Annotated in this window: 43 protein-coding genes and 1 pseudogene (2 of these 44 running past the window's edge); 28 read left to right on the top strand and 16 right to left on the bottom strand. The window is 39.7% G+C overall.

All coding sequences use genetic code 11. The features are described 5' to 3' along the window. Positions 1-643, bottom strand: the 5' portion of a protein-coding gene (yihA, locus tag AC27JP_RS18005; RefSeq protein WP_487117315.1) for a ribosome biogenesis GTP-binding protein YihA/YsxC. It extends 5 nt beyond the left edge of the window; only the first 643 of its 648 coding nucleotides appear in the window; it begins with the start codon at positions 641-643; the stop codon falls past the left edge of the window. Between the two features lie 197 nt (positions 644-840). Between yihA and AC27JP_RS18010 the strand changes: the two genes are divergently transcribed. The 3 genes from AC27JP_RS18010 (at position 841) to AC27JP_RS18020 (ending at position 4,875) form a co-directional block, all read left to right on the top strand. Then, on the top strand, positions 841-2,067 hold the full coding sequence (locus AC27JP_RS18010) for a c-type cytochrome (protein ID WP_487117316.1): 1,227 nt from the start codon (positions 841-843) through the stop codon (positions 2,065-2,067). A gap of 298 nt (positions 2,068-2,365) precedes the next feature. Continuing rightward, positions 2,366-2,986, top strand: coding sequence for a c-type cytochrome (locus AC27JP_RS18015; RefSeq protein WP_487117317.1), 621 nt, complete (start codon positions 2,366-2,368; stop codon positions 2,984-2,986). Positions 2,987-3,204: 218 nt separating this feature from the next. Then, positions 3,205-4,875 carry a M1 family metallopeptidase gene (locus AC27JP_RS18020; RefSeq protein ID WP_487117318.1) on the top strand — a complete coding sequence of 557 codons (1,671 nt, stop codon included), beginning with the start codon at positions 3,205-3,207 and terminating at the stop codon, positions 4,873-4,875. A 120-nt stretch (positions 4,876-4,995) separates the two neighbouring features. Here the strand turns inward: AC27JP_RS18020 and AC27JP_RS18025 are convergent, their stop codons facing one another. After that, positions 4,996-5,502, bottom strand: a complete 507-nt coding sequence (locus AC27JP_RS18025; protein ID WP_487117319.1) for an outer membrane beta-barrel protein — start codon at positions 5,500-5,502, stop codon at positions 4,996-4,998. Between the two features lie 265 nt (positions 5,503-5,767). On the opposite strand from AC27JP_RS18025, the gene AC27JP_RS18030 reads away from it, so the two are divergent. The 3 genes from AC27JP_RS18030 to AC27JP_RS18040 all read left to right on the top strand — a co-directional run bounded on the left by AC27JP_RS18030 (position 5,768) and on the right by AC27JP_RS18040 (position 8,585). Beyond that, positions 5,768-6,334, top strand: a complete 567-nt coding sequence (locus tag AC27JP_RS18030; protein WP_487117320.1) for a HutD/Ves family protein — start codon at positions 5,768-5,770, stop codon at positions 6,332-6,334. Positions 6,335-6,467: 133 nt separating this feature from the next. After that, positions 6,468-7,991: a S10 family peptidase gene (locus AC27JP_RS18035; RefSeq protein WP_487117321.1), complete on the top strand. Its 1,524-nt coding sequence runs from the start codon at positions 6,468-6,470 to the stop codon at positions 7,989-7,991. Positions 7,992-8,174: 183 nt separating this feature from the next. Next, positions 8,175-8,585 carry a response regulator gene (locus AC27JP_RS18040; protein WP_487117322.1) on the top strand — a complete coding sequence of 137 codons (411 nt, stop codon included), beginning with the start codon at positions 8,175-8,177 and terminating at the stop codon, positions 8,583-8,585. 101 nt (positions 8,586-8,686) lie between these two features. Here AC27JP_RS18040 and AC27JP_RS18045 read toward each other — a convergent pair whose 3' ends face one another. Beyond that, positions 8,687-11,536 carry a M16 family metallopeptidase gene (locus AC27JP_RS18045; RefSeq protein WP_487117323.1) on the bottom strand — a complete coding sequence of 950 codons (2,850 nt, stop codon included), beginning with the start codon at positions 11,534-11,536 and terminating at the stop codon, positions 8,687-8,689. A gap of 534 nt (positions 11,537-12,070) precedes the next feature. Between AC27JP_RS18045 and AC27JP_RS18050 the strand changes: the two genes are divergently transcribed. Continuing rightward, positions 12,071-12,934, top strand: a complete 864-nt coding sequence (locus AC27JP_RS18050; RefSeq protein ID WP_487117324.1) for an SPFH domain-containing protein — start codon at positions 12,071-12,073, stop codon at positions 12,932-12,934. Positions 12,935-13,036: 102 nt separating this feature from the next. Then, a complete protein-coding gene (locus tag AC27JP_RS18055) occupies positions 13,037-13,171 on the top strand; it encodes a type II toxin-antitoxin system antitoxin (protein WP_487117406.1) in 135 nt (44 codons plus the stop codon). A gap of 509 nt (positions 13,172-13,680) precedes the next feature. Here the strand turns inward: AC27JP_RS18055 and polA are convergent. The 3 genes from polA to AC27JP_RS18070 all read right to left on the bottom strand — a co-directional run bounded on the left by polA (position 13,681) and on the right by AC27JP_RS18070 (position 20,040). Beyond that, a complete protein-coding gene (gene polA, locus AC27JP_RS18060; RefSeq protein WP_487117325.1) occupies positions 13,681-16,428 on the bottom strand; it encodes a DNA polymerase I in 2,748 nt (915 codons plus the stop codon). An 885-nt stretch (positions 16,429-17,313) separates the two neighbouring features. Continuing rightward, positions 17,314-17,781: a hypothetical protein gene (locus AC27JP_RS18065; RefSeq protein ID WP_487117326.1), complete on the bottom strand. Its 468-nt coding sequence runs from the start codon at positions 17,779-17,781 to the stop codon at positions 17,314-17,316. A gap of 18 nt (positions 17,782-17,799) precedes the next feature. After that, the gene (locus AC27JP_RS18070) at positions 17,800-20,040 is read right to left on the bottom strand and encodes a winged helix-turn-helix domain-containing protein (protein WP_487117327.1); all 2,241 of its coding nucleotides are present in this window, start codon (positions 20,038-20,040) and stop codon (positions 17,800-17,802) included. 275 nt (positions 20,041-20,315) lie between these two features. Here AC27JP_RS18070 and AC27JP_RS18075 point away from each other — a divergent pair, with 275 nt between their 5' ends. From AC27JP_RS18075 to AC27JP_RS18090, 4 genes are read left to right on the top strand one after another with little or no spacing between them, the layout of a single operon-like run. Further along, on the top strand, positions 20,316-21,188 hold the full coding sequence (locus AC27JP_RS18075) for an alpha/beta hydrolase (RefSeq protein ID WP_487117328.1): 873 nt from the start codon (positions 20,316-20,318) through the stop codon (positions 21,186-21,188). After that, positions 21,175-22,068: a TolB-like translocation protein gene (locus AC27JP_RS18080; RefSeq protein WP_487117329.1), complete on the top strand. Its 894-nt coding sequence runs from the start codon at positions 21,175-21,177 to the stop codon at positions 22,066-22,068. Before AC27JP_RS18075 ends, AC27JP_RS18080 begins: the two co-directional genes overlap by 14 nt. Before the next feature lie 3 nt (positions 22,069-22,071). Next, a complete protein-coding gene (locus tag AC27JP_RS18085; protein ID WP_487117330.1) occupies positions 22,072-22,944 on the top strand; it encodes a TolB family protein in 873 nt (290 codons plus the stop codon). 28 nt (positions 22,945-22,972) lie between these two features. Next, positions 22,973-24,169, top strand: a complete 1,197-nt coding sequence (locus AC27JP_RS18090) for a serine hydrolase domain-containing protein (protein ID WP_487117331.1) — start codon at positions 22,973-22,975, stop codon at positions 24,167-24,169. 51 nt (positions 24,170-24,220) lie between these two features. On the opposite strand, the gene gorA is transcribed toward AC27JP_RS18090, so the two are convergent. Continuing rightward, entirely contained in the window at positions 24,221-25,573 is a 1,353-nt protein-coding gene (gene gorA / locus AC27JP_RS18095) for a glutathione-disulfide reductase (protein ID WP_487117332.1), read from the bottom strand. Positions 25,574-25,801: 228 nt separating this feature from the next. Here gorA and prlC point away from each other — a divergent pair, with 228 nt between their 5' ends. From prlC to ftnA, 6 genes are all read left to right on the top strand, one after another. Next, positions 25,802-27,844, top strand: coding sequence for an oligopeptidase A (prlC, locus tag AC27JP_RS18100; RefSeq protein ID WP_487117333.1), 2,043 nt, complete (start codon positions 25,802-25,804; stop codon positions 27,842-27,844). Positions 27,845-27,850: 6 nt separating this feature from the next. Beyond that, positions 27,851-28,564 (top strand): DNA-3-methyladenine glycosylase I, encoded by a 714-nt coding sequence (locus tag AC27JP_RS18105; protein ID WP_487117334.1) that lies wholly within the window; start codon positions 27,851-27,853, stop codon positions 28,562-28,564. Beyond that, positions 28,554-29,345 (top strand): class I SAM-dependent methyltransferase, encoded by a 792-nt coding sequence (locus AC27JP_RS18110; protein ID WP_487117335.1) that lies wholly within the window; start codon positions 28,554-28,556, stop codon positions 29,343-29,345. The genes AC27JP_RS18105 and AC27JP_RS18110 overlap by 11 nt, the downstream gene beginning before the upstream one ends. 158 nt (positions 29,346-29,503) lie before the next feature. After that, positions 29,504-31,438: a methyl-accepting chemotaxis protein gene (locus AC27JP_RS18115; RefSeq protein ID WP_487117336.1), complete on the top strand. Its 1,935-nt coding sequence runs from the start codon at positions 29,504-29,506 to the stop codon at positions 31,436-31,438. A gap of 287 nt (positions 31,439-31,725) precedes the next feature. Continuing rightward, the gene (locus AC27JP_RS18120; RefSeq protein ID WP_487117337.1) at positions 31,726-32,199 is read left to right on the top strand and encodes a redoxin family protein; all 474 of its coding nucleotides are present in this window, start codon (positions 31,726-31,728) and stop codon (positions 32,197-32,199) included. A gap of 283 nt (positions 32,200-32,482) precedes the next feature. Then, positions 32,483-33,016 carry a non-heme ferritin gene (gene ftnA / locus AC27JP_RS18125; protein WP_487117338.1) on the top strand — a complete coding sequence of 178 codons (534 nt, stop codon included), beginning with the start codon at positions 32,483-32,485 and terminating at the stop codon, positions 33,014-33,016. Between the two features lie 155 nt (positions 33,017-33,171). On the opposite strand, the gene AC27JP_RS18130 is transcribed toward ftnA, so the two are convergent. Together AC27JP_RS18130 and AC27JP_RS18135 are read right to left on the bottom strand one after the other, a co-directional pair. Next, positions 33,172-34,704: a hypothetical protein gene (locus AC27JP_RS18130; RefSeq protein ID WP_487117339.1), complete on the bottom strand. Its 1,533-nt coding sequence runs from the start codon at positions 34,702-34,704 to the stop codon at positions 33,172-33,174. A gap of 356 nt (positions 34,705-35,060) precedes the next feature. Further along, a complete protein-coding gene (locus tag AC27JP_RS18135) occupies positions 35,061-35,609 on the bottom strand; it encodes a cytochrome b (RefSeq protein WP_487117340.1) in 549 nt (182 codons plus the stop codon). Between the two features lie 152 nt (positions 35,610-35,761). Here AC27JP_RS18135 and AC27JP_RS18140 point away from each other — a divergent pair, with 152 nt between their 5' ends. Then, complete coding sequence (locus AC27JP_RS18140; RefSeq protein ID WP_487117341.1) at positions 35,762-36,946, top strand: BaiN/RdsA family NAD(P)/FAD-dependent oxidoreductase; 1,185 nt, start codon at positions 35,762-35,764, stop codon at positions 36,944-36,946. A gap of 65 nt (positions 36,947-37,011) precedes the next feature. Here AC27JP_RS18140 and AC27JP_RS18145 read toward each other — a convergent pair whose 3' ends face one another. Both AC27JP_RS18145 and AC27JP_RS18150 read right to left on the bottom strand, forming a co-directional pair. Next, positions 37,012-37,443 carry a MarR family winged helix-turn-helix transcriptional regulator gene (locus AC27JP_RS18145; RefSeq protein ID WP_487117342.1) on the bottom strand — a complete coding sequence of 144 codons (432 nt, stop codon included), beginning with the start codon at positions 37,441-37,443 and terminating at the stop codon, positions 37,012-37,014. 48 nt (positions 37,444-37,491) lie between these two features. Then, positions 37,492-38,112, bottom strand: coding sequence for a cytochrome b/b6 domain-containing protein (locus tag AC27JP_RS18150; RefSeq protein ID WP_487117343.1), 621 nt, complete (start codon positions 38,110-38,112; stop codon positions 37,492-37,494). A gap of 93 nt (positions 38,113-38,205) precedes the next feature. On the opposite strand from AC27JP_RS18150, the gene AC27JP_RS18155 reads away from it, so the two are divergent. The 3 genes from AC27JP_RS18155 (at position 38,206) to AC27JP_RS18165 (ending at position 39,733) form a co-directional block, all read left to right on the top strand. After that, positions 38,206-38,631 (top strand): cytochrome c, encoded by a 426-nt coding sequence (locus AC27JP_RS18155; protein ID WP_487117344.1) that lies wholly within the window; start codon positions 38,206-38,208, stop codon positions 38,629-38,631. A 13-nt stretch (positions 38,632-38,644) separates the two neighbouring features. Beyond that, positions 38,645-39,094: a hypothetical protein gene (locus AC27JP_RS18160; RefSeq protein WP_487117345.1), complete on the top strand. Its 450-nt coding sequence runs from the start codon at positions 38,645-38,647 to the stop codon at positions 39,092-39,094. Positions 39,095-39,346: 252 nt separating this feature from the next. Beyond that, the gene (locus AC27JP_RS18165) at positions 39,347-39,733 is read left to right on the top strand and encodes a hypothetical protein (protein ID WP_487117346.1); all 387 of its coding nucleotides are present in this window, start codon (positions 39,347-39,349) and stop codon (positions 39,731-39,733) included. An 80-nt stretch (positions 39,734-39,813) separates the two neighbouring features. Here AC27JP_RS18165 and AC27JP_RS18170 read toward each other — a convergent pair whose 3' ends face one another. After that, on the bottom strand, positions 39,814-40,272 hold the full coding sequence (locus AC27JP_RS18170) for a MarR family winged helix-turn-helix transcriptional regulator (protein ID WP_487117347.1): 459 nt from the start codon (positions 40,270-40,272) through the stop codon (positions 39,814-39,816). A 313-nt stretch (positions 40,273-40,585) separates the two neighbouring features. Here AC27JP_RS18170 and AC27JP_RS18175 point away from each other — a divergent pair, with 313 nt between their 5' ends. The 4 genes from AC27JP_RS18175 to AC27JP_RS18190 all read left to right on the top strand — a co-directional run bounded on the left by AC27JP_RS18175 (position 40,586) and on the right by AC27JP_RS18190 (position 46,805). Further along, positions 40,586-42,127, top strand: coding sequence for an efflux transporter outer membrane subunit (locus AC27JP_RS18175; RefSeq protein WP_487117348.1), 1,542 nt, complete (start codon positions 40,586-40,588; stop codon positions 42,125-42,127). 55 nt (positions 42,128-42,182) lie between these two features. Continuing rightward, positions 42,183-43,301: an efflux RND transporter periplasmic adaptor subunit gene (locus tag AC27JP_RS18180; protein WP_487117349.1), complete on the top strand. Its 1,119-nt coding sequence runs from the start codon at positions 42,183-42,185 to the stop codon at positions 43,299-43,301. Between the two features lie 2 nt (positions 43,302-43,303). Further along, positions 43,304-46,345, top strand: coding sequence for an efflux RND transporter permease subunit (locus tag AC27JP_RS18185; RefSeq protein ID WP_487117350.1), 3,042 nt, complete (start codon positions 43,304-43,306; stop codon positions 46,343-46,345). A 121-nt stretch (positions 46,346-46,466) separates the two neighbouring features. Beyond that, complete coding sequence (locus tag AC27JP_RS18190; RefSeq protein WP_487117351.1) at positions 46,467-46,805, top strand: potassium channel family protein; 339 nt, start codon at positions 46,467-46,469, stop codon at positions 46,803-46,805. A gap of 131 nt (positions 46,806-46,936) precedes the next feature. Here AC27JP_RS18190 and AC27JP_RS18195 read toward each other — a convergent pair whose 3' ends face one another. The 4 genes from AC27JP_RS18195 to AC27JP_RS18210 form a co-directional block, all read right to left on the bottom strand. Next, a complete protein-coding gene (locus AC27JP_RS18195; RefSeq protein ID WP_487117352.1) occupies positions 46,937-47,404 on the bottom strand; it encodes a transcriptional repressor in 468 nt (155 codons plus the stop codon). Between the two features lie 470 nt (positions 47,405-47,874). Beyond that, positions 47,875-50,130, bottom strand: a complete 2,256-nt coding sequence (locus tag AC27JP_RS18200; RefSeq protein WP_487117353.1) for a TonB-dependent receptor domain-containing protein — start codon at positions 50,128-50,130, stop codon at positions 47,875-47,877. Positions 50,131-50,735: 605 nt separating this feature from the next. Further along, positions 50,736-52,592, bottom strand: a complete 1,857-nt coding sequence (locus AC27JP_RS18205) for a PKD domain-containing protein (RefSeq protein ID WP_487117354.1) — start codon at positions 52,590-52,592, stop codon at positions 50,736-50,738. A 273-nt stretch (positions 52,593-52,865) separates the two neighbouring features. After that, complete coding sequence (locus tag AC27JP_RS18210) at positions 52,866-53,429, bottom strand: TetR/AcrR family transcriptional regulator (protein WP_487117355.1); 564 nt, start codon at positions 53,427-53,429, stop codon at positions 52,866-52,868. Between the two features lie 109 nt (positions 53,430-53,538). Here AC27JP_RS18210 and AC27JP_RS18215 point away from each other — a divergent pair, with 109 nt between their 5' ends. Next, positions 53,539-54,654, top strand: a complete 1,116-nt coding sequence (locus AC27JP_RS18215) for an efflux RND transporter periplasmic adaptor subunit (protein WP_487117356.1) — start codon at positions 53,539-53,541, stop codon at positions 54,652-54,654. Beyond that, a pseudogene (locus tag AC27JP_RS18220) lies at positions 54,654-57,671 on the top strand (efflux RND transporter permease subunit) (it continues 102 nt past the right edge of the window). Before AC27JP_RS18215 ends, AC27JP_RS18220 begins: the two are co-directional and overlap by 1 nt.

Consider the following 57,671-nt stretch of genomic DNA (forward strand, 5'->3'; position numbering starts at 1 on the left):
CTTCAAGTATTGGCTCTTCACTTAATGGCGCCATGTTCTCGTCTTGAAACCAATCACAAATTACAGCGTTGGCTTGTTCTGAACCGGTACGTTTTAGTGACGAAAATGCTTGCACTTTAATGTCGGCATTTAACTGAGCTAATTGCTTTTTAACGGCAAGAACTTGCGCGCTAACTTTACCTTGAGAAAGCTTATCACTTTTAGTTAATAACGCTAACACAGGTAGGTCACCTTCAGCAGCCCATTGAATTAGGTCCATATCCAAGTCTTTAAGCGGGTGTCTAATATCCATTAACACCACTATGCCTTTCAAACATTCACGCTTTTCTAAATATTCACCTAAGGCTTTTTGCCATTTTTTCTTCATTTCCATTGGCACTTTAGCAAAACCGTAGCCTGGTAAATCAACCAAACGTTTGTTTTCAGCAATTTCAAAAATATTGATCAGTTGAGTACGACCAGGGGTTTTACTGGTGCGAGCAAGGCTACGTTGATTGGTAAGTGTGTTTAATGCGCTTGATTTACCTGCGTTAGAACGCCCTGCAAATGCCACTTCAATACCGCTATCTGCTGGTAAACGACGGATATCGGGTGCGCTAATAGTAAAAGTCGCTTTGCTTAGATGAATGGCTGTAGATGACAAGGTTAAGATCCAACTGTGAAAATAAAAAAGCTATTATATCGTTTTTTAGTACTAAAGATGCAATTGTATTAGACTTTAGGCAAATTTTTTCGCTAAAACCCCCTCTAAAGGGCGTTAATAGTGTATGATGTCGCCAATTTTTTCGGCTTATTGAATACCTTCAATAAAAAACACAAAAGCATGTTGAGAGTTTTGTTATGAAACAGATTTTAACTTCGTTAATTTTAACACTATTAAGCATTAATATCGCTGTAGCTGCATCGGGCGATGCTGATGCAGGTAAAGTGAAAGCAGCCACTTGTGCTGCGTGTCATGGTGCAAACGGTATTGGCTCTACAGATACCTACCCTAACTTAGCGGGTCAACATTCAGACTATATTGTTAAACAGTTAAAAGCATTCAAATCGGGCGACCGTAAAGACCCATTAATGGGCCCAATGGCTGCACCACTTTCTGAGCAAGATATGGCTGACGTTGCAGCTTATTTTGCGAGTTTACCACGTGATGGTGCAAGCCAAGATAGCGGCACAGCAGATGCTGGCGCTTCAGCAACTGCTGCTCCTGTTGCGTATGTACCAAATCCGGCGGCGGGAAAAAGCTTATATGAACTAGGCGATGCTTCTCGAAGTATTGGTGCTTGTATTGGTTGTCACGGCAGTGAAGGTAATAGTGAGGTACTAATTTACCCTAACCTATCTAACCAACACCCTGAATATATTGCTAAGCAATTGGTTAACTTCAAAACGAAAGCGCGCGTTAACTATGCAATGAACCAATTCGCCAGTGCGATGACAGAAGATGAGATTGCCGACATGGCCGCCTATTTTGCAGATCCTGCTGCCGTTGCAAACGTGGTTTCTCGCAAAGTTATGCCAGTGGCTGCAATTACTGATGAAGTGATTGCCGGTAAAGCAAAAGCAGCAACATGTGCTGCTTGTCATGGCGCTGATGGTAACAGCCCTGTTGCTATTTACCCTAAACTTGCTGGCCAAAGCGCAGACTACATTGTTAAGCAATTACAAGAATTTAAAGCAGGTACTCGTAAAGACCCAGTAATGGCGCCTATGGCTGCAGCACTAAGTGAGCAAGACATGTTAGAAATTGCCAGTTACTTTGCTGCTCAAAAAGCTACTGTTGCTGATTTAGCCGGTTCTGATGTTGGTCAAAAACTTTACTTTGGTGGTCATGCTAAACGTAAAATTACCGCTTGTGTTGCTTGTCATGGTGCAAATGGTAAAGGCATGAACAAAGCTGGCTTCCCTACGATTGCTGGCCAAAATGAAGCATACTTAAAAGCACAATTATTGAAGTTTAAAAATGGCGAACGTAACAACGATTACAATACCATGATGCAAAGTGTTGCCGCTAAACTTTCAGCTAACGATATTGATGAATTAGCGAAATACATGGCCGCGATGAAGTAATTTATTTAGTTGATTTGCCTCTGCTTCACATCCATGTGATCAAGGCATACCATTCGTCAACGAAGACGGATGCACTAATGCCTAGAAAGACAGAACGTCTGAGAAAGGCCTAAATATAAAGCAGCGTTTACCGCTGCTTTTTTATTGCCAAATTTTTATTTGAATGTGATCTATTTACTTGCTATCGCGATGATTTTTTTCACACCGATATTTCACATTCAAGAAAATCGTGTAGAATGCCAAAGCAATAAAGATACTCAATAATTTATCGTATTAACGACAAGCAGAGACCAACCCAATGAAAAAATTTATCATGACTGTTTTATTAGGACTAAGCGCAGTTGCCACTGCCAATGCCGCTGAAGGTAATGCCGAAGCTGGTAAAAGCAAATCAGCTATGTGTGCTGCTTGTCATGGTACTGACGGAAATAGTTTAGTGCCTATGTATCCAAAACTTGCCGGACAAAGTGCAAGCTACTTAGCTAAGCAACTTGTTGATTTTAAATTGGGCATGACATCTGCGGGTAAAGCAGGTCGTGTTGATCCAGTAATGGGTGGCATGGCAATGACACTTAGCGAACAAGACATGGCTGATGTAGCTGCATTTTATGCCAGCCAACCAGCAACAGCGGGCAACGGTAGTGACAATGCTCATGGCAAGAAACTTTACTTAGGTGGTAACTCTGAAATGGAAGTTACTGCTTGTGTTGCTTGTCATGGTATTAACGGCAAAGGTATGCCAAGTGCAGGCTTCCCTGCCCTTGCAAATCAAAGTGTTGATTACTTGAAAAGTCAGTTAGAAAAGTTTCGCAATGGCACTCGTAATAATGACCTCAACGGCATGATGCAAGGTGTTGCTGCCAACTTAACAGATGAAGAAATTAACGCTCTTTCACAATACATGTCTTCACTTAAGTAAATTATCGAAGACGATAAAATTCGATAACTTAAAAGAAAAAGCAGCGTATATCGCTGCTTTTTTTATGCCTGACAAAATAATGAAAAGCCTGCCAGAGGTTTTTACGGCGCATTCCACAGCGAAAATTAAATTAAATACAATATACCATTGTATTGCTTCTTCATTCATTGCTAATATCAAAGGCTAATTTTCCACGCCATTAGGGCACGATTACTCACATGAAACCTACTTTATTAATTTCACTGCTTATTGTATCTAGCTTGCTAACGGCCAACAGTGTTACTGCTGAGTTATTCCCTAAACGTGCGATAGATGATCATCAGCAAAATATATTCAGGGGCACAATCACCCCCGAGCGAGCTTGGTGGGACTTAACACACTATCACCTTGATATTGCAATTGACCCAGAAACTAAAAGCATTGCTGGCACGAATACCATGAAGTATAAGGTGTTGTCTGAACAAAAACGTCTGCAAATTGAATTACAAGCGCCGATGCAGCTGACTAAAGTCGAGCAAAATGGCAAAACACTTGCTGTCGAACAATTGGGTTATTCTTACTTTATTACACTGGGAGCAGAGCAAGAAATTGGTAAAGAGTACCAACTGACTATGCACTTTTCAGGTGTCCCACACGAGGCTATTCGTGCTCCTTGGGATGGCGGTATAACTTGGACAAAAGATGACAATGGCAAAGATTTTATCGCCTCTACTTGCCAAGGAGTCGGCGCTAGTATTTGGTGGCCAAACAAAGATCATGCCTATGATGAACCCAACAATGGCGCTTTGATCAGTGTTGAAGTGCCAGAGCATTTAATGGATGTTTCCAATGGGCGCTTAATTAAAGTTGATCATAATAAGTCCGCTAAAACTAAAACTTACCATTGGCAAGTTGTTAACCCAATTAATAATTACGGCATCAATATCAATATTGGCGATTATGTTCATTTTGGCGAAAAGTTTGCTGGTGAGTCAGGTCAACTCGATATGGATTATTATGTTCTGCGCGATAATCTAGAAAAAGCCAAAGCACAGTTCAAAGACGCAAAACGCACCATGGCAGCATTTGAATATTGGTTCGGCCCTTACCCATTTTATCAAGACAGCTTTAAGCTTGTTGAAGCGCCATATTTAGGCATGGAACACCAAAGCTCTGTAACCTATGGCAATGGCTATCAAAATGGTTATTTGGGTACTGACCGAAGCCAAGCAGGCCCAGGTATGTTGTTCGATTTCATTATTGTGCACGAGGCAGGACATGAGTGGTTTGCCAATAATATTACTCACAATGATGTTGCTGACTTGTGGATCCACGAAAGCTTTACTAACTATTCCGAAAGTTTGTTTTTGGAGTATCACTTTGATAAAGAAAAAGCATTTGAATACATTCGCGGTCAACGCTTAAATATTCAAAATAAAAGCCCCATTATCGGTAAATATGGTATTCACCAAGAAGGCTCTAGTGACATGTACGACAAAGGCGGCAACATGTTACACACTATTCGCCAAATTATTGATAACGATGATACTTGGCGCGGAATTTTACGGGGTCTAAATAAGAAATTTTATCATGGCATTGCAGATACGGCCCAGATAGAAAACTATATCAGTGAAAAAGCAGGTAAGAATTTCAGTAAAATATTCGACCAATACTTACGCGACATTCGTATTCCTAGCTTTGAATATTTCGTTAAGAATAACGAAATGCAATATCGTTGGGGCAATGCTATTGAGGGTTTTGATATGCCTATTCGAGTGTCAATTAACGGTGAAAGCACTTGGTTGTCGCCAAATAGTAAATGGCAAAAATTAAGCTTAGAGAGCAAAAACAACAAAGTTAAGGTTGATGCAAATTTCTATGTAAGTAGCCTAAATGTACTTGGTGATTAAAGCATAGCACTCTATCGTCGCTATGTTACATCCCAGCGATCGTGACATAGTGTTCACCTCGAAACATAAAAAAGGGCAGCCAACGCTCCCCTTTTTTGTGTTGATATTTTTAACGCCCAATTAAAAGGCGTATTTAAATCCTATCGTTACAACGTCGGTACCGTCATAGCTTTCATATGACGCTTCGATGCTCGTTTTATCGTTGATTTTTTTACCAACACCGCCACCAAAACCAAATTCCCAATCGTCGTCACTAACCGATACACCACCTGAACTCGCTTTAAGATCTAGATTTGTGTATGACGGCATAACATATAAATATACACCGTTGTCATAGTTGTATTGGCCACGCACAGAAAACGCTGTAAAGCTCTCTACTTCAATTTTTATTGAGTCAATTTTATCATCTGAAACGCCTGTACCAATGCGTAATTCAGGCACAAATGACAATGGACTATTTTCTTGAGAAAACTCATACGCGATAGAGCCAAAAATAGTCCCCAAAGAAAGATCAATACCATCTTCACTGTCTGATATATTCGCATAGCCAGCACCCGCCGACCAATTGGCAGAAGCGGTTAACGGTAAAACTAAAAAAGAAAGTGCAAGTAGTGATTTTTTAAACACAATAATATCCTTTTATTATCAATCTAACAAAACAAGAAAGCGCGCATGCTAACAAAGCATCTTTTGTTAATCAATTGTTACTTAGCTGCCGTAACGATAACAAGCGTAACAAAATATGAAATTTCAATTCATAATATTATTTTCAACAATTTAATCGGCCAAAAAGCAAAAAAATATTTGTCATTAGACACTAACAGTGAGCTAGCATTCACGCTATGATCTTAGCGTTACTTAACCAATTAACGCCACATTTAAGGTACTTCCCATGATTGAGATTATTTCGCCAACACAATTCAAAACCGTGCCATGGAAAAACGGCAAAGGAGAGACCATTGAAATGGCTATCAACTCCAGCGGCACATTAGATGACTTTGATTGGCGCTTGAGTATGGCCAGCGTGGTAGAAGATGGCATTTTTTCTAATTTTTCTGGTTACACACGAAACCTGATTTTAATTGCGGGTGATGGCATAAACTTGCAGCATAACGATAGCAAGATCGATAAATTAACCCATTTACTCGATTACGCTACCTTTGACGGCGGTAATAAAACGGTTGGCAATTTACCTTCAGGTGAGATCACTGACTTTAATGTTATCACCCGCAGCAAAAGTATATCTGCTAGCGTTGTCTGCTTAAAAAATCAGCAAAGCTATAACATTGAAAATGCTGAATTATGTTTTATCTACAGCTTACATAAAACTTTCCAGTTAAATGATGGCAATAGCACCAGCACGATTCCCGCCCAACATTTAGTAAAGATAAGCGAAAACAACGCCAAAATGTCAATAAATGGCGAACAAATTATTGTGGTTTATTTACACAAACGTTAGTCAATGATGATTACTCTGCGCAGGTAATTAATCGCTAGAAATAAGCCATTTAGCTTTTATTTGTGACATTACTCTAACGCTCAGGTAGGCTCAAAACATAGTATAAAACTTCTTCTTCCATTGAGGATATGCCATGAGCATTAAAACGATATTAATTGGCTTTAGTTTAGCATTTTTACTTTCTGCAAATGTATACGCAGAATTCGAACGCAAAATTGCGATTGATGAAAGTAGCACGAGTAGCCATAGCACCAAAGTTAATGGCAAAAAATTTGATTACACCGCAACGACTGGTACGCAACCGGTTTGGGACGAAGAAGGTAACCCAACGGCGACGCTTTTCTATACCTATTACCAACGTTCAAAAGTAAAAAATAGAGCTGCTCGGCCACTACTTATTTCATTTAATGGTGGCCCAGGTTCAGCATCTGTCTGGATGCATGTTGCCTATACGGGACCCAAAGTCCTTAATGTCGATAGTGAAGGCTACCCATTGCAACCCTACGGCGTTAAAACGAATGATTTTTCGATTCTAGATACCGCTGATATTGTTTTTGTTAACCCAGTAAATACTGGCTACTCGCGCGTTTTACCAAACAAAGATGGCAAAATGCCAACAAAAGCGGAGCAAAAGAAAATGTTTTTTGGCGTTAACGCCGATGTAAAGTATTTAGCTGAATGGCTGAATACCTTTGTTACCCGCAATAATCGCTGGCAATCTCCTAAATACTTAATTGGTGAAAGTTACGGAACAACGCGCGTGTCAGGTTTAGCATTAGAATTACAAGCACGCCAATGGATGTACCTTAATGGCGTAATTTTAGTGTCCCCGACCGATATTGGCATCAAACGAGATGGGCCAGTAAAAGCCGCTAACCGCCTACCTTATTTTGCCGCAACTGCTTGGTATCACAAAGCATTAGCCGACGACCTGCAAAATCAAGATTTGTTAGAAATTTTACCAGAAATAGAACAGTTTACTGTTGAAAATTACTTACCGGCTCTCGCCAAAGGCGGTTTTATTTCTGCCGAAGAAAAACAAACCATTGCCCAACAAGTAGCGCGATATTCAGGCTTATCGGTACAAGAAGTTTTGCGTAATAATTTAGACATTGAAGCGTCTTATTTTTGGAAAGAAATACTACGTGACCGTGAGCAAACAGTTGGCCGACTAGATTCTCGCTATTTAGGCATAGATGAAAAAGTAACCGGCAGTCGTCCTGATTACAATGCCGAATTAACCTCTTGGTTGCACAGTTTTACTCCTGCCATTAACTATTATCTGCGGGAAGAGCTAAATTATAAAACCGATATTAAATATAATATGTTCGGCAATGTGCACCCTTGGGATAGAAGTAAAAATAAAACCGGTGAAAACCTTAGGTTAGCTATGGCACAGAACCCTTATTTAAATGTCATGATCCAATCCGGTTATTATGACGGTGCCACCAATTACTTCGACGCAAAATATACCTTATGGCAACTTGACCCAAGTGGAAAAATGCGAGATAGATTGTCTTTTAAAGGCTATGAAAGTGGCCATATGATGTATTTGCGTTACCCAGATTTACAGTCTGCAAACCAAGATATTCGCGAATTTATGCAGGCGACTTTACCGAATAAATCAACACCGGCAAAGTACCCAAGTAAGCGCTAATCATAACGTATGTTATAAGATTGTCGGTGCTGATTCCGCAGCGACAGTCTTTTGCATGTGTATCTTAATTAACATATTGAATATCATTAATTTTATCTATGTACTATTTATCATCTGGTCAGTGTTGCTAAATTAAAATTGAACAGATATGATGCTAATTAAAGGAACTAAGACAATGAATTTATGGAAGATAATAGTTTAAACACGGATATTCTCATCATCGACGATAGCTCGATAAACATCCGTGTGGTCTCAAATATCATTCAACCTCTAGGTTGCAAAATTTTTGCCGCAAAATCTGGCCTACAAGCTTTAAACTTATTAACCTCATTCAAACCATCATTGATCATTCTCGATATTCAAATGCCTGAAATGGACGGTTTTGAGTGTTGTAAACGCATCAAGTCGATAAGTAAACGTAACGACATTCCCATTGTTTTTCTTTCTGGCTCACATGATGAAGCCGACCAAGAGCAAGCCGCCAAACTTGGTGCCAGCGCCTATTTAACAAAACCATTTTGTGCTGATGAATTAATAGCCGCCGTAAAACTGCATGCCATGGCAACACCCGCAAAACAGTTAACCGGCAGTTAGCGCCATCTGCGAACTTCAACAAAAAAAGCCGCTTTAAAGCGGCTTTTTTTTATACTCTACCTATGATTAGTAAGTTCACTAATTAAGTGCCCAAATAGAAATTAAATTTCATAATCAAACACTTGATAACCTATGGCTTCAAGCTGTGGTCGCAATATTTTTGCATCTCCAACAACAACCATCAACATTTGACTTAAATCTAAATGTTTCTTCGCCAAGGCATTAATTTCTTCTTTGCTAATATGCGCGACAATTTTATTGCGCTCTTTAACAAAATCAGCCGTTAAGTCATGCTCTAATATTTGTGCTAAGAAACCTAACTTACGACTTGGTGTTTCATACTTTAACGCGTCTTTCTGATTAATCGCATTACGCATAAAGGCTAGTTCTTGATCACTAATACCATTGTCAGCATAGTTTTGAATTTCTTTAACAAACTCCACAATCGATTTATCCGTGACGTCAGCACGAACTTCAGCGCTAGCTGTGTATGTACCTGAGAATTTATCACCATAGAAGTAAGAGCGGGCACCATAGGTGTAACCCTTATCTTCGCGCAAATTTAGATTAATGCGGCTATTAAAAGCACCACCCAGCGGGAAGTTCATTAAGTAAGCGCGATAGTATTCGCCAGTAATATCTTGTGTCAGTGAGCGCTTACCAACACGAATAGCCGACTGCGCAGCATTGTCTTTGTTAACCAAATAAATCACACCTAGCTTAGCCTCAGATTCAGGTAAGGTTATTGCTAGCTTTTTACCGGCACCAGTTAAAGGTTTGAATACACTTAACGATTTTAGAACCTGTTTCTTATCTAAATCTGACACTAAGATGATCTGACTATCTTTTGCTTTCAACTGTTGTTGGTAAAGGGCTTTTACATCATCAAGTTGAATATTTGCCAATGATGTTTCTGAGCCTTGTCTAGAGGTAGCGGCAATATTATCGGCATGCAGTAACTGGCGATAGGCATTCGACGCTAAATAACCCGCATCTTTTTTGCCATTGATCGCTCCTTGAATAGCATTATTTTTATTGCGGTCAAACTCATTGGCCAAAAACGCTGGCGCCGTAAGCTTTTCATAAACTAATGCTAACGTCGCATCTAAGTGCTTTGTTAAGGTATTTACATTGACCGTTAAATATTTATTACCTGCAGAAATGCCTACTGAAGCACCGAGTTTTTGTAACGCTTTACTCATGTCTTCAGCACTACGCTCAGTCGTTGACTCATTTAACATTGCTGCGAGTAATGCTGCGGTACCCGCTTTGTCAGCAGTTTCATAATAATGACCGGCTGGAATTTTCATTAACAGCGATGTTGTTGGCGTTTCACTACTTTGTGTCGCTAAAATTTTAATGCCATTGGCAAAAGTTTCTTGCCACATTTGTGGTACATCTACCGCTTTATTTACCCCTGCAACTGGCATCACACTGCGGTCAAAGTTATCTTGCGCCTTACGAATGTTTAAATCTGCATCTGATGTTACAGATTGCTCAGGTATTACCCGCGCAGCGGGGCTAAAATTATCTTTCGCTGCCACTAGCTCTGGTTGACCTTTAGGGACGATACTCATGATAACGCCATGTTTGTTTTTGATATATTTTTTAAACACTCGCATCACATCAGCTTTCGTTACATTGGCATAACGTGCGATGTCTTGTTCAATATAATTTGGATTACCTTTAAAGGTTTCATTGGCGGCAAGTTGGCTAACTTTACCAGCAACACTCTGTAAGCCGAAAACAAAGCTAGCCTCCATCGCTGCTTTAGCTTTTATTAAATCATCATCTTCAACACCACGGCGTTCAAATTCAACTAAGCTGTCGCGAATAACCTTTTCCATATCGGCTAAGGTTTTTCCTGAAGCCGGATGTGGCAGCGCTAACATATTAAATGTACAGGCTAATTCTGCACAAGGGTGGCTAACTGAAGCTTGTACCGCTAGCTGGTTCTTGACTAAATTTTTATAAAGTAATGAAGTTTTACCACCACCTAAAATACTGGAAAGTAAATCAAGTGCTGCTTCATCTTCATGTCGAACACTAACCGTTGGATAAGACATATAAACAAGTGGTAAGTGAACATTGTCTTCAAGGGAAATGTAGCGATCAGCCTCAATAGTAAACTGTGGTTTTTCTGGCATTTTCACTTCAGGGCCACGCGGAATACTACCAAAGTATTTATTCACCATCGCCAGGGTTTCTGCAACGTTAATATCACCACCTATGGTTAGCGTGGCATTGTTAGGGCCGTACCAACGCAAGAAAAAGGCTTTTAGATCATTAACATTAACCCGATTAAGGTCTTCGATATAACCAATAGTTTGCCATGAATATGGATGCCCATTTGGATACATAGCTTCGGCAACACGCTCGCGAAGCAAGCCATAAGGCCGGTTATCGTAGCTTTGGCCACGTTCATTTTTAACGGTTTCACGCTGCACTTCAAACTTTTCTTGGGTTACGGCATCTACTAAAAAACCCATCCGGTCAGCTTCTAGCCACAGCATTTTCTCTAGTTGACTCGCGGGTACCGTTTGAAAGTAATTAGTACGATCACTATTGGTGGTGCCGTTCATGGTGCCACCCGATTCGGTGACTATTTTGAAATGTTCATCATCAGCGACATGCTCTGAGCCTTGAAACATCATATGTTCAAAAAAATGAGCAAAACCTGACTTACCAACTTCTTCACGCCCAGAGCCAACATGGTAAGTCATATCAACATGAACTAAAGGATCTGAACTATCTTGGTGTAAAACTAAAGTTAGCCCGTTATCCAAAGTGTATTTTTGATAAGGAATAACCGTTTTTCCAGGCTCGGCAATCACTTGTTCAACAAAGGTGATACCCGCAATAGTTGAAGCTTCGGCTTGAGCTTGTTTGTTATTGGTATTTTCACATGCAACTATGCAGGTTAGTAGTAATGGTAACGTCCATTTCTTCAAAATATTTTCCTCGATTCAATCGCGATATTATTTTTTATTGTTGGTTATATTATCTATATTGATAATATGCACAATAGCCTAGTTAACTTATTCAACTATAGACCGCAACTTAATGCGGTAAGTTCGCTAGTTTTTATACGCATATTGCTTATCAAGGTAAATTTTGGACAATAAAAAAGCAGCTACTGCTGCTTTTATAATTTATTGCGAGGCAAACTTACTCTTCTTCAGTTGTTTCTACTGATTCTTCAGTTTGTTCTTGCTCTGCTACTGGCTCATGGCCTTCGCCACCACATCCACCACAACATCCCATAATAATTCTCCGTTGTTTAATACTGTACTTATAATATCAGGTGAAAAAATCACCTTATTGATCAAAATCACTTAAATTAAATTCACTTGATTAGTCATTGAAAAATAAAAGATTAAATTTATTAATTTTTCTTCAACATCCTTGTTTTGGAAAATAAACTTGCAAAAACACAAAAGTGATATCAAAATGATATCACTTTATAAAAATCAACGGAATGCAATATGTTTACAGAAAATGAAGTTAAAGCACCCAACGGTATTGGCTTTATAGTTGTCTTATTGATAGTACAGCTGAGCGCGTTAAGTTTGACAGTTTACTCATTACCAAATAACCCTGTTCTGACAATAATCGGGTTAATATTAAATATCGTTATATTTATTGGCTGGTTTGGTTTCTTTATGGTCAACCCAAAAGAAGGCCGAGTTTTGCAACTTTTCGGTAAATACGCCGGCACAGTTCATCTGTCAGGCTTGCGCTGGGCAAACCCATTTTACACAAAAATGCGGGTATCACTGCGAGTTAGAAACTTTGAAAGTAGCAAGTTAAAAGTAAACGATAAAAATGGTAACCCAATAGAAATTGCCGCAGTTATTGTTTGGGAAGTGGTTGATACTGCTGAAGCCGTTTTCCAAGTAGACGATTATGAAGATTATGTTTCAATTCAAAGTGAATCGGCACTGCGTAACTTAGCCACCAGTTATGCCTATGATCACCATGAAGAAGAGGGAATTTCATTGCGGAGTAACCCTATTGAAATTTCAGAAGCATTAAAGGGTGAAGTACAAGATCGTTTAGGAAAAGCGGGTGTGAAAGTTATTGAGGCCAGGATCAGCCATCTAGCCTATGCACCTGAAATTGCCAATGCCATGCTACGTAGACAACAAGCCATGGCTATTATTGCAGCCCGCAAAAAGGTCGTTGAAGGTGCGGTAGGCATGGTGGAGATGGCGCTGCAAAGTTTGGCTGAAAGAGATATTGTTGAGCTTGATGCCGAAAGAAAAGCCGCTATGGTCAGCAATTTGTTGGTAGTACTTTGTTCTGATGAAGCCGCTCAGCCTATCGTCAATACTGGCAGTTTATATTAAAATAAGAAGGCTCACTCAATGTGAGCCTTAGTTTTGAATTAGAGGTTAATTTTGGCAAAGAAAGCTTACCCGTTACGTATCAACGAAGAAATCCTGACCGCTATGCAGCGTTGGTCAGACGATGAACTACGTAGCCTAAATGCTCAAATAGAATATGTGTTACGAGACGCCTTACGAAAAGCTGGTCGCAGCAAGCCGCCGCAAATAGAAGCCATTATTGACCCACTAGATAAGTAGTACTAAGCAACAGCTTACTGTAGTTTTATTACAACATATTGCTTTCATCAAAAAGCATTGCTGAATTGTTCAGTCGCTATCCCAAATACTTTTTTGCTTTTTTAAAAGCAAAAAAAAACCGACAACTAAAGTTATCGGCTTATAAGCTATGAGGAAAGCTAAAATATACAAATTATTACAACAAGCGTTCGTGTTAGGAACAAGTTAATTATAGAGTAAGAACTCTAAGCTTGTAAAGCTTATTTTGTAATTTTTTTACATCAAGACGTATTTTTATCACAAAACCAGCGTCTGCTTCAAAATTGGCTATTTAAGTTAACCTGAACTCGGGATAAATTAGCAATCGACATTACGGATAAACTGATTTTCAAACGAAAAAAAGGCCTCTGGGCAGAGGCCTAAAAAGAAACACACCATGAAGGGATCATTTGGTGTTATTTAATAAGAGCGGCTTTAGCAAAAATAAATTTCATCGTAAATTTATCTATCTGCTATTTTACACTAATCGCTTAGTGGGCTTGCTCCCAATTGTCGCCAATACCTGCTTCGGCAATTAAAGGTACACTCATTTCCACCGCAGCATTCATAATTTCCACTAATTTAGCAGTCGTTTCCTCAACAATATCTTGATGAATTTCAAAGACCAATTCATCGTGCACTTGCATGGTCATTTTAATACGAGGATCATTTTGTTCTAAAATCCAAGCATCAACCGCTAGCATAGCCTTTTTAATAATATCGGCTGCTGTACCTTGCATTGGCGCATTAATAGCAGCACGTTCAGCCGCTTTTTTACGCATACCATTCTTGGATTTAATATCAGGTAAATAAAGTCGACGACCAAACAAGGTTTCAACATAACCGGTTTCAGTGGCTTGTTGACGTGTATCTTCCATATACTGCGACACATTAGGATAGCGCTCAAAATATTTATCCATATACGCTTGGGCAGTATGACGAGGCACACTTAATTGTTTCGCTAAACCAAATGCCGACATGCCATAAATTAAGCCAAAATTAACCGCTTTCGCACTACGACGTTGATCGCTGGTGACTTCATCTAGCGACACAGCAAAAATTTCAGCTGCCGTGGCCTTGTGAACATCCTTACCTTCTGAGAACGCTTTCACTAAGCCAGGGTCATCCGACAAATGCGCCATAATACGTAACTCAATTTGCGAGTAATCTATCGCGACTATTTTATGATCGTTCGGCGCAATAAAAGCATGACGAATTTTCCGCCCCTCTTCACTTCTAATTGGAATGTTCTGTAAGTTAGGATCTGTTGACGACAAACGCCCTGTGGCGGTAACAGCTTGATGGTATGAGGTATGTACCCGGTTTGTTTTCGGATCAACCAATAAAGGTAACTTATCTGTATAAGTAGATTTTAGTTTACTTAAGCCACGGTTTTCTAAAATAATTTTAGGTAACGGGTAATCAAGTGCCAACTCCTGTAAGACTTCTTCCGCGGTAGATGGTGCACCTTTTGGTGTTTTCTTTAGCACAGGAATCTTTAACTCTTCAAACAAAATAGTTTGTAGCTGCTTAGGTGAACTCAAATTAAAGCTTTTACCCGCTAAATTATGCGCTTCAATCTCCAGTTCGGATAAACGTGCTCCGATTGCTTGGCTTTGTTGATCTAACATGTCGCAATCAATCAAAACACCATGTTGTTCCATACGTGCTAATACCGGCAATAGAGGCATTTCAATATCATTGAATACCGACAGTTGAGTAGTAATTTTCGCTAATTTTGGAAAAATTGCTTGATGCAAACGTAGGGTGATATCAGCATCTTCCGCCGCGTAGTGGCCTGCTTTTTCTAGGTCAATTTGATTAAAAGTAAGCTGTTTCGCTCCCTTACCGGCAATATCTTCAAAATGTACGGTTTTATAGCCAAGATACTTATCAGCCAAGGCGTCCATATTATGGCGCGTAGCAACACTGTTTAAACAGTATGATTCGATCATAGTATCGAAGGTAATGCCTTTCATCGCGATGTCGTAATGAGACAAGACATTAGCATCGTATTTTAAATTTTGCCCTACTTTGCTTTGCGTTTCACTTTCCAATAACGGTTTAAGTTGTGCTAAAACCCAATCTCGATCTAATTGTTCAGGGGCATCCAAGTAATCATGTGCTACAGGAACATACGCTGCCTTTCCGGCTTCAACAGCAAAAGACAAACCCACTAACTCAGCTTTCATATAGTCGACGCTGGTAGTTTCAGTATCGAAGGCAAATACCTCAGAATTGGTTAGTTTTTCCAACCAAGTTTGAAAGTCAGCTTTGTTAAGGACAATGTCATAATCAACATCAATATTATTTTCGGCTGTACTTACGTCATTATCTTCTACTTCTACATCACTGCCTGTTTCAGCTTTATCGCCAGCATTTAAGTCTGCTAATAACCTTCTAAGTTCAAACTTTTCATAGAGTGCTTTTAAGGTATCGACATCTGCGGCAACAGGCTTTATTTCGGCGACGCTTTGTTCAAGCTCAACATCAAGTTTAATGGTCGCCAATTCAAAAGACAGTGGTAATTGAGGTAATGCAGCTCGCAAATTTTCACCCACCTTGCCTTTTACTGCATCAGCATTTTCCATCACTTCTTTTAAGCTAGGATAGGCAGTAAGCCATTTTACCGCGGTTTTTGGGCCACATTTTTCAACACCCGGAATATTGTCAACCTTGTCTCCCATTAAAGCTAGGTAATCAATAATTTGATCTGGGCGAACGCCAAACTTTTCAATAACACCTGCTTCATCCATTTCTACGTTCGTCATGGTATTGATTAAACGTACATGCTGATTAACCAACTGTGCCATGTCTTTATCACCAGTTGAAATGACGGTTTCCATGCCTAACACGGTTGCTTGATGTGACAAAGTACCAATAACATCATCAGCCTCTACCCCTTCAATAACTAATAGTGGCAAACCCATCGCAGCAATAATTTCATGTAACGGCGCAATTTGGCTACGCAAATCATCCGGCATCGGCGGTCGATTAGCCTTATACTCTGGATACATGTCATTACGAAAAGTTTTACCTTTAGCGTCAAATACCACCACAACATTGCCATTGGGATAATCTTTTTTCAGACTTTTAATCATATTTAATACGCCGGTAATAGCACCGGTTGGTTGACCATCTGAAGTAGACAAGGCTTGCAAATATGGTACATGGTATGCGCGGAATAAGTAAGATGAACCATCAACTAAAATGAGTGGCGATTGGTCAGAAGTTGGCATGATAATTTATTGGCTTATAGTAAGATGCGCTAAGCATGCCATAATCAGAAAATTCTCTCTAGCACTTCATTCTATTTAATCACATCATTTGCCAGCAATTGTGGATAAGTTTGTTGAAAAGCACGGGGAAAGACCATAAGGCTCTGGCGAACTTTACGGCAACATATTTTTAAGCTCTTGTTTTTGATGAAAAAAGGTGAGTCAGAAATCCTTTTCACATATTTTTTATTATTTTTCTATTATGTGGATAATTTAATGTCCGTGCTTAAACTTTACTGCTCAATTATCGAGCAATAAAAATAAGCGAGCTAAGAGATTAACAGAAAACAGCCCCATTACCAGACAATTATTAAACTATTTTTGCAGTTTTATGACACCCTGAAATAACAAAAAAACATAAGCGAGATTTGGTAAGGGCTAGCTCAATTTCGACAAATAAAATTATTTGTCGATTGCAAATATTAGGGGCTGTTGATCTTTCACGGTTAAATTTTGTTCGAGATAAAAGCGTTTTAATCGCGGCGAGTTGTGTGTGGCCTAGTCATTCTCGGCTTTATCTCCTGAGTTGCCCTACCTTCTGCGTCCATGCAGTCGTAAGCAAGTACGACTCAACAAAGAGTAAAGCACTTTTGGCCGAATCCTTCGGACAACATTTGTTGGCCATTTTTACAGCGTTATCACCTTTTTATGTGGAATAACCACATGACAAAGCCTCTGCCTTGTATAAATAGCCAACAAAATGCTGCAAAAGTAATCTCGAAAGATAAACAGCCCCTAAGATAAAAAGAACAATATTGTCGCTGAAGAAAAGTAACAGCGATTAAAAACATTCAAGATTTTTTAGCCACTAATATAAAGATCAGGAAAGTTCATCACGACCAAGTGTTAGTGATTTAAACTTTGCCATGCTGGGTCATTAAAATACTGCGGATAATCATTTAAGGATTGAATAATCTTAATTGCGCCTTGTTTTGGCGTCTCACTACTTTTCATCAATTCACTGCCTTGCATAATATTAGCTAGCAAAATATGCAACTGAGCATCTGCTTGCGCTGGTAATTTGCAATTTTTAAACAAATAACTTAGCTGGCTATCAATTTTTCTAGCAGTTGCAATATATTGCTTTTGAGAAAACTTATCGTAATGAATGGCATCTAAATTCGCCATCATTTCTTTTTTTATCCCACTCATACCTATATGTAAACTGTTATCAATTTGCCACTTAGCACCATTATTCAAAGACAGTTCTATTGATAATGTATCATGGTTATGATGAGCATCCTCTGCGTTTATAGCAAATGACATACCTACTATTAACAATGCAGTTATCATTAGTTTTACAAGGGTTTTCATATGTATTTTCCAGTTCAGTTAATTCAAGGTGAGTTCCGCAACTTCTTTTTTCGCCGAAACACGGACTGTCATCAATAGTTGCTTCTGATTTATGTCAGTTAGAAAATCAACCTTATCTGATACCTTGCCGAGGATTTCAAATCTATTCTCATTAAGCGCATAAGACCACAGTTGTTGCTGCTCATTAATACCATAAATAACGTTACCTTTTATAATGAATCGCTTGTCACTTCCTTGATTTTCTAACGCTTCAATCAGTTGGTCTTCAGCGGGACCCGGTTGCCAAAACCTGTCCATGTGATCGGTATAGATCAATCGACCATCTTCGCTTGTTTGCGCCCAGTTTATTTTCTTATCTGTGATAACTTTAAATTCTGAGTTCTCCATGTTGAACTCTACAAATTTTAATATGCCTTTAATACGTATTAACGCTAAAGCGCTGCTGTTATTACTGTGCCATTGAAAAAGTTGCACAACAGGGAAAGCGGATGGGAATGATTTCTCACTTGAATCGAGATTAACCTGAATGAGCACATTATTAGCATTGACTAAAAGGCTTTGTCCATCAGCGGCCCAATTCAATCCTGTGATACGAGTATCAATTGGGAAGTTCGTAAGCTTCTGTATGCCATTGTCATCGTGAATCCAAACTTGATCTTCGCCAGAACGATCAGACATGAACGCAATTGAATTGCCATTTGGCTGAAAAATAGCACTGCCTTCTTCACGAGTTGAGCGTTCTAATATCTCTGATATCGGTATCGAATAACTAGTATCTTGCACAATAGCAGAATGATTTTCTTGAGTTTTTGTTGATTGTGAATGTGCTATTTTCGCTAAGGAAAATAATCCAATATCACTATCCCAATGTCCTTTTATCATTAGTGCTCTTTTACCGCCGGGATGAAATGTCGGCGAGCCTGCGGGCTCGTCTAGCGGCAGGCTAATTTTGGCTATTTTACCTTGATAAGATAATGTGAAGAGTTGTCGGCCCGTGCTAAAAACAAGTTGATTTTCCAAGGGCGAAAAATTTGGATAGATATAGCTTAAATTCGGTATTTCTGACGGATATTCAATTAGATGGCTTGATAAAAGTTTACCGTCAGGTTCAATTATTTCGATATAGTTTTGGCCGTCATTGTGAACACTGACTAAAGCAATAATGTCATCTTGAACAGAATAGTCATAATCAATGATCTGACCGCCTTCTATCGAGTATACCTCCTTGCTTTTGTTATCTTTTATCGAATAACTGATTAATTTCCAATGATTTGAAAGCTCCTGCAACAAGGCAACGTTATTATTATTTAGCCATTTAGAGCGAGCAATTCTTGAATTTTTACATTCCATTAATAAACTTGGCGTTTGAGGTGATTTCAGCGCCTTGTCAAAATCCAAGGTCATTAATTTATAACAATATTTTTGATTAGTGGGTTTGTCGCAGTTTTCAGTTTTAATAAATACCAGTTTTTTCCCATCTTTAGAGAAACTATGACTGTCATATTTCCCCATGTTACTTGTCAGTTGGATTTCTTTTTGTGTTTTAATATTTTTTGCCCAAATATTACTGCTAGCACAGAACTCTTCTGAATAACGATTGAAAACAATGTATTCTCCATCAGGTGAATAAACACCTGAATGCTCTTTGTTATCTGTCGTTGTCAATGCACGTAACGCTCCAATTGATAATTTTGCTGGCGGCTTAGGGGCAATAAATTGATAGCTGATAACTGCAATAATCATTATGCCAAAGACAATCGTCATCAAAAGAAATCTCGATTTCAATGTCGTTGACTCATCTCTATTATTGGCAGCTAATTTACTGGCATTGGTAACATCATCATCGACGTCACTATCATTGACTTGGTCGACAGCCATTTCGTTAGCAGAAGTTATGGCCTGATCTTTGGAAATTGCTGCAAATACGTTCTTACTAACACCATCATGCCACCTAACATCACACTCTAAACTGTATCCTTGTTTAGCATGGGTTTTTATATAAACTTGAACTTTGCCATCGTCGCCCAGTGCTTTTCTCAATTGCGCGATACTTCGTTGCAGTGAATTGGGTGATACTACGGTTCCTTGCCAAACATTAGCTAACAATGCCTCATGACTAACCACTTGTCCTTGATGCTCAGCCAAGTGTGTAAGAACAGCCAATGCTTTAGGAGCAAGTGTTTTTGATTGGTTATTTTGGGTGATTTGATTTCGGGATAAATCGATAAAAAATCCACCAATCCAATACTGTTCTGCCATAAATCCTCTGATACCACTAACGTTTGCGATTAAAAACTATACCAACTTTATTAATCAACTTGGTATTAAATCAACACAAGATACATGATATAGCATAAACGCCAACACAACCAAACTCAACATTGTAAACAATTGATAATTATTGTGTTTTTAATAATCAGCTAAAAATCAGCTAAAAATCAGTGCAACCTCAAGTAAATTGCTCGCTATTAGTTAAGGTGAATACTCACATTTTATTCAACCTTAAATGCTCAGAGTAAATCACCGAGGTAATCATGATAAAAAATATAATCTTACTTTTTGTAGTGCTAATCCCTTTTTTGGCACTTGCTGATACTGACCAATCACCGTACGAAATGCCAGACATACATGTTCTTCCGATCACGGATAAGCAATCTAATAAGCAGTACGAACTGCTCGTTAAACTGCCTGAAAAATATGACGAAGATAAGAACAAAAAGTATCCTGTCATTTACTTTACTGACGCAGTGTGGCATATCGAACTATTATCTGCTGCCACCGCTTATATAATGGAAGACGTTATTTTAGTGGGTATCTCTTGGCAAAAAGATATTCCAGAAGAGCTCAAGCAAAAATATGGTGCGCATTTCAGCCGTTTCGGCGACTACTCATTCAAGAAGAGAACTAACCCTAAACATCCAAAAATAAAATTTGGCCAAGCTAGTAAACACCTTTCTTTTATTCGCGACGATGTTTTCAAGCTGATCGAAAATAATTACCGAACCGACCCAAGCAATCGCAGCTATTTAGGCTTTTCCGCTGGTGGCCTTTTTGGCACGTATGCATTAATAGCGCAACCCAATACTTTTAAAAATTATATCCTCGGCAGCCCAAGTATATGGAGTAATGCCAATGAGCTTTTTTCCCAAGAAAGTGAAGCGTTAAAAAATAAGCAATTAGGGATCAACGTTTTTATTTCTTACGGTGAACTTGAGAAAGAATTAACTCCACATATTGAAGGCTTTGTAAGCCAACTAAAAGATAAAAAATATAACGCAATATCTTCAATCAAGCACATTGTTGTTGAGTCTTCTGGCCATAGCGATTCGTTTCCTATGCTAGGTGTTCGCGGTGTGAAATGGTTGTCAGATATGCAGAAAAAGGAGAAACAAAGTGAAACTAACTAACCTATTTTTCACGCTTTTGCTTGCTCTGGTAATGACAAGTAGCAAAAACTATGCAAATGATAAGCTGCCTATGCTTGAAGGGCCTTATGTTGGGCAAACGCCGCCAGGATTAATCCCTAAAGTTTTTGCTCCCAGCAAACGTTCGCCAGAACACCGTGACCATAGTGGCTTCTTCACGCCTGATATGAAAGCGTTCTATTTCACTCGCAGAAACAACAAAACCGGTAAGTGGTCGTTACGCGTTTTCAAGTTAGAAAACAATCAATGGCACGAGTCTTTGCTGGGCCCTAGAGTGGGTCGACCTATCATCACGCCAGACGGCAAAACTATGCACTTAGGTAAACACTATATGGAGCGCACCAATACTGGCTGGTCTGAAATAAAGAGCCTAGGACCTTATTTTAAAGACTTTCGTATCATGCGCCTTATGTCTTCCGCTAACGGTACTTACTATTTTGATGATGCAAATGAATCAACTCCCATTCATTATTCTCGCTTAATAGATGGTAAATATGAAAAACCAAAAGCTGTGAATATTGATTTTGGCGACTGGAACGCGCATCCCTTTATTGCACCCGATGAATCTTACTTAATATGGGATGAACAAGGAGAGAATGGATATGGTAAAGCGGATCTGTTTATTAGTTTTCGGCAGAAAGATGGTACATGGGGAGCAGCCATTAATTTTGGAGAGACAATAAATACCACTGCCTCAGAAAGTGGAGCAACTGTAACTCCTGATGGCAAGTATCTTTTATTTAACCGATTTATAAGCAATGAAAATGCCGGTATGCACTGGGTGGATGCAAAAATTATTGAAACCCTTAGAGCTAAATCACTAGCCAAACATAACCCCTCTTTAGTCTCAAATAAGGAATAAATCATGAAAGCTATTTTACCCTCACTACTTTGTCTAGGCGCTGCGCTAATCATGAACAGTAAAAGTTATAGCCAGGATGAGTTTCCAAAATTGGAAGGTCCTTATTTGGGGCAAACTCCACCAGGCTTAGTCGCAGAGCCTTTTGCCCCTGGTATTATTTCCAAAGATGGCTGGGAAATTGAAGGTGTATTCGCGCCGGGCATGAAAGAGTTTTATTTCTCCACCAAGGGCGGTAAATACCCACAAATAACGGTTATTGGCTTTAGACAAGAAAACAATATCTGGCAGCAGTACATAGACTTCCCTCGACGAGGTGAAATTACATTTTCCCCTGACGGAAAACGTATGCATATGGCAAAAGGCTATAAAGATCGCATAGGCGATAGTTGGTCGGAACGTAAAAGCCTTGGACCTATGTTCGACCGAAAGGACTGGGGCATTATGCGCCTGTCTGCCTCTGCAAAAGGTACCTATGTATTTGACGATGCCAAAAGTGGTGACATTATCCGTATATCGACACTGAAAAATGGTCAACGCCAACCTCCAGTTAAAATGAGCGCTATCGTCAATACGGGTAAATGGACAGCTCACCCTTTTATTGCACCTGATGAAAGCTACTTAATTTGGGACAGTGAACGCGAAGGCGGATATGGCGGATCTGACTTGTACATCAGTTTTCGTCAACAAGATAAATCTTGGGGGCCAGCGATAAATATGGGCGATAAAATCAATTCTGATAAATGGGATGCTTATGCAAGTGTAACCCCTGATGGCAAATATATTCTTTTTAACCGAGCTATAGATGAAGATAACGACAATAACGATATTTACTGGGTAGATGCGCAAATTATTGAAACCCTTAGACCAAAATCATAAACCTAACCAAGCGGAACTACTGTCATTTATGAATATTAATATAAAATTTAAAAGTCTTATTGCTGCTGCGCTATTAAGTACTGTTAGCAATATGGTTGCAGCAAACATTGCAGGAAGTGCAGAACTTGCACCTACAGCATCTATTGAAGATGCAAAAATGTCTTTTTGGGATCTACCATATCTTGAGAAAGCCTTTATCGATACCACGCCAGCAGTAAGAAAAGACAGGATTGCAGTCGGTGAGTTAGACCTTGATAGCAGCACTAAAAATGAGGTTATCAAGCTGGCTAAAGAGATCGCAAACGATAAACATGGTAGCTACGACAGCATGCTTATTTCTCATCAAGGGAAATTGTTATTCGAATCTTATTACAAGCGTGGTCGTATCAATTTATATCATGGGCAAGCCTCTGCAACTAAAGCTTACACCAGTATGGCACTGGGCCGTGCTATTCAGTTAGGTTATCTAACAATGGCCGATTTGCAAAAACCACTAATTAGTTTTCTAAAAGACCTAGATACAGCAAAACTTGTTGAGGGCTCAGAAAAAATCAGCCTGCATAAGGCCTTAACCATGCATGGTGGACTTAGTGTTGACCCTGAAAAATGGCAAGAGCTTGAGAAAAATCCGGCGGCGATTAAGGGGCAGCTACTAGTTCAGTCTCTGCTTGAACTTAGTGGGCCTATTACCTCGGAGTCACAGCAATATTTATATGGCAACTACAATCCAATATTGGTGATGGCAGTCATTGACGCTGTCGTGCCAGGTAGCGCCGAAAATTTCCTGAAAAAAGAAATTCTCGATAAATTGGGCATCACAAACTACACCTGGAAAACTCACGCTAGTGGCATTCCAGAAGCAGGTTGGCGCGTGAGCATGACATCTCGCGATATGCTTAAGTTAGGCAGTGTCGTGCTTAACAAAGGCAAATGGAATAACGAACAACTTATTTCAGCAAGCTACTTAGCAAAAGCCACCAGTGGCCTAGTTAAACCTACTGAAGATTGGATGCCTGTTAGCTTCCGTTATGGTTACTTTTGGTATCAAACCGATATTACGGTTGGCGATAAAAGCTATAATGCCACATTCGCCTGGGGCGGTGGTGGACAACGTATCATAGTAGTTGATGAGCTTGACTTGATTATTGTGATCACCGGCCATGATCGAGAAGATATGATATTCACTCAGATTGCAGAACGAGTTTTACCTGCCTTTGTCGAGTAAATATCAATATTTCCCTCTAACTAAGTAACATTGTTAGAGGGAAATACTACTTTACATAGTCACAAACTCTTCCGCCGAGGTCGGGTGAATAGCAACAGTATTATCAAAATCCGCTTTGGTTGCGCCCATTTTCATTGCGACCGCAAACCCCTGTAGTAATTCATCACTACCAAAACCAATACTGTGGATACCAACAATTTTTTCTTCTTTGCCAACACAGACTAACTTCATGCGAGTTGGATCGCGATAATCTTCGGTAATAGCTTGATATAAAGCGGTAAATTGCGATTTATAGACTTTAACTTGCTCCTCGCCGTATTCAGCAATGGCTTCTTTTTCCGATAAACCTACCGTACCAATTACCGGATGACTAAACACAACCGTGGCAATATTTGAATAATCTAAATGTTCATAAGGCTTATTATTAAATAAACGCTCACATAATCGACGTCCTGCAGCGACAGCAACAGGCGTTAGTTGCGCACGACCTGTATTATCACCTACCGCATAAATACCATTAACATTAGTGTTTTGATATTTATCAGTTGGAATAAAGCCACGCTCATCAAGTTCAACGCCGGCAGCTTCAAGATTAATATTATCGGTTGCCGGTTCACGACCAATCGCCCAAATTAGGCTATCAACTGGCCCTATCGATTTACCATTTTCTAAATGTATCGTTAGTTTACCGTCGCTATGCTTTTCAACACGTGTTGGCACACTCATGGTGTGCAGTGTCGGGCCATGTTTTGCCATTTGCTCAACTAAAGTATCACTAAGAATATCGTCAAAGCCACGTAATGGTTTTTCTTTACGAACCAGTAAATGTGACTCACTACCTAATGCATGCATGACACCAGCAAGTTCGACAGCGATGTAACCGGCGCCAACAACCGCTACTGTTTCTGGTTGCTCGGTTAAGGCAAAAAAGCCATCCGAATCGATACCGTATTCAGCCCCTTCAATGCTTGGACGACTAGGGCGACCGCCAGTGGCAATGGTGATGTGGTCCGCCGTATAAAGCTCACCATTCACTTCTAAGGTATTTTTATTAACAAATTTTGCAAAACCGTTGATCACGGTTACATCGTTACTGGCAAAGCCACGGGCATAAGCGGCATGAATTCGTTCAATATAAGCTTCACGATTTTTCACTAAGGTAGCCCAATCAAAACTTTGCAATGGCGCTTTAAAGCCATAATCATTAGCATAGTGCAATGCATCGGCAATTTGTCCGGCATACCACATGGCTTTTTTCGGTACACAACCAACATTCACGCAAGTACCACCAATGTGCTTAGCTTCAATCACAGCGGCTTTTTTACCTAAGCGTGCGGCTCTATTTGCCGAGGCAATACCACCACTACCGGCGCCAATAGAAATGTAGTCAAAATGTTGTGTCATGGTTTTATTCCTGTGTTGTTATCTTTCACTATATTGGACTGAAAAAACTAAAATTCAAGCGCTTAAATCAACATAGCAAACTTCTCTAGGCAAATGACATGACATTGCGCATTTAAATTTCAAATATCTGCCATAACCGACAAATCTATAAAACTATCTCGTTAAAGCTTGATTATCGACTCAGTTGCCATTACATATATGACATCATTTAGCTAATATGCGATTTTTATGACCAACCCTCTGCTATCCCAAAGTACATTACCGGCCTTTTCTAAAATTAAGCCTGAACATATCAAACCTGCGGTTGAGCAAGCTATCGGCAACTGTAAAACAACAATTGCCGATGTATTAGCTAACCATACGCAATTTACTTGGGCTAACTTAGTGGCGCCTATTGATGAAGTTGATGATGTTTTAGGTAAGTTATGGTCACCGGTTTCACATATGAATTCTGTGGTAAATAGCGATGAATTGCGCGACGCCTACGAATCATGTTTGCCACTTTTATCAGAATATGGCACTTTTGTTGGCCAACATGCTGGCTTATTTGCCGCATATCAGCAATTAAGCGAAAGTGAAGAATTTGGCCAATTAAACCAAGCTCAGCAAAAAGTCATTACCAATGGCCTAAGAGATTTTAAATTATCGGGGATTGCGCTCAATGAACAAGATAAAAAACGTTATGGTGAAATTGCCACGCGTTTATCTGAATTAAGCTCAAGTTTTGGTAATAATTTACTCGATGCAACTCACGCTTTTAGCGTTAATATTACTGATGAAAAAGAATTATCTGGCTTACCCGATAGCGCCAAAGAAGCGGCTAAAGCGCTTGCTGAAGCTCAGGAAAAAACTGGCTGGTTATTCACTTTAGACATTCCAAGCTATTTGCCGGTAATGACCTATTGTGACAACAGCGAATTACGCGAAAAACTGTATCGCGCCTATGTTTCTCGCGCCTCTGATATCGGCCCAAATGCGGGTGAATACGACAACAGCCCAGTTATGGCTGAGTTATTAGCATTGCGTCATGAACTAGCCCAGTTGTTAGGTTTTGATAATTTCGCCGAGAAATCCCTGGCAACAAAAATGGCCAATAGCACCAGTGAAGTGCTGGGATTTTTAGAAAACTTAGCCGTAAAATCAAAAGCTCAGGGTCAAAAAGACTTAGCAGAAGTGCAAGTATTTGCCGCGGAAAAGTTTCAACAAAATGATCTACAAGCATGGGATTTGCCTTACTTTAGCGAAAAACTAAAACATGAACGCTACGCTATTTCAGACGAAGAGTTACGCCCATACTTCCCTGAAAATAAAGTGGTTGCCGGTTTGTTTGAAGTAGTACATCGCTTATTTGGATTAAATATTAGCGAACGACAAGACATTGATACTTGGCATCAAGATGTTAAATTCTTTGATGTTTTTGATGAAAATCAGCAATTACGTGGCAGCTTTTATCTTGATTTATATGCTCGAGCGAAAAAACGCGGTGGTGCTTGGATGGATGATTGCGTTAGTCGTCGCGAGTTAAGCAACGGCGATATTCAATACCCAGTTGCGTATTTAACCTGCAACTTTAATGGCCCTGTCGGCGACAAACCCGCGTTATTTACTCACGATGAAGTAGTCACCCTATTCCATGAGTTTGGCCACGGCATTCACCATATGCTAACGCAAATTAATGCCTCAGGTGTCTCTGGTATCGATGGCGTGCCATGGGATGCGGTTGAATTACCCAGTCAATTTTTGGAAAACTGGTGCTGGCAACCAGAAGCGCTGGCATTTATTTCAGGCCATTACCAAACTGGCGAAGCATTACCGCAAGCCATGTTAGATAAAATGTTAGCGGCGAAAAATTTCCAATCTGCCATGCAAATGATCCGTCAACTGGAATTCAGCCTGTTTGACTTTAAAATGCACGCACAATATTCACCAGAAAAAGGTGATGAAATACAGCATGTGTTAAACCAAGTACGCGAAGAATATGCGGTCGTAAAAGCGCCGGAGTTTAACCGCTTTCAACACAGTTTTGGTCATATTTTTGGTGGTGGCTACGCGGCGGGTTATTACAGCTATAAATGGGCTGAAGTGTTATCAAGTGATGCCTTTTCTCGTTTTGAAGAAGAAGGCATATTTAATAAAAACGTCGGACACGACTTTTTAACCAATGTCCTTGAAATGGGCGGCTCAAAAGAACCTAGTGACTTATTTAAAGCATTTAGAGGGCGTGAACCGGAAATTGAAGCATTGTTGCGCCACAGCGGCATCACAGGATAAATTAAAATGGCCGTAGAAAAGGTTGACGATATTTATCAACGCGCCGCTGCTCGCAAAGGCGGTGCAGCGAAACTCAACTTGTTACTGGGTGAAGGCAAGCAAGATCAATTCTTAGCTGAACTTGGCGACGATAGAATATTAGCGGAGTTCACTAAAAAGATATTTCAATCTGGTTTTGTTTGGCGCGTGGTTGAAAATAAATGGCCAAACTTTGAAGAAAGTTTTTTCAATTTCGATATTGAAAAGATTTTGATGATGCCTGAAGAAATGATGGAACGTAAAGCTAGTGATCCTGCCATTATTCGTAACTTCAATAAAGTTAAAACCATTAAAGCTAATGGCCAAATGATCTTTGAAGAACAACAAAACGGCCATAGTTTTGCTGAATTTATCGCGCAATGGCCTAGTGACAACATTATTGGCTTGTGGGCACACTTGAAAAAGCATGGCCAACGCCTTGGCGGCAATACCGGGCCTTATGCGTTAAGAGCATTAGGTAAAGATACCTTTATTTTAAGCCGTGACGTAGAAGCCTATTTTCGTTCCCACGATTTAATCAGTGGCGGTATTCAAACTAAATCTAGCTTACACACTATCCAAAACAGTTTTAATCAATGGCAGCAACAATGTGATTTATCGCTTAGCCAGCTAAGTCGGCTAATCGCTTATTCAACCGGCGATAATTTTGTTCATGTAGAAGACATAACTGATGATAAATAACCTTGCCGTTGTCTATGTTGATTCGGTTGATAGCGAAAAAGCAAAAAAAATCGCCAAGCAATGGCAACTAAATTATCTCGGTGATATTGCCGCCATTAAAAAACATCCTGAATTGCTATTTGCTTTGCAGGTAAATCTGCAGCGTCTAGAGCTAAGTAAATTGGACGAACCAAAGCTTGGTGCGATATGCGTCGACTTTGTCGACGGTGCAACCGCCCATAGACGTAAATTTGGTGGTGGTAGAGGTCAAGACATTGCCAAGGCTGTCGGCCTAAAGCACGGTTTTACACCCAAGGTACTTGACGCAACAGCCGGCTTAGGACGAGATGCCTTTGTTCTCGCGACCTTAGGCTGTAATGTGACTATGATGGAGCGCATGCCCATTGTCGCGGCATTACTTGAAGATGGTCTTGAAAGAGCAAAACTCAGTAGTGACGTTAATGATATTGCCGAGCGCATGAGCTTAATTCACGCGTCATCGATAGAAAATATGACCTTAGCTGAACAGCCTGATGTAATTTATCTTGATCCTATGTATCCGCACCGAGAAAAGTCTGCCGCGGTAAAAAAGGAAATGCGCGTATTTCAAGCGCTGGTTGGTGAAGATCTTGATGCCGACAATCTGCTAACACCGGCCTTAGCCTTAGCCAAATATCGCGTGGTAGTAAAACGCCCAAGCTATGCACCACCTTTAAACAACAAGAAACCTTCAACTAGCATTAACATGAAAAAAAATCGCTTTGATGTTTATGTTAACCAAGCGATCCCCAAAAATAACTAAAAAGCGTTCAAGTTTATACTCAGCCAGAAAACAGTTTTCTTTATCCGCACCAGCAATGAAATTGTCATATTACTGTCATCTAACCGTAACTTAACTGTCACATAAAAACGTGAGAATTCAGCATCTTTAGCACACGTTAGTGACAAGGTAGGATGCCAGTGCGAGTTTCAAGCTTTTCAAGAATTTCAGTGATAGCCATTAGCCTTTTCGCGCTAGTTTTTTTAACGACTATGTATCATGTTGGCAACTCATTAACCGTAAGTCGTGCCCACTTAGCGAGCTATCAAGAGCTAAAATCAGCCACCACAGTGACATTTTACCGTACCATAGCGCAATACTTGCAGTCGGGTGATGCTGGGCTGCTAACCCCAGCACAACAACAATTAAGCGATATTAATCAATACGCTAAACAAATAAACTTGCAAGCATTAACGGAAAGTATCGAACAAAAAACAGCAAGCTTGCAACATGATATCAACACCAAATACCGTGCCTTAGGCAAGTTAAGTGGTGACCCATTAGCGCTTATTCGCAACGCTGAGCAAAGCATGTTGTCACTCAACTACGCAATCGCACAATACGCTCAACAAAGCCAAGAAATATCAGCAGAACAGAAACTGACTTATTTGGCGTTAAATCATAATATTTCCAGCAGTTTAAATGAACTCATTAACGCCAGAGAAAAATATTTTCTAAATAATATCAATGATCAAAGTCGCCTTAATGCAATATCAAAAGAATTAAATGCATTAACAAAAAATCTACATAATATGCCAAATTTAGCGATTTTTGCCGAGGTGGATGAAGATGATTTCTTTGCCGATGAAGATGACAGCGAAGACCTTGTCGAAGAAGCCATTAATGAAATAAATACACTGTCTTCCCGTTATATTAACGAGTTTGATAACACACTAAAGCTAACGCGTAGTAATAAAGCCGGAATTAAACAATTAGTTAGTGATGTTGCCGAACTTGAAGAAATAATTTTGGCGGGTGAAACGCGCGTTATTCAAGAACAAGAAACATTAAACCAGCAGCTTATTTTTGTTGTTATCGGTTTAACGGCTTTTTTAATCATCTTTCTAATTGCCAACTATTGGTTACAACGCTCTGTTATTTTAAACCCGCTGCGTAAATTAAGAGACAGCTTTGTCGCGTTAGTTGAACAAGGAAAAGTTGACAACATTGAAGGCATTTCAATAAAAACAGAACTGGGGGAAATCTCATCCAGCTTCAATCAAATGGTCAATAAACTCGCCAATGATGACCGCCAAAAAGCACATCAACTCGACCTTGTTGCCAAAGCTCTAAAAGCCATGGACAGCCAAGTCAATAATATTTATCAGTCATCGGCGAGCACTAGTGAACACGTACAAGGAGCCCGCGCAATAATGGCTGCTCTAGGGCAAGCAACAGAGACTGTTAATGACTTATCAAGCCAAGTTGTTGGTAATGCACAAGCAACTCAACAAGCCATGGAAGCCAGTCAAGATCGCGTCGGCCAAGTACTAAAAGCCAGTGAATCAACCAATATCGCTGCGCAACAAAGTAAAACAGCAATCACCTCGCTTTCACAGTCTGTCAATAGTGTCACTTCAATCGTTGATGTTATTGCCGCGATTGCCGATCAAACCAACTTGCTGGCACTGAATGCGGCCATAGAAGCAGCAAGAGCTGGCGAACATGGCAGAGGCTTTTCTGTGGTCGCCGATGAGGTCAGGCAATTAGCTGGAAAAACACAAGAGTCGTTACAGCAAATATCAGCAAAACTAGAACAATTGCAGAAAGCAACAAATTCCATTCAAGCCACCATTATTGATATTGAAGCCGCGTCGGCAAATCAACAGTCTATCGCCGATGAATTACAAAAAACCGCCATTGAAGTCACCGGGCAAGCAAAAGTTTCCGCAGACGTCGCTCGTAATACCCTAGCGCAAATTACCTTACAGCGAGAGCATTTCATCACCTTTGAAACAGCGATGAGTAATGTTGATCAAGAAGTGAATCAATCACAAAAATTAGCAGAGAATATTGCCCAAGATGTTAACAATCATGTCTCTGGCATTTCTCAGACATTAAAACAAGCAAGTTAATAGCAAAGATTAAAACTCTAATCACACTAAAAATCATCCATATTCACGTGCGTAGAGCCCAGCATTATTCTAGAATAAAAAGAAGCGTTATTAAGCTGGTGTCTGCATGGCAAAATCTTTATGTAAATGGAAAAAAAAAGAAATTGATAAGGGTTTGCATGAACTTGCCCATATTGTCGATAAACCTAGATTCATCTGTAAAGACTGCGCACGCGCGGCGCACGACAAAAATTATCTTTGCAAACCCGTTAAACTTCCTCTCTCTAACTAAATAAAACAGGACCGATATGATCCAAGTAAATAGCACTATGCCTGAAGGGCAGCTACAAGAATTAAAAAACGGCGAAATGATCACTCACAATACCCGCGAGCTTTTTGCCAATAAAAAAGTCGTAATGTTTGCCGTACCCGGAGCGTTCACACCTACTTGTTCCGCCGCTCACTTGCCTGGCTATGTGGTTTCTGCTGACGAATTAAAAGCCAAGGGTATTGATGCCATTATTTGTCTTTCAGTAAACGACGCCTTTGTTATGGCGGCATGGGGAGAGGCACAAAATGCCGAAAACTTAATGATGCTAGCAGATGGCGACGGTAGCTACACTCAAGCATTAGGGCTAGCAATGGAAACTGCGGCTTTTGGTGGCTTACGCTCACAACGTTATTCTATGATCATTGACAATGGTGTCGTCACAAATTTAAATATTGAACAGCCAAAAGAGTTTGAAATCAGTAATGCTGAAACTATTTTAAACCAGTTATAAAACTCATCAAATAAAATCGTCTTACGCGCTTAAACTTAGACTGATAGTTTTTGTTACCAAAACTGACGATAGATAAGCAACAAGGAGCAGAAGCTCCTTTTTGTTCTGATATCATTCGATAAGTCAGTTGAAACCGTTAGAATAATATAAACAATAACAATTCGCGTTTGCCTACAGGCCTTGTTTTATAAGGGTTTTTGCAACATTTAACTTGAATAATACTGCATAATCACGCACACTGGCAGCATAATTTATGTGATAAAACGCACAACGAGGTAGCACAATGTTAAAACCTGAAATGGTTAAGCAATTAAATAAACAAATTAACTTAGAGTTTTATTCTTCTAACTTGTACTTACAAATGAGCGCATGGTGTGAAGAAAAAGGTTTTGAAGGTGCTGCAATGTTTATGCGTAAGCATGCCGCAGAAGAAATGGACCATATGACGCGTTTGTTCACATACGTTAGCGAAACTGGCGCTTTGCCAATTTTAGGTAGCATCGATGCGCCACCACATGAGTTTGAATCGTTAGCCGACGTATTTGAGAAAACCTATCAGCACGAGTGTGAAATTACTGAACATATTAACAGTTTGGCACACCAAGCTTTTACTAATCAGGACTACTCTACTTTTAACTTTTTACAATGGTATGTTGCAGAGCAGCATGAAGAAGAAACCTTGTTTAAAAGTGTCTTGGATAAAATCAACTTGGTGGGTCATGATGGTCATGCATTATTCTTTGTTGACAAAGATTTAGCAGAAATGGCAAAAACCGGTAACGCTGGCAGCATTATGACGGACTTACCGGCGCAATAATACGAGTTTAATTTTAACGTCGACGCGCTCTTATAGCATGTGATCGCGTCATACCGTTTATTTTGAACATAAAAAAGGCTTGCAGGGGATCAGATGCAAGCCTTTTTTAGTGCTGAAATATTAGTAATCTTTCATTACCAAAGGGTCATTAACCTTTATTCTGCTTCCGTTTGCTTAATGATTTCGACTCTAAAGCCGGTTGGTTCATTAATATCATCTTCAACGATAAAAAATAGTTCGTCTGACTCTTCATCTAAAATCAATTCAAAACTATCTAAAATAATTTCGCTACTATCAACTTCTGCTACCGCATACACTTGATAGGTATTGTTTTGCAAGTTAATTGATTCCGGCTGAGTGTACACAGCATTGCGGCTGTATAACGCTGTTTCTATCGTTTCATCGCTACGAACGAAGTAAAAAGTAACAAAGTTAAAGTCAATATCATCGTCATCATCATCAACTAAGTTAATCATGGTAATTTGATGATCGTAAATACTTTCGCGGGTACTGTTATCAACAACCAGTGAATGTATTTCAACTTCAATTTCATCAACGATTCCGTCACCATCTTCATCAACGTCACCGTCGCCATCGTGGTCAACATCTTCTTCATTTAGGTAGAAAAATACAGTTTTGTTGGTGTTTTCTGCTAAACCTAATAAATGATTGCTTAGTAGTGATTCATTGGTGCCTGGGATCAATAAATCTAAGCTATAATCCCCTTTTTCTAGGACTAATGTTTCGCTATATTCGCCTCGCTCAAGAGCCGTTACTTCTGCTTCTTCATCTACACCGTTAACATAAATGTCAAAAGTACCTGAATAGTTAGGAATTAGCTCATGTTCTTTTATCGCATTGTACGCACGAAATCTAGCTTCAGATTGAGTATCTAAGTACTCAGTAATTGATGAGTTAGACATTCTGTCTATTGCATAAGGAGACGTACCAGAGCCAGTATTTTCCCGTACAATCATCACATATTGTGATGGGTACGCATAATCAATGTCATCTGAAGTGAATAGCACTTCTTCACTACCAGCCTCGGTGATATAGAAAACATACTCATCTTGGTCAAATTTCTGGTTATCTGATAACTGCGTATAAGTGTATGTGCCAACTAAATTTGCTTCATTGAATGTTTCATCTGCTTCAGACATATAAACATCAACACCAGCTGAATCAGGATGTAAATTCAAAAAACGTAGATTGAACAAATCATCGTCTTCATCATCATCATCATCGATCATTTCAATACTATAGGTTTCCACTTGTGCTGATGTAACATCACCCGTTAAAACTAATAACTGTATCGTCTCATCTTCAACAACAACTTGGCCTTCGGCGACGAGTTCTAAATCATCTCGGTCGGCGCTATCTTCATCCTGCCAGCCCATTTCATAGTAATAAGTATCATCATCGATTTCAAAATTGCTCAGTGCTTTCGTGTACTCAATACCGCTAAAAGTCACTTCAAAATTATCATCATCATCATCGTCGTCAGATTCTAAATCTTCATCAAGAGTAAGGATAATTTCTGGGGCATTTTTCGAACTATTATAAAACTTTACATAACCGGGATCAGAGCTGTCATCACTGCCGCCACAACCTACAAATGCAATTGCTGATGCGAGCACAAGCAGCTTTGCAGATGAAGAGGTTGAAAATATACTAGGTTTAAAACTCATATTTTTTTCCAATAAAATTAAGTGCCATGACTGCTCAGAGGTAACTGGCAGTTAATCAACGCCCTCAACAAATAACTATGATGGGCATTGTGTAGAGCAACATTTTAGGAATTAGTTCTCGAATTTATACCATCTTTGCACTTCTTTACTTAACCATACTTATCTTTACAAAGCAGACAATTAAAGGCTTAGAGAAAACTCATCAAAAAATATATCGATAGAAACGCTGATATCGCGAGTAAGTTGACAAACGTCAAAAAAATGAATTGAGTTACATTATGAAAAATCTAAACAAATAAAAAATGGCAAGAAGACACCTTCTTGCCATTTTCAACGCCGCAGCTTTTAAGTTGTGATTATTTGAACGAAAACATACGGGTAATGGTGGCATCTTTATCAATTAAGTGATGCTTCAAGGCGCCAATAATATGTAAAACAATTGCGGCAATAACAAAATAAACAATCAAACCATGAATATCATGACCTAAACCACCTATGAAACCATTAACGGGGATAGCTTCACCCGCTGCATCTACTGTTTCGGCTACGATTTCTAAGCCGAAAATAGCTAAACCATGTCCGCCACCAATTGACATCATTAAACCTGATAATGGATACAGCACAGTAGAAATAATCAAAATCCAGTGAATAGCCTTAGCAATAGCATGCTGAATTTTACTCATGACACCAACGGCACTTGGCCAGCCCTTTTTAACTCGCCATAAAACACGAGCTAACGCTAAAACAAACAGTATTGCGCCAAAAGATTTATGTAAATCGTAAAGAGCAAATATTTCAAATTCACTCATTACAATGCCGACCGCCAGCAAAACTATCATGCCTAACGCAATGATAATGTGTAATAACTTTGTTGTACCCGATAATGTTGATTGTGTTTGGTTCACGATAAATTCCCTCCAGAATTCTAACTTGGTAAGATTATAACAAGATAAAGGTTAAGTTCAGGTTAAAAAAATTGCCACTTTAACCTGACTCGCACTCATCATGCTTCTCACGTATAATGCCGCCTTTTTACAGCATAAATTAGGTTGTTTCGTTGATATTTTCTGATGTCGTTATTATTGGTGCCGGTGCAGCAGGCTTAATGGCCGCAGCAACAGCTGGTTATCGTGGCCGTAGTGTAACCGTTGTTGACATGGGCAAAAAACCTGGTCGAAAAATTTTGATCTCTGGTGGTGGCCGCTGTAACTTTACGAACGAAAATGCTAGTCCTGAAAACTACTTATGCCAAAACCCTCATTTTACTAAATCAGCGTTAAGTCGTTATAGTGCGCAAGACTTTATCGAACTTGTCGACCGCCATGGTCTTAATTATCACCATAAAACCTTAGGGCAATTATTTTGTGATAACAGCGCGCAAGACATTGTTGATATTTTGATGACTGAATGTGAATGGGCGGGTGTTAATGTTGCGCTTCGCAGTGAGGTTCTATCGGTAACAAAAAATGATACCGGTTATCTTTTAAAAACCAGTGGTGAAGATTATCAATGTGAATCATTGGTGGTTGCATCTGGCGGTTTAACTATGCCGAAACTCGGTGCAACACCGATAGGTTATAAAATTGCTGAACAATTTGGCTTAAATGTTCTCCCTACCACAGCAGCACTTGTGCCTTTTACTTTGCATGATCACGACAAACAAAAATTTGAGGGTTTATCTGGCATTAGTATCTTCACTGAAATTTCCAGTGAAGACGGCACGACTTTTAAAGAGAATATATTGTTTACCCATCGCGGTTTGTCTGGCCCGGCAATATTACAAATATCTTCATTTTGGCGGGCAGGCCAAGCAGTAACCATTGATTTATTACCAGAATCATCAATTACAGATCTCATCGCAAAATGGCGAGATACCAGCCCACAAAAATCACTAAAAAATATGCTAACGACCGTGTTACCAAAACGTTTTGTTGAAGCGCTTGTTAAACAAAAAGACATTTCAGATAAAGCCATAAACCAGATCAGCAATGACGAAATCACGTACCTTGAACAATACCTGCACCATTGGCAAATTAAACCGAATGGCACAGAAGGTTACCGCACTGCCGAGGTTACCTTAGGTGGTGTAAATACCGATGAAATCTCATCAAAAACTTTTGAAGCGAAAAAAGCTAAAGGCTTATTCTTTATTGGTGAAGTAATTGACGTAACCGGCTGGTTAGGAGGCTATAATTTCCAGTTTGCCTGGAGTAGCGGTGTAGCATGTGGGCAAGTTGCATAGCACACTCGTTAAACAAGCATAAACCATAAAACCCAATATTAAACTAGGTAACAAAAAGATAGTACCTACAGCGCTATTGTTTGCAATTGGGCATCTTGAGCTTTAATCATTCTTAAAACCAGTAATTCTAGTTGCTCTTGCTCTTTGTTAGTAAAACCACTAAAAAACTGCTCATTTACTAAAGCCGCTTTTGCAACCGCTTCTTTGGTAAGTGCTCGCCCTTTCTTAGTTAAATAAACTAAGTGCGCTCTTCTACTTGTTGGGTGAGGGCAGCGCTCTACAAGCTTCATCTTTTCTAACGTATCTAATAAACGAGTCGTAGTGTAGTGTGCGGTATTACTACGCGCTGTCAATTCAGATTGGGTTAAGCCATCTTCATTCCACAATACAAGTAGTGTCGGCCATTGGTTAATACTTAAACCTATTTGCCTTAGCTCCTTGTCTAAACTCGTACTCATGCTTTCTGCCAATACGGCTATTTTCCAGCCAAAGCTCATATGAATAAACACCCATTAAACACATCAAGTAACAACAAAGTAATATCCTTAGTTCAGTAGGTTAATAGTTAGGATCATAAACAATATGGTCATCATCAATAACATAGCGGCTCTGCGTTTGCTGGCGAGTTCTGGACGAGCTGAAGATATATTATTTGTAGAACCCGTTATCATTGCCATAAGCAAAGGCTTGCCTTTGAGTTTATAAACCAATATCGCTAACACATGAAAGCAACTGCATATTATTAAGGCCCAGGCATTAATTTCATGTATGCTTTTTAACATCTTAAGCGTTTGCCTTTCAAACAAACTTTTACCATCGATAAACTGCGAAATAACAACCCCGGATATGATCTGAAATAATAGTAATATCAGCATACTTAACACCATTAATGCGCCTAGAGGATTATGGCCAACACTCTGTTTAGCGTTACCTCGCACATACGCCAATATTTTACTAGCGCTAGGTGTAAAGTTTACAAAGCGCGAGGTGTCACTTCCGATTACTCCCCAACCAAGGCGCCAAAAAACTAATACAGTCAAAACAGCCCCAAACTTTTCATGTAATTGTTCTGAGCCAAATAACTCGAAGCCACTCAAGGCCAACACCAAAAAAATAAGTGCTTGAAGCCAATGATAAATTCTTGTTGGTAAGTCCCAAATTTTCAAAATATATACCTCAAAAATATAGTTGCATTTGCAAATGTATCATATGCAAGTTATAGTGTCATCATATTTAATTTGATCGATAAGGGAGAAGATATGAAGAATTTGTTGTCTATTGGCTTAATTACATTGCTTTTTAATTGTCCAAGTTATGCTGAACAATTAGTCGTCGACGAGCGTCAGCAACTTTATAAAAAAATAGAAGATGATTCTGAGTTATTAGAAGATTTTGTTGACGATGCGGACTGGGTAAAATCCGCAGAGCTTGCTAATCGCCTAGCAAAAGATGTTTTAAAACTTAAACAATTATTTCCTGAGCATTCAAAAGGAGATGGGCGAAGTAAAACAAAAATTTGGGCAAATTGGCCTGATTTTGAAAACAAATTGGATAACTGGTCTTTGCTATATCTGCAAGTCGAAAACGCCAGTAAAGTTCGCGACATTAATAAATTAGAGCATGCTGTAGATACGGCAAATTCAACTTGTCGTTCATGTCACATGAAATATCGTTCACTTTGGTAACCGGAGAAAGACTATGAGAAACACACTAATCAAGATACACGCAGCATCTGCAACCACCGCGCTTATACTTATATCAATATTTTTCATTAGTAGCATAGTGTCAGAATTAATCGGGGACCAAGCACTAATTATTACAGTTAAGACCTATATTTTTTACGCTATATGGTTCGTTATTCCTGCCATGGCTATTGCCGGCGGCACAGGCCATAAACTAGCGCCTAAGGCGAAATCAGGTGTGATAGGCAAGAAGAAGAGCCGGATGCCATTCATCGCGGCAAATGGAATTTTAGTACTGACCCCTGCCGCTATTTATTTAAAAATGCTAGCAGAGTCGGGAAGTTTTGGTACTACATTTTACATAGTACAAGGAATTGAGTTATTCGCAGGTTTTACCAATATAAGTTTGATGTCTTTAAACTTAAGAGATGGGCTTAGTATCTCTAAAAATAAAAAACGTAACTAAAAACCATATTTTTCATAACAATCAAAAAAACATCACCGGGCGAATATCAAAGCTATAGTCTGTCTAATTAAAGGGCAGCTATAGCATTAAACCTGACATTCGTCCGCCATCATTCCTAGTGTAATAATCACTTGTCTAAAACAATCAAAATACAATGTCCATATTGGCATTCACTTTACCTTTCTACATTCAAAACCTACACTTAATGAAAATACTCCTTACTATCAATATTTTCATTAAGGTCAACCACCTATGTTTAGTGCTCATGGCGATTACTCTATAACAGTTGAAAACAATGTAATCACCCTAGACCTTAAAGGTTCATTTAATTTGGAGGGTGTACAACAAAGTTGCATTGACACACTAAAAGTAGTCGAAAATGAAAATTCAAAATACTGGAAACTCTTATTGATATTAGGTGAAGAAACATTACTCGTATGGGAGGCTCTTGAGGATGTTAGAAATTTTCTTAAATTGTGCGATGAAAAAGGTTGCCTATCTTATGCTTATCTTATCGCAATTCACACCCATGAAGAAATAGTTGATAAAATCTTCCAGCCCCTAAATCTAAGCTATAAATATTTCTATAATAAAACAGACGCATTGGCATGGTTAAAACTAGACTCGCGAATCAAATAACTTCTATTATTGCGCTATGTACTTGTAAAAACCAAGTTTAATCAAGCTTATTGTTTTACTGACAACTAGTTATTGCTAATTTAACCAATACCTACATTTCTATTTGCTAAAATTTTCAGTAATAACTTTTTTATTTGGGCTTGTTCATCAGACGAAAGTGCCGACATGAACTCAGCGTTACAGTCAATTGCTTGTGCAGTAGCAGTTTCTTCAAGGGCTTTGCCTTCTTCGGTAAGGTAAACCAAATGCGCCCTTCTACTGCTCGGATGAGGATGCCTTTTAACCAATGCTAACGATTCAAGAGAATCTAATACCCGAGTAGTTGTATAATGTGCTGTGCTGCATCGGGTCGCGAGTTCTTTTTGCGTTAAACCATCCTCTTCCCAAAGGGCAAACAGTGTTGGCCACAAACCCAAATTCAAGCCGATTTCTTTTAGTCGCTTATCGAGGCTATCAGCCAAATCCGCTCCCAATACAGCTACTAACCAGCCAAAACTACTGATCCTAGGTAATTTAGCGCCATCGCGTTCTTCTGCCAATTGATGATCCCCACAACATAAAAATCTGGCTGTAATTTTACGCTAAAAAGTATAGCCACGGTACTAATTTATATACACAGCTTCTATATGCTTTTATCTAGCTTCAGCAATTGTTAATAAAAGCGACTAACACTTATTGATTACTTGCCTTCACAATTATATCATTGGCAACCATTGCATTTGCAACTATACTTGAAAAATGCAACATTATTTATTGCACAATGACGTTAACTAGTGATTTCCGGCGGAATAATGACACGCTTTCCTATCAGAGCACTTGTCAGTTAATCACTGATTAATGAGAGAACAAACAATGAAAATTTATATCGCTCCACAGGTTAAACAACTGCAAAAAAAACTAGGCTCCTTGGTAGCTGTATCAGTATTAGCTGGGTGTACGACAATTGGTTCAAATTTTATCCAGCCAAAAGTTGATGTTCCAAAAAAGTGGTCATTCAATAACAACGAGGAAGCATCAAAAGCCTCAGGGAAAGCTTGGTGGTTAAACTTTAACGACTCAACGCTAACTGCTTTGATTTCTCACGCTGAACAGGAAAACCTTAGTTTAAGACAGTCAGCATTAAGAATTGTCGAAGCAAGGGCTATTTTAGGGCTAACTAATGCTAACAATCTTCCTAATATAAACCTCAATGGCAACGCTTCAACAACCAGCCAAAGTGAGCATTCCTCACCGTCACCATTAGATAATAACGAAATGTATTCGCTAGGATTTGATAGCAGCTGGGAAATAGATGTTTGGGGGCGATTGTTGCGCCAACGAGAGTCTGCTAATGCGAGTCATCTATCTTTGATGGCAGACTATGGCGATATGTTGATTTCGGTAACGGCAGAAGTAGCAAGTAATTACATTGGGATACGAACACTACAACAACGTATTTCACTATTAAAAAACAATATTGAATTGCAAGAACGTTCACTGGAAATCGCACAAGTTTGGTATAAAAATGGCGGACGAACCGAATTAGATCTACAACAAGCCCGTGCCTTAGTATTTGAAACGCGTTCACAACTCCCCTCCTTAGAACAACAATTATACCAAATGGAAACAGCACTCGCTGTTTTACTCGGTACCCACAGAATGGCGATATTGGCAAAGTTAAATGGCTCTTTGAGCATCCCACAATTTGATGATCAAAATGCGGTGAACATTTCTGTAGATCTGCTCAGACGTAGACCTGATATTCGCTCTGCTGAATATTTGGCAAAATTGCAAAATGCCGAGCTTGGCGTTAAAGAGGCAGACTATTACCCAACATTTTCACTTTCTGGAAGCTTAGGGTATTCATTAACAACGGGCATTCCAACACTTGCTGGCGGTTCTTCAGGTAGTTCAACCAGTGACTTATTGAGTAGTGACGCACTCCAATATACTGCCGGATTAGGGTTTTCATGGAATATATTTAACTTTGAACGCGTTGCTAACAATGTGCGAGCCGCAGACGCTCGACTACAACAGGCGATAGAAGCTTATAAGTACACGGTAATTAGCGCAGTAAAAGAAGCAGAAGACGCGCTAGTTTCACTAGATAAATCGACACAGATAGAGAGTCATCTATCTCAAAGTGCACAAGCCTATGATCGCGCAACCTCGTTGGCATTAGAGCAATACAAAGATGGCGCTACAGATTACCAGTCAGTACTAGACTCTTTACGCCAACTGGTGAATGTCAGACAAAACCAAGCTCAAGCCAAAGGGCAAATAGCGTTAGATGTTGTATCTTTATACAAAGCAATGGGTGGTGGATGGGAGTTAAGTGACCCGATTTCATTAAACAAAGCGACCATTTCTCAAATGACACAAAGAACAGATTGGGATAATAACCTAGAGAACTAATCTATCCTTATACATACAGCGATAACACAAAAAACAGTATTTTTCGGAGAACAGAATGAAATTTATCCCAAGTATCAACCGTAGTTTTACCACCTTGATAGCCCTTGGAGTGTTAACTGCTTGCCAACCGGCAGCACAGCCACAAAAAGAAGTAGTACGTCCAATAAAAGCAATGCAAATCGGCTCTGCTGAAAAAATTGCTGGGAAAAGTTTTCCTGGTGTTGCAAAAGCGACACAAGAAGTTGACCTGTCATTTCGAGTATCAGGCACACTCGATAAAATGCCGGTAAAAATAGGGCAAGAAGTACGTATTGGTGATGTATTAGCCGTGCTTGACCAAAGAGATTTTGAAGTTGAAGTTGCCAATGCTAAAGCAGGATTGGCCAGTGCAAAAGCGCAACTAAAAAATGCAAAAGTAGAATATGAAAGGGTTTTACGCATTCAAAAATCAGATCCAGGTGCAGTTAGCCAATCTACTATCGACTTGCGCCAAGCGACTTTTGAACAAGCAGATGCTGCTCAAGCGTCTTCAGAGGCCCTATTAAACGCAGCAGAAGATAAGCTAAGTTATGCCACCTTAAAAGCACCGTTTGATGGTGTCGTCGTGCAACGTTTCGTCGACAATTTTCAAGATATAAATAGCAACTCTGCGATTTTTCGCGTGGTCGATATGTCTAAAATCGAAATGGACGTTAATATTCCTGAAAACTTAATTTCAAACTTACCTTACGTACAAAATATTCGAGTAACATTCGATGCTTTCCCTAATGTCACCATACCGGCAAAAATTAAGGAAGTCAGTAACGAAGCATCGCAGTCAACTCGCACATTCCAAGTGCGTATAATTATGGAGCCACCGGTTGGTGTTGATATTCTTCCGGGTATGTCAGGTAACGCAACAGGTGATGTTATTCGTGCTACTGATGGCAACCAACCCGTTATCGTGCCGTTAAAATCAATATTTAGTTCTACAGACGCCAAAACAACTTATGTATGGCTATATAACCAAGACTCCCAAACCGTCACTAAACACCAAGTACAAAAAGGCAATTTAATAGACCAAGGTGTCACCATTACCCAAGGCCTGAAGTCTGGAGACTGGATAGCGACAGCGGGCGTACATTTTTTAACAGAAGGGCAAAAGGTTCGTCTACTAGAAAGCGAAGGAAAGTAACTATGAATCTCACTGAATTTGTTATCAAAAATAAGGTTGTAACCTTATTTAGTGTTATTTTGCTAACGGTAGCTGGGATATTTAGCTTTTTTTCATTAGGGCAATTAGAAGATCCTGAATTTACCGTGAAAAATGCGCTGATCATGACGCCTTATTATGGGGCAACCCCAACAGAGGTTGAACAAGAAGTCACTGATCGCATAGAAAATGCATTGCAAGAAATGCCTGAACTCGATTCATTACACTCTCGATCAATGGCTGGTTCTTCACTTATTACCGTGTCAATTAAAGCCGAGTATTGGGCAGACAGATTACCTCAAGTCTGGGACAAATTACGTCGTCAAGTCAGTGATGTTCAAGGTGAGTTGCCTAAAGGCGCAGGCTCATCTCAAGTAATTGATGATTTTGGTGCTGTATATGGACTCATGGTCGGTGTTATTGGTGATGGTTATAATAATACCGAAGTTCATGATTACGTTAAATTAGTTCAAAAAGAAGTTAGTCTGGTAGAAGGCGTTGCTCGAGTTAGCCTATGGGGTGACCAGCAAGCGGCAATTTATATTGACGTATCAGAAAGCAAATTGGCGAGTTTAGGGTTATCAAGCGCATCAATTACCACCTTGTTAAGCAACCAAAACCTTATTGTTGACGCGGGACACATTGAGTCAGGCGGATACCGATTAAATGTTCAGCCTTCAGGCAGCTTCAAAACACCACAAGATATTGGCAATTTATTAGTTCACGGACAGTCTCGCGACAATATTAGCGAATTTATTCGTATCAGTGATATCGGGACAATCAGTGAAGGTTATGTTGAACCCTCTACCGCGACAATGCGCCTTAACGGCAGAGATGCAATTGTACTATCCATATCTCCTATTGAAGGCACCAATGTCGTAGAAATGGGTGCACGCGTTTCACAAAAACTAGCAGAAGTTAAAGAACGATTGCCTGTTGGTGTAGAAATGATACCTATTCATTGGCAACCAAGCGCCGTAGACGAGTCAGTACAGTCATTTTTAATTAATTTCATGCAAGCCGTTGCCATCGTATTGGTCGTCCTCACCATCGCTATGGGTTGGAAAATGGGCATAGTTATTGGTACTGCATTAACCTTAACTATTCTAGGCACGTTTATCTTGATGGCAGTTTTTGGCATTGATCTACACCGCATGTCATTAGGGGCGTTAATCATAGCCTTAGGCATGATGGTAGATAATGCCATTGTTGTTGCTGAAGGCTATGTTGTTAAAATTCAAAAAGGATTAGATAAGAAAAAGGCCGCTGTTGAAGCCGCGAAAGGACCTTCGATGGCGTTGCTTGGTGCAACTGTGATTGCCGTCATGGCTTTTTATCCTATCTTTGCCTCAGTTGAAGGTGCTGGCGAATATTGTCGCGCCTTATTTATTGTTGTTGCCATCTCATTGATGGTGAGCTGGGTAATATCACTAACGATAACGCCACTGCAATGCATGTATATGCTGCATAATGACGCTCAAGAGAACCACTCTGAAGGTAAGCTGTTATCTGGCTTTCGCCGTTTGCTCGAGTTTTCATTACAAAAACGCTTACTCACGGTTATAAGTATGGTGGCGCTTTTAGCTGTTGCTTTAGGTACATTTGGTAATGTAAAACAAATATTCTTCCCAAGTTCAGCAATGACCAAGTTTATGGTGGACTATTGGAGTCCACAAGGTACACGAGTGCAAACAACCTCGAAAGGCATCATTCCTATAGAAGACTATTTATTGGCTGATGACAGAGTGCAAACGGTATCTGCATTTATCGGTCAAGGCTCACCACGCTTCTACTTACCGGTAGACCCTGAAAAACCTAACTCTTCCTATGGACAGCTTATTGTCAATGTCCATGAACTTGACGACATGGCAAATGTTATTGACGACCTACAATTATGGTTAGGAGAAAATATACCTGATGCCATGACTCGGATCAGAAAATACACCGTAGGCCCGGCACTAACATGGGAATTTGAAGCGAGATTTATTGGTCCAGCTGATGCTGATCCTGAAGTATTAAGAGACTTAGCGGCAAAAGGTATGGCAATTTTACATCAATCACCACTTGCTAAAGAAATCTCCACCGACTGGCGTCAACAAGTATTAGATGTAGTACCTGAATATAATCAAGTAAAAGGTCGTCGCACAGGCATTTCTCGCTCGGACCTTGCCAATACCACTAAACGTTATTATGACGGGTTCACTATTGGAACTTACCGTCGAGATGACAACCTATTACCTATTATAGTAAGAGAAAATATTGATGAAAGAAGCATCAATAGCTTAGAAACGCTGCAAATTGAACCAGTAAACCAGTCAATATCAGTACCTTTAGGCCAAGTTACCGATGGTATTGCCACTGAATGGGTTAACCCAACAATATGGCGATATAATCGCCATAGGGCAATTACGGTGCAAGCAACGCCTGTTGATACAACAGTCGCGGCACTAAGAGCTTCAGTATTAGACGAGTTTAGCCAAATAGAATTACCAAAAGGTTATAAATTAGAGTGGTTTGGTGAGCATAAAAGTACCATTGACTCTCAAGCATCATTAATTCCAGGTGTGGTTCCTGCGTTAGCCATCATTTTATTTATTTTGGTTGCATTGTTTAATGAACTTCGCCCTATGGTAATTATCATGCTACTCATCCCGTTTGTTATGATTGGGGTTTCGCCTGGCTTACAAATGAGCGGTGCGGCATTTGGTTTTGTGACCTTGCTTGGCGTTATGAGTTTATCTGGCATGATGATAAAAAATGCCATCGTACTCGTCGACCAAATCAACCTAGAGAAGGCTGATGGAAAATCACCGCATCAAGCCATTATTGATGCTGTAATTTCTCGTGTCAGACCGGTATTTTTAGCAGCTGCAACAACAGTGTTAGGCGTTATACCTTTAGTGCCCGATCTGTTTTGGCAAGGATTAGCAGTGGCCATTATGGCAGGTTTATCGTTTGGTACGTTATTAACCATGGTGCTCTTGCCTGTACTTTATTCGCTATTTTATAAAACAAAACCAGCATAATACTGAAAATACAGTTATGGAGGTAAGTTACTTTATTTACGAATGGCTGATCGCCATCTTTACGATAGTGATCAGCGTATGGATACATTCGCAAGTTATGCTGTGGTTAAAGAGAAGTAGAATGTCTGGGCAACAAATTGGACGAAGCAGAATATTTAAGGTAATGCTTTGCCTTATTTTTGCTCATATTGTTGAAATATGTATTTTCGCTTTCGCTTATAAGTTGATGTTATCAAACCCTAAATTTGGTTCGTTAACCGGCAGTAAATTAACTTCAGTCACAGATTATTTTTACTACTCATCAACAGTATTTACCACTTTAGGCTTTGGAGACATTGTGCCCCAAGGCCTAGTACGCTTATTCACCAGCGTAGAATCATTAACGGGGATCAGCCTTGTTGCATGGTCAATGTCAACAGCCTTTTTGGAAATTCAGCATGTTGAAAAGAACAGCAACTGAAGTTTTTCAAGGCATCATCAACCAATGTCTTTAATATAGATTTCTGGAATACAGGTCGCCGCCTTAATAGCAATTACAATTAAGCGACGGTAAATTGCTTAAATTGGCTCATAATTTATAAAACGTGGTATTTAGCTTTCCATCGCTAAGCACTCATCACATATACATTTTAATTCTAATTGGGAATTAATGAGCTTATAACCTGCATCAGCAACTTGTTGGTCTAATTCATCGGTAATGCGCTTGGCAATGGCAATTTCTTTGACATTTTCGCATTTCCCGCAAATAAGAAATTGTGGTATTTCGTGCTCATGACTACAAGCAATATGAGAACAAGCAATGTATTTGTTGGTGGAACTGAGTTTATGGACAAGCTGTTCTGTTGCTAAAAAATCCAGCATTCGATAAGCCGACATCACCGGCATAGAAGAGTCAGTACTTTTATTATAGTGATCGGTCAACTCATAAGCTGATAATGGCGTACCGGAAAGCAACATTAGTTCCAAAATTTCTTTACGCTTTTTTGTTAAGCGTGCACCAGAATGTGTACAAATGTCCTGTGCTTTGTTCATTATTTTAGATAATTGTTGCTTATTCACTGCACTAGCCTCCACTGTCGCATACTATTTAATAAAATCTTTATCCCTTTGCAGCCGTTTATCATTGTTATCAACAATTTGGCTTAGCTTTATCAAGTTGACTATAGGCACTAATACTTGACCAGACCCCATGTTCTTTAGCATTTCATTTTCTTCAAAAGAAAGTGCAATCTTCACATTTTAGGCAGTTAACTGGATGATACCGATAAAAATCTCAAATAAACTCAATAGCCTAATGTAATATCAGTACATTAGACTATTGATGCATTGTATCATTGCTGGTTAGGCAGATCTTCTATTAAAAGCTAGGTTATGTATTGTAGATAAACCCATTTCAAATTGAGTAACACTATATATGCCGCAATGTAAAAACGGTTACAGCTTAAGTTACGCGCAGTAAAATGGGTAAATTTACAAAGCAATGTTTTAATTAGCGTGCACAACTAAGTAGCCGAACACTCTAAATCAATTTAAAAAGAATAACGCATGCCAAGCACAACATTACGCCCTCTTAACGGCGATTGATCTTTGACAAAAGAGGTATGGGTATAGGCTAATTCATCGGTCAGGTTAGTGCCGCGAAGATAGACACTGGCATCGTTACCACTACTCAATTCCAATTGATAAGCTACTGTGAAATTCAGCATGTTGTAACTAGGTGTGCGACTCTCGTACAAGGCTATATCATTTTGTGCAAAGGTTTTAGCGTACTCAACATCGGCAGATAAAAGGCCCTCAGTATAGTTATAGCGAACACCAAGTCGGCCAGGCGGAATGCGTGGCAAATTATCATTTTCGGCCTTAAGGTCGGCATCAACGTAGTCACCGAAAAGTGTTATACGTGAGGTAGGAGAATAGTGATAGCTAATTTGTCCATCAATGCCTGCGAAGGTTGTATCAGCGGCCGTGTAAAGTAAATAACGGTGGGTTATATCGCCAACTTGTTCTTCTTCAATAAGACGGGCAAAAATATAATCATTAACATTTTGATAGAAAATCCCCACTTCAAACTCTACCTGTCCTCCTGTTTTCTTGAGTACTAAATCAACTGACTTAGTAGTTTCGACAAAGTCGGTACTATTTTCAGGGAAAGTTTCCGATACAAATGATGAACTGGCAAGACCGACTTCATAACTATTTGTTGAGAGGTTATTCCCGTTAGCATAAAGCTCTCGTACACTAGGCGCACGTTGGGAGCGATTAAGCACTAGCCCTGTCGAATACCCATCTCCCAGTTGCCATGTAAAACCCAGTGATGCTGAAAATGGTTTTTGTTTCGATGTCGGGTATGCGCCTTCAAAATAGTCATCATAATAATTTTCCATCATGACAATCCATTCTGGCGGGAACTCTGTATCTTCTAGGCCCCAAAATTCATTGTAGGCTAGTTTATCAACATGGATTTTTTGCCAGTCTTTTCGTACCGCAAGTTCTATCTCAAGCGCACCAAAAGAGCTTTTTTCACTGAGGAATACGCCAACATTCTTAGTAATTAAATCGTGAGAAGTTCTACCTTGATGCTCATTATCAAGGTTTAAGCCACTAAATGTACCTTCGCTATACTGCATGCCAAATGTACCAATAAAACCCAGCAATGGCTTATGCGTTAACTCTATCAAACCATCGTAAACTTCGTTGGCATAACTAGCAAACTGAGTATCGCCGTCCATTTCATCATGCTCGTAATCTGTATAGGAAAGTCGCAGACGCGTTTGTGCTATGCCTTGGAACAAGTCCTTATAATCAGCTCTTATATCAATCCTTTCATTGTTTAATTTTATATAAGCGGTATGCGAATCATCCATTCCAAGAAATGCATCTGCATATATACCGTGGGCTTCACAATGAAGGTCAATTCCGTGCGTATGGCAAACCCCATTGGCATGTGAATGTCCTGGTAAGCCGTATTCACTCTCTTGCCGCGAATAGGCAATACCAATATAACCGTCATTTCTAATCCATGAAGTACCTATGGCAAAGTTTGAGCCCTCCGAGTAGGAATCTTTCAGTTCATCACTGCCAAAGTCAGAGGGAACATCATAGTCCTCGCTGGTATGTAAACTACCTTCGGCATGCACAGCAAAATCACCTAAGCCTGCGGTAATACGCCCGACCGTTGTTTTCTCTTCATTACCACTACCATAGCGAATTTCGCCTGCCCCCGATATTCCGCCAGATGGCAGCTCCTTAGGAATCTTTCCGTCAATCAGGTTAATTGCGCCATTAACAGCACTACCACCATATCGAACAGCGGCAGGACCACGCTGGATCTCAATGGCATCAAGCAATAACGGATCAGCCGTAATAGCGTGATCGGGCGATACTGATGAGACATCAAATATTTTTGCACCATCAGTTAGTATTTCAATCCGAGGAACGGTTTGACCTCGAATAACAGGACGCGATGCACCGCCACCAAAATTATCCAGATGCACGCCAGGCAGTCCGGCAAGTGTTTCACCGAGCCCGCCTTGTCGGCGATAAACAAGTTCTTCATCCGAAAGAACATAGGTTGATAGTTGGCTTGCTTGTTGGATACCTAATGAGCGACCAATAACGCTTATTTTCTCAATATCTTCGACAGATGCCGGTTCTTCACTGGCAACTTTTTTGTCATGTTCAATAAGAGGAGGCTTTTCAGTAGCCGTCGAGTTTGTTGTGCTCCAAGCCCCCGGTGAAGTTAATGCCAATGCAATTGATATAGCGAGATAATTATTTTTTAGCACGATAAAACCTTAAATTATGCTTTGATGAAAATTGATAAAAGAGTTAGCGGCTAGAGCCTTCTAGCCAAATAGATTATTTATTGATGTCAATCAATAAGCGCAAAACCCTTTATATTATTAGCCTGCGTAGCGTTTTATTTTTGAACAACTCAAGCAAAGAGTGCTTATTTGTTATGCACTGAAAAGAATTTAATTCTGCCTATTCCTATCTAACACATTGAACTTTACACTAACTTCTTGCAGACTTATTGATATGTTATATCATATCAATAAGTCTTGTAAACAAAATGTATTTGTTATGTTGAAGTGCTTTAATTAAATGGAATATTTTTAAGGTGGAAAATAATCCCATTATTGAATGGGTCTAAAGAAGCCTGCGCCTCCGTGCTTAAGAAGCCAAACAACCGAATAGCTGGCTATATTTATAGCGTCAAACTAAAGGTATTTTTAAGCAAGTCGAAATAACTAAGGTTATTGAGTGCTGCGAAAATTTATTTAAGTCATGGCATTGAGAACTAGTATTCTCATCTGTGGGTAAAATTTAGGTCAATATCTTTCGTTACAGGCAAACTATACTGTCGCAGCACATGATTTTTAAACAGCAGTTAATTTAGCTGCTGTAGACCAGAATAATCCTCTAAATACCGAGAGACTTTAAATATTTGCGAGTCGTAGATAAACTCCCAGACAACATCATGATTAGTATCGTATTCAAATAAGCGGCCTTTGGTTCCTTCACAGACCAAAGTATTGCCATTGGTTAACCGTTGAGCACCAGAAATGTGGTTAGCATAAAAATCCCCCGTTGGGCCTTCGTAATAACTTGCAACTAATTCACCTTGCACACAATTAATTTCTGAGTAACAAAATTCATCAACCGATGAATAGTTCCCCTCGGGTCTGTTTTGACCATTATTAAACACTAAAATATTACCCGCGTCAGGGGCAGAATCATCTATCCACTGTGCATCGTGTTGGCTGAAAAGCACTTGCTCTCCAGCTTCACCATATGCTGACGGATTGCCGACACGACTAATAATTCCTCGACTAGCGTCACTATGGTCTATGATCCAATATTCACTAAAGCCGTGCACACTGACCAGAATTTGATCTGTGTCGGCGTTATAATCAACAGAATTAATATGTGTCCAGTCAGTCCCCCCTGAGCCTTTGAAAAAGTTTAAATCAATTTTATCGCTATGCTCATTAACATTACTCACATAGGTTTCACTGATACTACTATCATCATCCTGAACCACGTGCTGCCATGTATTCCATTGCCATATAATTTCACCGTCAATGCAATTATTTGTTGCACTGGCGCGACAAATTTCATAAATAGCATCAGCCCATAAACTGTCATCTGAAACATTGCTTCGGCCTAAAGCTAACGCTTGCGCAGCTGTTTTTGCTTCCCAAACAATAGCTAAAATATTGCCGTTAGGAAGTTGTTCAACATCGTGATGGCTAAAATATTCTTCAGTCGCTAGGCTTTTACTCCAAATCACATTACTGTTCCAATCTAATATTTCAATAATACCTGCTGAGCCACCATAAGAGCCTGCGAACGTTGTCGGTTTGCTGTTAATAGCACCCGTTCTTAATAATTCACCGTTGTCCAAAAGGTAAACAGATAAACCAGGGCGATAATCACTTTGCCAGGTATGTACCGTGTTTCCTAACTCGTCAATTAAATAGGTTTCGGTTGATTGCATCGGAGAAAACAAGGTGTAGCCTTGAAGTGAATTCAATGTCGTTGAGCTGCTAACGGTTACTGAATCAGCACTGCTGTTTTCGGCACCGTCACTAACAATCAAAGCGATAATATAATCACCATCTATATCGGCTGTAAAACTTGCACTGATTGTGGCAGCATTTTCTAATACCGCGTTACTGCCGGTTGGTACAGATGAGAATGACCAGTTATAAATGAGACTGTCGCCATCAGCATCAGAGCTATTGCTGGCATCAAGCACCACCTGACTGCCCGTTAAAATCATTTGATCTGTTCCAGCATTCGCCACAGGCGCGTTATTTCCGCTTGCCGTTATGATAACTTTATCGATAGTACTATCGACAGTGCCATCATTAACCACTAAAGAAATAAAGTAGTCGCCATCTATATCTGGCGTAAAGCTGGGGTTGACTGTTGTTGCATTTGCTAATGAAGCACCACTACCAATTGGTAATGAAGAGAACGTCCAGTTATAGCTGAGGCTATCGCCATCGACATCAAAACTATTACTTGCACTTAATGAAACTTGTGTTCCTGTTGATACGTTCTGGCCACTACCCGCATTTGCTATCGGCGCATTATTAATTATATCACTGCCATCACTAAGACCACCGTCGTCGCTATCATCAGTGCCACCACAAGCAACAAGGAGTTGTCCGGTTAACAATATTAAGCCGAGTATCTTAACCACTCGGAATATGGAACGAGAAAATCTAGCCTGATACATTACAAATTCCTTAGCTTCAAACATTTTTTGATGTAACTAAATTGTAACGATGAAATGTGCAGATATTATGGAAGTTGCCTATTGCCCGACAATTTTTCCAAGGCTGATATATGCCTAGTAAATTTATTTCGGCACATTTTCTATATCCACTTAGAAGATTGATTAAAATTAATATTGTAGTCATTGATTTTGCAACAACTCAAAATTCTTCACATAATAAAAGCAGGTCCTGTAATGAAATATAAGAAAAATTCTACCTAGTGATTACCCTTTTTAGAGAGATGATTGTACCGATCGACTAAAGCATTTATACGCTAATTTTGCGGATTCTTGCACCGAGGTATTGAATTGCTTTTGCTGTATCCAACCAGTATAAAATAGTCCTTCAACATAGTTCAAAATCCAGCTCGTCGGCAAGCTTTTATCAATTTCTCCTTTTCTTTTCGCATAGTCGATTAGTTCGCATAATTCCCTATCTTGCTTGTCAATGATTTGGCTTACTTTTGGAATTTCCTCTGAAAAATAGTCTAACGAGAACAGGAACTGGGATTCTTCGGTAAGCGGCATAGCAAACTCGAACAATAACTCAAACGCATGAATACTTGACGTTGCAAGTTTATCAATAGATTGAGTAGCATCCTCAAATGCATTTAAGCAATATAGTGCGATCTCTTCAATTAGTGCTTCTTTGCTACTAAATATACGGTACAAGGTGGCGCGTCCAACACCAGCTTCCTTGGCAATATCACTTAAAGATATTTCTTTATTCTCATTTATTAATTTTAATCCCGCAAGTACCAACGCATGTTGAGATTTCTGAATTCTTGCATCAACCATTCTTATATCCTCAAAACCATCTTATGAAACACGATTGTATCATAAAATCAAAAGCATTATGATACACCAGTGTTTCACAATAGTATCATGAAGTGTTAGAGGAAATAAAATGAAGTCGAAATTGATTGAGGTGTTGATAGCAATTATAGGTATTGTCATGGTGTTATGGCTGCTCGATGACAGCTCAATGCTAGCACCTGCAACTGAAAAAATGGCGCCTGCATACCAGGTCACAGTTGTTAACGTGACACCAACCACTAAACGCCCCAACATTAAAGTAACTGGCACCATAAAACCTAGATGGAAAATTGATCTCATCGCCAACGTTAGTGGCCGAGTAGTTAAGCCGTTTGAAGATGTTTTACCCGGCAGCTTTGTCAAAAAAGATCAGGTCATTGCTCAAATTGAAGATATTGATTACACAGCGTCGCTAGCAAGTGCAGAGTCGAGAATTGCACAAGCAAAACTTAACTTGGCCCGTTTTATCAATGAACAAACTGTTGCCAAGCGCCTAGAAAATGGCGATTCAACAAATGATTATCGCCTTCACAAGCCGCATGTTGAAGCAGCAAAAGCAGAGTTGAAGGCCGCACAGGCGGGCTATCAAGCAGCACTAAAACGTTTTAATGATACTAAAATTAAAGCCCCGTTTGACGCTATTGTTTTAGACAAATATATCGTACCTGCGAAACAAGTGAACCAAGGCGAGCATCTATATGCACTCGCTTCTGCCGACGCTGTAGATGTTGAAGTGAATTTATCACAATCACAGTGGCAACAGGTCGTTAATATTAGCCAAGTATCAGCAGAAATCACGGACGTCGAAGGCAACCAATGGCAAACTTACCTACGCTACTTATCACCTAAACTTAATAGACAAACACGCCAACGAGAGCTATTTCTCACAATTGATAACCCCTACAAAAGCCACTTGTCATTATTTCCAGATCTACAAGTCAATGTCGCTTTTACCAGCAAAGAATACCACAATGCGGTAGTAACCCCAGCGACCGTATTAACCCGAGACAATAAGGTTTGGACAATTCAAAACGGTGAATTGAAATTAGAAAAAGTCCAATTATTGGAAGAAAACGCAACCGAAGTCATGTTTACCTTTAGCGAAAATGCTGAGCTTACCCGTCAAGTCGTTCTTTATCCTTTAAGTACTATGATAGCGGGACAACCAGCGCAAGCTACGCCCATTGTGGCACAAGGAGCCAAGTAATGAATATTCTTACCAAATGGTTTCTAGATAACCCTGTTGCCGCTAATTTATTGATGGCTTTTACCTTGATTGCCGGTTACTTATCCTTCACATCGTTAAGGGTAGAAAGCTTTCCTCAAATTCCCGCTTCACAACTAATAATAGAGGTTACCTACCCAGGTGGCACCGCCAAACAAGTTGATGAAAGTATCACTCAACGTATAGAAGATGCCATCAGTGGTGTTGCCGGTATAAAAAGTATCACCAGCAGTTCCTATGCCGGTTATGCATCCATTAGAGTAAAGAAAAATACCGGCATTGATTTAGCTAAACTGTTAGAAAAAGTACGTAACCAAGTTGATGCTATCGTTGGCTTTCCTGAGCGAGCTGAACGCCCCAAAATATATCAAGATGAGTTTGGTAATTTAGCATCATTTATCATTATATATGGTGGCGATAACGAGCAAACCTTACAGCAAGTTTCAACATTCGTTCAGAATGCTCTCAAAAAACATCCGTCTATTTCAAAAGTAACTAATTTGGGCAAACGCCGCAAAGAATTAATTATTGAACCAGATTCAAATGAGCTTAAAAAATACGGTCTTTCTCATCAAAATCTTGCCGATATCATTCATCAATAGTCACTGGCGCACCGCAGTGGTGAATTAGATACCGCACGGGGGAAAATTATATTAAAGGCGGATAATTTCGCCGATACATTACCTGCATTGGAACAAATTCCCGTTATCAGCAATCATGACGCTGTGGTTAAGCTATCCGACATTGCGAACGTTAAACGTGGCTATGCACAAACAGATAGCTTAGTGCGATTTGACGGACAAGCTGCGATTGCACTCATGATATCTACCAGTCAAAAAGATAATTTGCTAGACGTAAGCGATGCCGCCAAAACTGTGCTTGCTGATATTCAAGAGCAACTGCCTGTAACAATCCAAACTGAAATAATGGCTGATATGGCACCTTATATTGACGAGCAATTGAACTTACTTGGCACGAATGCCTGGCAAGGTTTGCTAATTGTTATTGTTCTTTTGAGTTTGTTTCTTGAAGTGCGTCTTGCTCTTTGGGTTGCTATGGGCATTCCAATTTCTATCGCTGGCGCTATATGGCTAATGGGTGTTCCCGCTTTTGATTACAGCATTAATGACATCACCTTATTCGGCATGATTTTAGTATTAGGTATTTTGGTAGATGATGCGGTTGTGGTAGGTGAGTCAATTCATCATGCTCGAGGAAAATACACCGATCCTAAAGAAGCTGCATATCAGGGCGTAAAAGCTGTTTCTGTTGCTACCGTTTTTGGTGTACTAACAACCATTGCCGCATTTTCGCCAATGTTGTGGATAGAGAATGAGCTGGCTCAAATTTTAGCCGGATTCTCAGCTGTCGTTATTTTTGCATTAATTTTTTCACTCATTGAAAGTAAATTCATTTTACCAACACACTTAGTCTTAAAAAACACACCCAGAGGTAAAAATAGCTTTAATCGATGGCTTAAAATCACACGAGAAAAAGCGAATAATGCGCTAAATTGGTTTTCGAACAGCTGTTATCAACCCTGGTTAAAATGTGCGCTTGACCACAAGGGCACATGTTTAGCTTTATTTCTTATCCTAGTGGTTGGCGCCTATGGTGCTATGGCAAAAGGAACAATTAGAAGCGTTTTTTTTCCTGAAATTCCAGGACGTTTTGCTGAACTTGTTATTGATATGGATCAGGACGCAGCACTGTCATTAACGCAATCACATATTAAACCTCTAGAACAAGCAATAAGAGCAACAAATACCGCTCTTTCATCTCAATATAAAACTCATGGCCCAGCGATCACAAGCTATTTAGTTTCGATGGAAGGTGCAAAAAAACTAGAAATAACCATCGAGCTATCAAGTGAAGCTCTGAAGATAATACCGAGCAATGAATTACTAAAAGAATGGCAACATCAAACAGGTTTGTTAGAAGGGAGTTACGCACAAAAATTTACCTTTTCAGAAGAGCCCGCTGGAGGTACATTCCTGACGGTAAGCGCGCCTTCGCGAGATTTAGCAAGACATGTTGCAAAGCAATTAAAGCTATCATTGGCTGAAATAGCAGGCGTCAATAATGTTTCTGACGACTCACAAGTAGGTAAACGACAGCTACAAGTCACCTTGAATCAAAGAGGCATCAGCTTAGGTTTAACCCAACAACAATTGGCTTATTTGGTTGGTGGAGCATTTGGCCAAATTGAATTGCACCGCTTACTCGACCAAGGTGAAGAATCATTGGTCATGCTGCGCTTACCTGAACAATCGCGAAAAACTGAACAACAACTTAAGCAAACGCCCGTTCTCGTGACAGGAAATCAATATGTGACATTATCTGAAATTGCTGATTTTACCTATAGTCGCGAGCCTGAAGTACTTTATAGAAAAAATAGAAATGAAGTGGTTTCTATTTTTTGGCGACAAGACAAGTCGATTGCTTCGCCTCAAGAAGTTTGGCAACAGTTGCGATCGTCAATTGTAGCTAAGTTGCATGAACAATATCCTAATGTCACTATTCAGGCCGCAGGGGAATTTGAGGAAATTCTTGCGGTACAATCTGGGTTCAAAAAAGCCATGCTGCTTACACTATTGCTTATTTATGTGCTGTTGGCTATTCCGCTAAAATCTTACTGGCAACCATTTATTATCATGTCTGTGATCCCTTTCGGTTTTGCTGGGGCGATATATGGCCATGGCGTTATGGGGCTTTCGATTAGCTTATTGTCATTATTTGGCATGATGGCCATGACCGGTGTTGTTATTAATGACTCTCTCGTCTTAATGACCCGGTTTAATCAATTATACCTTGCCGGTTTATCGGTAAAAGATGCGCTTATTGAAGCAGGAAAAAGCCGCTTAAGAGCAATATTTTTAACTACCGTAACTACCGTGTGTGGTTTATTACCTTTACTGAGTGAAACCTCTGAACAGGCACAATATTTAAAACCCGCGGCAGTTTCTTTAGTATTCGGTGAAATTTTTGCGACACCAATT

This window comes from Colwellia sp. SU-HH01172, assembly GCF_057553355.1.

What these genes read in the sequence shown, in the direction of transcription:
- AC27JP_RS18010 (WP_487117316.1), top strand. Translation starts at nt 841, where the DNA reads ATGAAACAGATTTTAACTTCGTTAATTTTAACACTATTAAGCATTAAT.
- AC27JP_RS18015 (WP_487117317.1), top strand. Translation starts at nt 2,366, where the DNA reads ATGAAAAAATTTATCATGACTGTTTTATTAGGACTAAGCGCAGTTGCC.
- AC27JP_RS18020 (WP_487117318.1), top strand. Translation starts at nt 3,205, where the DNA reads ATGAAACCTACTTTATTAATTTCACTGCTTATTGTATCTAGCTTGCTA.
- AC27JP_RS18030 (WP_487117320.1), top strand. Translation starts at nt 5,768, where the DNA reads ATGATTGAGATTATTTCGCCAACACAATTCAAAACCGTGCCATGGAAA.
- AC27JP_RS18035 (WP_487117321.1), top strand. Translation starts at nt 6,468, where the DNA reads ATGAGCATTAAAACGATATTAATTGGCTTTAGTTTAGCATTTTTACTT.
- AC27JP_RS18040 (WP_487117322.1), top strand. Translation starts at nt 8,175, where the DNA reads ATGGAAGATAATAGTTTAAACACGGATATTCTCATCATCGACGATAGC.
- AC27JP_RS18050 (WP_487117324.1), top strand. Translation starts at nt 12,071, where the DNA reads ATGTTTACAGAAAATGAAGTTAAAGCACCCAACGGTATTGGCTTTATA.
- AC27JP_RS18055 (WP_487117406.1), top strand. Translation starts at nt 13,037, where the DNA reads ATGCAGCGTTGGTCAGACGATGAACTACGTAGCCTAAATGCTCAAATA.
- polA (WP_487117325.1), bottom strand. Translation starts at nt 16,428, where the DNA reads ATGCCAACTTCTGACCAATCGCCACTCATTTTAGTTGATGGTTCATCT.
- AC27JP_RS18065 (WP_487117326.1), bottom strand. Translation starts at nt 17,781, where the DNA reads ATGAAAACCCTTGTAAAACTAATGATAACTGCATTGTTAATAGTAGGT.
- AC27JP_RS18070 (WP_487117327.1), bottom strand. Translation starts at nt 20,040, where the DNA reads ATGGCAGAACAGTATTGGATTGGTGGATTTTTTATCGATTTATCCCGA.
- AC27JP_RS18075 (WP_487117328.1), top strand. Translation starts at nt 20,316, where the DNA reads ATGATAAAAAATATAATCTTACTTTTTGTAGTGCTAATCCCTTTTTTG.
- AC27JP_RS18085 (WP_487117330.1), top strand. Translation starts at nt 22,072, where the DNA reads ATGAAAGCTATTTTACCCTCACTACTTTGTCTAGGCGCTGCGCTAATC.
- AC27JP_RS18090 (WP_487117331.1), top strand. Translation starts at nt 22,973, where the DNA reads ATGAATATTAATATAAAATTTAAAAGTCTTATTGCTGCTGCGCTATTA.
- gorA (WP_487117332.1), bottom strand. Translation starts at nt 25,573, where the DNA reads ATGACACAACATTTTGACTACATTTCTATTGGCGCCGGTAGTGGTGGT.
- prlC (WP_487117333.1), top strand. Translation starts at nt 25,802, where the DNA reads ATGACCAACCCTCTGCTATCCCAAAGTACATTACCGGCCTTTTCTAAA.
- AC27JP_RS18105 (WP_487117334.1), top strand. Translation starts at nt 27,851, where the DNA reads ATGGCCGTAGAAAAGGTTGACGATATTTATCAACGCGCCGCTGCTCGC.
- AC27JP_RS18110 (WP_487117335.1), top strand. Translation starts at nt 28,554, where the DNA reads ATGATAAATAACCTTGCCGTTGTCTATGTTGATTCGGTTGATAGCGAA.
- AC27JP_RS18120 (WP_487117337.1), top strand. Translation starts at nt 31,726, where the DNA reads ATGATCCAAGTAAATAGCACTATGCCTGAAGGGCAGCTACAAGAATTA.
- ftnA (WP_487117338.1), top strand. Translation starts at nt 32,483, where the DNA reads ATGTTAAAACCTGAAATGGTTAAGCAATTAAATAAACAAATTAACTTA.
- AC27JP_RS18130 (WP_487117339.1), bottom strand. Translation starts at nt 34,704, where the DNA reads ATGAGTTTTAAACCTAGTATATTTTCAACCTCTTCATCTGCAAAGCTG.
- AC27JP_RS18145 (WP_487117342.1), bottom strand. Translation starts at nt 37,443, where the DNA reads ATGAGCTTTGGCTGGAAAATAGCCGTATTGGCAGAAAGCATGAGTACG.
- AC27JP_RS18155 (WP_487117344.1), top strand. Translation starts at nt 38,206, where the DNA reads ATGAAGAATTTGTTGTCTATTGGCTTAATTACATTGCTTTTTAATTGT.
- AC27JP_RS18160 (WP_487117345.1), top strand. Translation starts at nt 38,645, where the DNA reads ATGAGAAACACACTAATCAAGATACACGCAGCATCTGCAACCACCGCG.
- AC27JP_RS18165 (WP_487117346.1), top strand. Translation starts at nt 39,347, where the DNA reads ATGTTTAGTGCTCATGGCGATTACTCTATAACAGTTGAAAACAATGTA.
- AC27JP_RS18175 (WP_487117348.1), top strand. Translation starts at nt 40,586, where the DNA reads ATGAAAATTTATATCGCTCCACAGGTTAAACAACTGCAAAAAAAACTA.
- AC27JP_RS18180 (WP_487117349.1), top strand. Translation starts at nt 42,183, where the DNA reads ATGAAATTTATCCCAAGTATCAACCGTAGTTTTACCACCTTGATAGCC.
- AC27JP_RS18185 (WP_487117350.1), top strand. Translation starts at nt 43,304, where the DNA reads ATGAATCTCACTGAATTTGTTATCAAAAATAAGGTTGTAACCTTATTT.
- AC27JP_RS18190 (WP_487117351.1), top strand. Translation starts at nt 46,467, where the DNA reads ATGTCTGGGCAACAAATTGGACGAAGCAGAATATTTAAGGTAATGCTT.
- AC27JP_RS18205 (WP_487117354.1), bottom strand. Translation starts at nt 52,592, where the DNA reads ATGTATCAGGCTAGATTTTCTCGTTCCATATTCCGAGTGGTTAAGATA.
- AC27JP_RS18210 (WP_487117355.1), bottom strand. Translation starts at nt 53,429, where the DNA reads ATGGTTGATGCAAGAATTCAGAAATCTCAACATGCGTTGGTACTTGCG.
- AC27JP_RS18215 (WP_487117356.1), top strand. Translation starts at nt 53,539, where the DNA reads ATGAAGTCGAAATTGATTGAGGTGTTGATAGCAATTATAGGTATTGTC.